The organism is Idiomarina sp. H2, from assembly GCF_004364275.1.
In the GTDB taxonomy this organism is placed as follows: domain Bacteria; phylum Pseudomonadota; class Gammaproteobacteria; order Enterobacterales; family Alteromonadaceae; genus Idiomarina; species Idiomarina loihiensis.
This window is the reverse complement of record NZ_SNZY01000009.1, coordinates 57,349-115,019: the sequence shown is the minus strand read 5'-3', so window position 1 is coordinate 115,019 and position 57,671 is coordinate 57,349. Positions and strand designations below refer to the sequence as shown.

The following is a 57,671-nucleotide window of genomic DNA, read 5'->3' as shown; positions in this document are numbered from 1 at the left end:
ACAAGAATATCGCCGTTTAACCCCGTACTGCCCTGCTCGTTAACCGAACTCCAGTCATCGTAGTCCGGCGCTCTTACGTCATGTGCATGACCATGACTCAGCTCCCCGCCAATACCGACCAAAAATACTGCGCCATGTTGTTTAACCACTTTGCGCTCACGTTGTTTTGCAGTAAGGTCTGGATAGGCAGTAATTAAATCCTCTGCATGCACAACCTGTATTTTCTCCGGTAAGGTTCCGGTTCCACCGTGTTGTTCAATATATTGCTGCTCCGTTTGACGCAAAGCAGCGTAAATACGCTCGACGGTCTGGATCAGAAACGCCAGCGAACGCTGCTCTTCAGTAATGACTTTTTCCCAGTCCCACTGGTCAACGTAAACAGAATGTACGGAACTCAAAGCTTCTTCGTCAGGCCGCAAGGCTTTCATCTGGGTAACTATGCCCTCACCTGCACCAAAGCCGTAACGGCCAAGGGTAAAGCGTTTCCACTTAGCCAATGAATGAACTACTTCATAATCTTTGTCGGGCACGGCTTTTACTTTAACTGCAACCGCCTTTTCCCAGCCCGACAAATCGTCCTGAACACCACTGCCCAACTCACTTAGTAGTGGCGACTGCACTTCAATAAGCCCAAGCTGAAGCTGTAACTGCTGAGTAAAGCCGGATTTTACGAATTGAATTTTCTGTTGCTGTAACATGTATTGTGACTTCATAAATACTCCGAATCGTTAATAAAAGAATAGAAACACAATTCAATTAATACCTTTTAGAACTATTTATTCAATAACGTTTAACAAAAATAGCTTTACTTATTATTTTCCGTTAATTTATACCTAACTTAATTAACGAAGCTTTAATAAAACATGAAAAAATCACCTGAAAATTATCAAATCGATGATCTGGACCGTTCCATACTAAGAACTCTGATGGAAGACGCACGTATTCCTTACGCTGAGCTGGCCAAACGCTATAAGGTGAGTCCGGCCACTATTCACGTACGGGTTGAAAAAATGAAGCGTGCCGGGATTATTGAGGGTACGCGTTTACAGGTTAACGCCAAACGCTTAGGCTACGATGTCTGTTGTTTCATTGGCATTACGCTGAAAAGCGCGGGTGACTACCCGGCCGCAATTGAAAAACTGGAAAAGCTCGAAGAAGTTATTGAGGCTTACTACACTACCGGTCAGTACAACGTCTTTATTAAAATTATGACACCGTCAATAAACGAGCTACAACACACGCTAATCAATCGAATTCAGGCTATTGATGAAATACAATCGACGGAAACGCTCATTTCATTACAGCAGCCAATTAACCGGGACATACAGCCATGACAGCGCAGAACTGCATAAACAGTGGATAGAAGGCTTACTGGTTGACTACTACGACCCCATGTACGACTACCAAATGAAAAAGCGATAAGCATCGCTAAAAATCTGCGACCCGCCGAAAACAACAGTCAATGCGTTACGCTTTTGTTATGGTATTGTCATAATAACACCAAGGGGATTTATCTATGCTGAAGCGAATGTTAAGCCGTGTCACCGCGGCCGCATTGGTCATCGTTGCCCTGCCTTCTATGGCAGCAACAACAGACCTTTCTTACTATCTGCCACAGGATGTCAGTTACAACCCGGAAATTACCAAACCCAAAGATGTGCTGGGTTATCAGGTTGGTGAATGGCATGCCCGCCCCGAGCAAATTGTAAAGTATATGGAAGTTCTTGCCGAAGAGTCGGATCGTATTACGCTGGAAGTGACCGGTCGCACACATGAGCAGCGTCCTTTGTTACTTCTTACCGTCACCTCAGAAGACAACCACCGCAATATTGATGACGTTCGTGAGCGTCATTTGGCCGCAGCTGATCCAAACCGTGATGCCGACCCGGACAATACGCCGGTGGTCATGTATATGGGCTACAGTATTCACGGAGACGAATCGAGCGGTAGTAATGCAGCAATACTTTTTGCTTATTACCTTGCAGCCGCTGAAGGCGAAGCCGTAGATGAGCTTTTGAATGATTCAGTTATTCTGCTTGATCCGGCGTTTAACCCGGACGGTCTTGCTCGCTTCGCACAATGGGCAAACCAGCACCGCGGACAAAATTTAGTTGCGGATCCTCAGCATCGCGAACACGTGCAGCCGTTCACCCGAGGTCGGGTTAACCACTATTGGTTCGATATGAACCGCGACTGGCTGTTACTGCAACACCCTGAATCGCGCGCGCGTATCGCTAACTTTCAGAAATGGAAGCCAAACGTACTGACCGATTACCACGAAATGGGAACCAACAGCACGTATTTCTTCCAGCCGGGTATTCCGTCTCGTAAAAACCCATTAACGCCAGATGAAAACGTGCGCTTAACCGAAATTCTTGCGGCAGAACACGCCGACTCGCTGGATGATATTGGCAGCCTGTATTACACCGAAGAGTCATTTGATGACTTTTATTATGGCAAAGGCTCAACGTATCCGGATATTCAGGGAGCTGTCGGCATACTGTTCGAACAAGCTTCCAGCCGCGGGCACCTGCAGGACTCGGTTAATGGTGAAGTCAGCTTTCCGTTCACTATTCGTAACCAGTTTGTCGCCTCACTCAGTACCATTTACGGCACACACAAAAGCAAAAGTCGTTTTATTGAGTTTCAGGAGCGCGCTTACGATGAAGGTATGGAAGCAGCCAAAAAAGCCAAGTTTGAAGGTTATATAATTGGTGATTCAAGCGACCCGTCGCGTGTAGAAGGCTTACTGGAAATATTTAAACAGCACGGTATTAAAGCTTACCGTGTAGAAAAAGATATAGAGCAGAACGGTACTCAGTTTAAAGCCGGAAGCAGTTATTACATCCCTCTGGCTCAGGCTCAGTACGGTTTGATTCAGGGAATATTCAGTACGCGCAAGAACTTCCCGAACAATACCTTCTACGATGTTTCAGGCTGGACTCTGCCATTAGCCTTTAACGTGCCATTTGAGACTCATCGTGGTCGTATTCAAATTGCGGATAATGCCTGGGATGCGCCAAAACGCAAGACGTCGGCTCTCACTGATGCCTACGCTTACGCATTTAACTGGAACGATTACTTCGCTCCGGGTTTATTACAAGAGTTGCTGGAGCAGAACATTCACGTTCGTCAGACAACAAAACCCTTCACTGTAGAAGGTGAACAAGGCCGTCAGGAATTTTCAGCAGGCTCTATTGTTGTACCTAAAGCCTATCAGCAGCGGGAATGGCGCGATGTACAACGCCGTCTGGCTACCGCAGCAAAAGAAAAAGGTATTCAGGTAACCTCTATCGAGACCGGATTGACACCAGAAGGTGTTGACCTGGGTAGCCGCAATATTCAGCCGGTAGAGAAACCCAGCGTAATGATGCTAACCGGCGCGGGTGTTAACCTATACGAAGCTGGTGAAACCTGGTACTACCTTGACCGCCACGTCGGTATTCCATTGTCGATGGTTGATACTGAACGTTTATCCAGAGCTGACTTAACCCGTTATAGCCATATTATTATGGTGGACGGACATTACAGCAATTTAGATAAAAAACTGCGTAAGAAAATTCAAAACTGGGTAAGCCAGGGTGGCACAATAATCGGTCAGCGCGGTGGTGCTGAGTGGTTATCAGAGAATGGTCTTCTACAAACTCGCTTTGTTGATGACGCCGTCTTCCAGAGCGCTTTTGCTAAAAAGCAATTAAGTTACGAAGAGCGTGACGATTTCTACGCCGAACAACGAATTGCCGGAGCGATATTCTCAATGGATGTCGACACTTCTCATCCGTTATTCTTTGGCTTCCCGCGTGATCAAATGCCGGTATTCAAGAATTCGGCAGCCGCTATGGAAGAGCCGGAGTCGCCTTTCGTTTCAGTTGCCCGCTATTCAGAGCAGCCTTTAATGAGTGGCTACACAGATGAGCGCAATCGCGAAATACTAAAAGGTAAAACCAATATTGCCGCCCATCGCTTAGGCAGCGGTCAAGTTATTGGTTTTGCCGACAACGTTAATTTCCGCGCCTATTTTTGGGGAACCGCTAAATTACTCAGTAATGCTATTTATTTAGCTCCCCGTATTCAGGTTTATGCGAAAAAACTGGACGATAAAGCGGCAGCTGATGCCGCCGCAGAAGCCCATTAATTAATTAGCTTTTGAGAAATAAAAACCGTTAGGACTTCCCGTCTTAGCGGTTTTTTTACACTTGGATATATTGGTTATTTTTCAAATCATGGTCTACCTTACTAATTGAATCTTCTAAATTAATCAGTGAGGTGAATATGTTACGTTGGGTTCTTATCTTTCTAGCCGTGGCTGTAGTTGCTGCTATTTTAGGCTTTGGTGGAATTGCCGGAACAGCAGCCGGAATAGCCAAAATTATCTTCTATATCTTTATTATCCTCTTTGCGATTTCTTTAGTTGTCCGCCTGCTTCAGGGTAATAAAAGGCTTTAAATGTTTTAGCCTTTGTTAGATATTAGACATTGGTCGTATGCCAACAGTTATTGAATCTACGATACAATAACTGTTGGCATTTTTCGTTATCTGTCTAACACTACAACAATGAGGCTCTTGCCATGAACGCAATCGTAATGATGGTTCTGGGTTTAGGCGCAATGTTTCTCGGTTACGTTTTTTACTCTAAATTCATTGCTGAGAAAATTTTTAAGCTTGATCCAGACTTCAGAACACCCGCTCACGAATTAGAAGACGGCGTCGACTTCGTCCCTACCAATAAATACGTTCTGTGGGGCCACCACTTTACTTCTGTAGCCGGTGCGGCACCTATTATTGGTCCTGCCATCGCGGTTATCTGGGGTTGGGTACCTGCTTTCTTATGGGTTATTTTCGGTACCATATTTTTTGCTGGCGTACACGATGCTGGCGCTATCTGGGCAAGTAACCGTAATAAAGCCAAATCTATCGGTAACCTGACCGGCGATGTTGTAGGCAAGCGCTCTCAAACGCTGTTTATGATCGTTATCTTCCTTGTGTTACTAATGGTTAACGCAGTGTTCGCCACCGCTATTTCGGGTCTGCTGATTAAATTCTCCAGCTCAGTAGTACCGGTTTGGGGTGCCATATTTGTCGCGCTTATTATCGGACAAATTATTTTCCGTAAATGGATGGGCTTAGGTGCAATATCCATTATCGGTGTACTAGCGCTGTACGCACTTATCTGGGCAGGTCCATCATTCCCAATAGAGTTGCCGGAAACGGTAATGGGTATTAGCGACAACGCGCAATGGGTTCTTATCCTGTTTGGCTACGCAGCCATCGCTTCGTTACTACCTGTTTGGATGTTGCTTCAGCCACGTGATTACATCAACGGTCTGCAGCTTTTCATCGGTCTTATTTTGCTTTACGGCGCCACCTTATTACTGGCTCCGGAAATTTCAGCACCGGCCTTCAATAGCAACACTCCGGAAGGCACCCCATCAATGTTGCCGCTGTTGTTCGTGACCATAGCCTGTGGGGCAATTTCGGGCTTCCACGGTCTGGTTGCATCTGGCACAACCTCTAAGCAACTTGATAAAGAAACCGATGCCCGCTTTGTGGGATACTTTGGTGCGGTTGGTGAAGGCTCATTGTCGCTGGCGACTATCATCGCTGCCACAGCCGGTTTTGCAACATTAGCCGACTGGGAAGCGGTCTACTCTTCTTTCGGACAAGGCGGCGTATCAGCCTTTGTTGAAGGTGGCGCCAACATTATTAGTCAGGGGCTTGGCCTGGACATTGGCGTATCAGAAACCCTGCTGACGGTAATGGCTGTGCTTTTTGCCGGTACCACAATGGATACTGGATTACGTCTGCAACGCTATATTTTCCAGGAATGGGGAAACCTGTATAACATTAACTGGATGCAAAAAGCCTTTCCGGCAACGATGCTAGCTGTAGGAAGCTGCTTATTGTTAGCCTTCGGTGCTGGCGGCGCAGACGGTTCCGGCGGCTTAGTTATATGGCCTCTGTTCGGTACCACAAACCAGTTATTAGCAGGGTTGACCTTGTTGGTTATTACGGTCATGTTGGTGCGCTTAGGCCGACCAATGTATTACACCTTAATACCGTTAATTTTCCTGTTGATAATGACAGTCTTCGCTCTTATTGTTCAGCTTAAAGATTTCTATAACAGCGGTGACTGGTTCTTAATGGGTCTGGATTTAGTGGTGCTGGTTGCCGCTATCTGGATTGCTCTTGAAGCTAGCGCAGGCTTAACTAAAATCCGTAAGGAACAAAAAGCCCAGAAGCAGCAATAAGAGTAACGGGAGTAAGTAGCATGAATATACAGTCAGTGCGCCGTTGGTTCAGCCGGGCAAGTGATTTGGCCAATGAGTTTTATAATGCGCCCTATCGCTCTGCTATTGCCCGGGCAAAGCGCGACGAAGACGATTTATTCATGCTACTGGTTTTTTCTGAAATGATGGGCGTGCCGAACCCGGCCGCCTATTATACTTTAGAGTTACAGCCATTAATGCTGGAACGTTTCCACGAATGGCATCAACGCATGGGGATGGAACACTCACCTCTTGATCACTTCCGTTGTTGCTAATTTTATAACCCGACCAAAAACAGGGTTCATTTCTCATGTTGTTAAGCGATAAAAAAGTTTTATTAGTTGGTGGTAAAGGCGGAGTTGGTAAAACAACCGTGTCTTCTGCTCTGGCGGTTCTTGCTGCACGCCAAGGTAAAAAGGTATTGCTGGTTTCAACCGACCCGGCGCATAGCCTGGCCGACGTATTCGACAAGAAAATCGGCGATAAAAAAACTGTTATGCGCGAAAATTTAACCGCATTAGAAATTGATCCTGACCACGAAGTTAAGGCTCATATTGAACGCGTCAGTTCTCAAATGAAGCGTTTTACAAACCCCGATCTCTTTCCCGAAATTGAACGCCAGATGCGTTTAACCCAGCAGTCTCCGGGAGCCCAGGAGGCTGCTTTGCTAGAGCGCATTTGCAACGTCATTGATGAAGCAGAGAAAGACTACGATTTGTTGATTTTTGACACAGCCCCGACCGGCCATACTTTGCGTTTACTGACATTACCCGAGGCTATGGCAGCCTGGACTCAGGGAATGCTGCGCTCGCAAAAGCGCTCTGAAGACTTTGATTCAGTTCTTGAGCACTTATCGCCCAAAGCCGGTAAAGACATTAATAACCCAATGGCTGACCCTAAAGACAATGCCAGCGACGGTATGACCGATCGCACCAGAGCAATTACAGAACAACTATTAACTCGACAGAGGCTTTTTCAACGAACCCGGCGCTTATTGCAGGATAGCAGTTACACATCCATTCTGTTTGTGCTGACACCCGAACGGCTCCCTATCCAGGAAACCGATCGTGCATTACAATCGTTAACCGCAGAAAAGTTACCCGTTGGTGGTGTTGTCATTAATAGAATATTGCCTGAACAGGCCGACGGCAGCTTTTTGGCCAAACGCAGGCTTCAGGAAAAAACTTACATAGAAGACATTCACAAACGTTTTAAAGCATGGCGAAATTACTCTCTTTATCTATTAGAAGAAGATGTGCAAGGTCTCGACGCATTAGAAGCCTTTGCAAATAGTCTGGAGCAAGCAGGATTTTCATCCTAACTGCCATTTTTTTGTCATCGCTTTCTCTAATAATACGTATACAGTGTGATTGTTGTTAATTAAGGAGAAGACTATGCGCGCTGTAGGATACAAAGAATCACTTCCGGCCGAAGATCCGAATTCACTGCTGGATATTACCGTCGATGACCCGACTCCGGGAGCAAACGATTTACTGGTTAAAGTTAAAGCGGTAGCCGTTAATCCGGTTGATACCAAAATCAGGATGCGCATGGCGCCTGAGTCTGGCCACAAAATTATTGGCTGGGATGCTGTCGGTGAAGTTGTCTCTACCGGAGATAAAGTAACCGGCTTTAAAACCGGAGACAGGGTTTGGTACGCGGGTGACTTGACCCGACCAGGTTGTAACGCGCAATTGCAAACCGTTGATTATCGCATTGTAGGCAAAGCACCAGAGAACCTCGATGACACTCAGGCAGCCGCACTCCCTCTGACCAGTATTACTGCCTGGGAAGTTCTATTCGATCGCTTACAGGTTGATAAACCTTCACCGCAAAACAAAAGAACTCTATTGGTCATAGGCGGAGCCGGTGGCGTTGGGTCTATCTTAATTCAGCTTGCCGCTCAGCTAACCGATGTCACCGTTATCGCTACAGCCTCCCGAGCAGAGTCACAACAATGGGTAAAAGCTCTGGGAGCTGACCACGTTATCAATCATTACGACGACTTGGCTGAGCAGATAGAGTCTGTTGGCGCCTCCCCGGTAACCGATGTGGCCTGTTTGACTCACAGCGAACAATACTTCGCACAATGCATGAAATTGATGGCACCTCAGGGGCGTTTTTGCCTCATAGATGACCCGTCAGAAAGTCTCGATATTACCCTGATGAAGCAAAAAAGCATCAGCTTGCACTGGGAGTTTATGTTTACCCGTTCTATGTTTACTACAGCAGACATGATAAAGCAGCAGGAATTACTGAACCATATTGCGAAAATGGTCGAAAAAGGCCAGATCCGTTCGACTCTTGGTAAAAGCTTTGGCGAAATGAATGCGAATAATCTCCGGAAGGCGCATCAGGCACTAGAAAGTCAAAAAACTATCGGAAAAATAGCGCTAACTGTCGCCGAATAGTTTTACAAACATACATGAATGTATGTATAATTCCGGATTGATATAAATTAATAGGTCAGAGGTAATTTAATGAACACGCGTTTTAGGTTTGCCCCCATTTTTGCCGCGGGTCTTCTGTTAACGGGAGCACTAACCGCATGCAGTGACCAACAACAGCAGCAACAAGGTCAGCAGCAAGCAGCCCAGGTTGATGTGATTACCGTAACGCCTGAGTCAATCAGTCTTAGTACCGATTTGCCTGGACGCACAGCTGCCTACCGAGTTGCTCAGGTGCGTCCGCAAGTTAGCGGTGTACTGCTGAAACGAACTTTTGAAGAAGGTGCCTTTGTAGAAAAAGGACAACAACTTTATCAAATTGATCCGGCAGTTTATGAAGCTGAATTAGCCAGTGCAGAAGCTGAAGTTGAAAGCGCGAAGGCCGTTTTACGCAGCTCAGAGCTTCGCTATAAACGTTTCCAGGAGTTGCTTGAAGAGAACGCAGTAAGCCAGGACGAGTTTGATAGCGCAGAAGCTACCTTCTATCAAAACAAAGCGGCTGTTTCAGTGGCTGAAGCCCAGTTAAAAAATGCCAGCATTAACCTTGAGTACACGAAAGTCAACGCACCTATTAACGGTGTCATTGGCCGTTCTAATTTCACTGAAGGCGCATTATTAACAGCATCGCAGACTGAACCTTTGGTTACGATTAATCAACTGGATCCAATTTATGTTGATATCAACCAGTCCAGTAAGCAATTTATGGAATTACAGGCTGATATAAAATCTGGCCGTATTCAAGCGAACGAGAAAGGTAATGCACCAGTTCGTCTCAAATTAAATGGTCTGGATTACGATCAAAAAGGTGAACTGCTTTTCTCTGAAGTCAGTGTCGATGAAGATACAGGAGCAATTCTATTGCGTGCTGAATTCCCTAACCCGGATAAAACACTGTATCCCGGCATGTTTGTGCGTGCTGAAGTTAGCGAAGGCACTATCAACTCAGCCATTAAAGTACCACAAGCAGCCGTAACTCGTGACCCCAGAGGACGACCTTATGTCATGCTGGTAAATGATGACAAAAAAGTTGAACAACGGATGATAACGACAGAACGCGCTGTAGGAAGCAGTTGGCTAGTATCTGAAGGCCTTAAAGAAGGCGATACCGTTGTCACTTCGGGTCTGCAAAAAATTCGTCCGGGCGCATCGGTGACTATCGATTCATCTAACTCTGAACAGCAGCAGTAAGGGAAGTCAGTAATGGCCAAGTTTTTTATAAATCGCCCGATATTTGCCTGGGTTATCGCGCTACTGACCATGATGGCCGGTGCTATCGCGATGCTGCAGCTACCTATAGCTCAGTATCCGACTATCGCTCCGCCTGCAGTCGAAATTCAGGTGAGTTACCCTGGCGCTAACGCCGAAACCGTTTCAAATACCGTAACCAAAGTGATTGAGCAGAATATGACAGGTATAGATAACCTGCTCTACTTCTCTTCTCAGAGCAACTTTGGCAACGGTACCGTTAGTCTGACTTTTGCTTCAGGAACGGATCCTGATATTGCTCAGGTGCAAGTTCAGAATAAGCTTTCTCAGGCAACCCCCCAGTTGCCTCAGGCAGTTCAGGCTCAGGGCATTACCGTTAGTAAAGCAAGTAGCTCATTCTTAATGGTAGCCGCACTCGTGGCCTCAGACGACCGTTACTCTCAAACCGACTTAAGTGACTATATTGCGTCAAATATTCAGGATCCTATAGCCCGTACAACCGGCGTTGGTAACGTTCAGCTCTTTGGCTCGCCCTACTCAATGAGAATTTGGGTAGACCCGTCAGCGCTGGTTAACTACGGCATGACAATGGCTGACCTTAAAAGTGCTATTCAGGCACAAAATGCTCAGGTTGCTGCCGGTGAACTCGGTGGTACCCCAGCCGTAGAGGGACAACGTCTAAACGCAACCATTATTGCGCAAACTCGTATGTCTGATGTCTCTGAGTTTGAAAACATCACCTTAAAAGTGTTGTCCGATGGTTCGCAAGTCCTTCTTAAAGACGTTGCTGAGGTCGAAAAAGGCGCAGAAAACTATTCCATTCAGGCCAATTATAACGGTAAGCCGGCAACAGGTCTGGCAATTAACTTGCAGACCGGCGCTAACGCCCTGGAAACAGCCGATGCGGTAAAAGCGCGAATGGCTGAACTGGAAGAGTTTTTCCCTGATGGAATGGAGTTGGTTACAGCGTACGATACGACTCCCTTTATCAAAATCTCAATTTCAGAAGTTGCGCAGGTTTTAATAGAAGCCATTATTCTGGTCTTCCTGCTGATGTTCGTTTTCCTGCAGAACCTACGCGCTACCTTAATACCCACCTTAGCAATACCGGTGGTTATTCTGGGAACCATGGGGGTCATGGCATTAGCTGGTTTCTCAATTAACACCCTGACCATGTTCGGTATGGTGTTGTCCATCGGCCTGTTGGTTGATGATGCCATCGTGGTTGTAGAGAACGTTGAGCGCTTAATGTCTGAAGAGGGCTTGTCACCCAAGCAGGCAACGATTAAGTCGATGGGACAAATTACCGGTGCACTTGTTGCTATCGGTGTTGTTATGGCCGCGGTATTCGCACCTATGGCCTTTTTCCCAGGCTCGACTGGTGCCGTTTACCGACAGTTCTCACTGACCATCATTACCTCGATGGGTCTGTCTGTTCTCGTCGCAATCGTGTTCTCACCAGCATTGTGTGCCACCCTGCTGAAACCGGTTAAGCACGACAAAAGCAGTGGCTGGGGCCCGCTTGGTTGGTTCAACCGTACCTTAGAAAAATGGACCGATAAGTACACCAATACCATTCACTCAATTTTACGTCGTACCGTACGGTTTGGCGTACTTTACCTGGGTATTATTGGTATTCTGGTGTTCTTATTCATGAAATTGCCAGCGGCCTTCTTGCCCGACGAAGATCGCGGCGTATTCTTGACTCAGATGCAGTTACCGGTCGGTTCGACTATTGAGCAGTCGGTTAATACCATGGACAAAATAGAAAACTATTACCTTAACCAGGAAGATGCGGTTCAGTCAGTATTTTCTGTTGTTGGTTTCAGTTTCTCAGGACGAAGTCAGGCTAATGGTATCGCCTTCGTGCGTTTGAAAGACTGGAGCGAACGTGACGAAAGCCAGAGTGTTAATGCCGTTATAGGCAGAGCTTTTGGGTTCTTCGCTGGTATTAAAGAGGCGATGATATTTGCCTTTAACCTGCCACCTATTCCAGAACTTGGTGTTTCCAGTGGTTTCAACCTGTTCCTGCAGGATCGCGGTAACCTGGGTCATGCAGGTTTACTCGAAGCCCGTAACCAATTGCTGGGTATGGCAGGACAGAACGACAAGCTGGTACAGGTACGTCCAAATGGTCTTGAAGATGCGCCACAGTTGCGTATTGATATCGACTTTGAAAAAGCTCAGGCGCTGGGACTGACTATTACCAATATCAATGAAACCTTAAGCACAGCCTGGGGCTCATCCTACGTTAACGACTTTATCGATCGGGGCCGGGTTAAAAAGGTCTATCTGCAGGGCGAAGCGGAATCGCGTATGTTGCCTGAAGATATCAACGAATGGTATGTCAAGAATAACCAGGGTGATATGGTGCCATTTAGCTCATTCTCGAGTTGGGAATGGACTTATGGTGCCCAGCGAGTTGAAAGCTATAACGGTGTTTCTGCAATGGAAATCCAGGGGCAGGCAGCTCCGGGAGTCAGTACCGGCGAAGCCATGATTGAAATGGAAAAGATGATTGCTAAGCTTCCTCCGGGTATTGGTTTCGAATGGACAGGTATTTCTTTACAAGAGCGTCAATCCGGTGATTTTGCGCCGATCCTTTATAGCGTATCGCTGATTGTTGTATTCCTGTTCCTGGCAGCCCTGTACGAAAGCTGGTCAATACCATTCTCAGTCATGCTGGTTGTCCCTCTGGGTATTCTGGGTGCTGTCGTTGCTGTTATGCTTCGCGGTATTTCTAACGATGTTTACTTCCAGGTAGGTCTGCTGACAACCGTTGGGGTGTCGGCAAGGAACGCCATACTGATCGTTGAGTTTGCGAAAGACTTGCAGGCTCAGGGTAAAGAACTACTGGATGCCACTCTGGAAGCCGTACGCTTACGTCTGCGCCCTATCCTTATGACGTCCTTAGCCTTTATCTTTGGTGTTATGCCTCTGGCGCTAAGCGATGGTGCAGGTGCAGCAAGCCGTAATGCCATCGGTACCAGTGTTATAGGCGGGATGATTGGTGGTACTGTACTGGCAATCTTCTTCGTACCATTATTCTTCTATGTTGTACGGCGAATATTCCCGCCTAAGCAAGCTGAAGAATAACGAATAGCGGATACAAAAAACCCGGAGCTTAAACTCCGGGTTTTCTTTTTAAAACGGCAGCTTATCAAGTCGCTTTTTTAAAAACCAAGCGTTTTTGTCCGCCGTAACTCAATAGAAAGACTAGACCTTCAGCTAATGGCTTACCAATAAAGGGGGTAACACCAAAATACCGGAAAGCCTCCGTAAGGCCGTAATTAGCAGCCACTAAAACAATCGCCAAACAACTGTACTTAGTTGCGTCCCAGGCGACATGAGCCCCCTGTTTGAATACCCATTGGCGATTCAAAGAAAAGTTGAACACCCCGGATATAATTCGCGCCAGAACAATAGACTCCAACACCTGGCCGGAGAAAAAGTAAGCTGTCGCAAAAATAGAGTAATCAAGGCCGGCAGACAGAATGCCAATACTCGCAAACTTTAAAAACTTTTGGTAAATTTTTATCGAGTCGATTACTGGTCGGTAATGACTTGTTTCATTACCCTCTTCATAAACCGTGGTTATTTCCTGAGAGTTTATGCGATAGCCGCAGCGCTTAGCCGAAAGCAGCATTTCCAACTCAAACTCATAACCTGAACTGTTAAAGTGAACTAACTGTTTAAGGAAACCTAACGGAATTCCACGTAGTCCGGTTTGGGTATCTTTAATATCCTGACCCGTTACCAGCCGAAAAATAACCCGGGTAAATTTATTACCGAGTCTGGAGCGGAAAGGAATGTCTTTTTCATCGAAAGTGCGGCTACCCAGCCATAGTTTATCCGGGTATCCTTTTAGGCAGGTGCAAATAGCGAGAATGTCTTTCGCCAAATGCTGACCGTCTGCGTCAGCAGTTACGGCACCGGAACAGCGTTCATCACTTTGCTTAATAATCCAGTTAAATGCCGTGCGCAACGCCGCGCCTTTTCCCTTATTTTGCTCATGCCTTAGAACATGAACACGATGACGATCAGCCAGTTGCTGAAAAACATCGGAGAGGCGACTACCGTCATCAACAACAATAATACCCAGATAGTGATTCCATTCTGGATCTCCAGTGGTAATGCTATCAATAAGCTCCAGCAAGTGCTGGTCGGGATCCAGCGCCGGAATAACAATATAAGGTTTTTTCATTCCAGCACTGGACCTTTGTTTCTATGTTTTTTTGTCCTGATCTTCTTTAACTTCGTACTCTCCATCAATAACCGAGCCACGGTCTTCCTTATTATTTTCATAATGTTCTTGTTGTTTTTGATGCTGCCGTTGTTGCTCCTGATAATGCTGTTTCGCTTGCTTACGCATACGCCAAACCTGTTTAATAGCATGACGTTGACGCCACATAACCGGAATCATCAGCACAAATAAAACGGCGGCGATAACCATGCCAAAAGCCAATCCAAGGCCTATCAGAACCAATAACAAAAAAAGGCCCAGCAAACGGCTGAGCCAGTTACCGGAGGATGAACCTCCGGCGCGTGAACCCTGGTTGAAACGGACATAAACTTTATCTCGTTTATGAGTCATAACTGCTCCTAAAAAATGACTACAAAGCTAAGACAACATAAGGCACAGACCGTTCCTACAAGGTTATCTTAACGTCTATTTACGCATATCTTCTGTTGCTTTACGTACCGCTTCAAATTCATTGCCCGGTGCCCATTGCGGCCAATCCCGTGAGTTTGCTAACTCATTGCCAATTGAATAAAAAACGGACATGTCCTGCTGTACACCACGTAAATCCCAGTTTTCATCAAACTCATCAGCCGGTTTATGATAAGCGTCGCGATTAAATATAGCACGCTGCTCTTCAGTCCACTCGCGGCCCTTTTCAAAGTGGTCATTGCCACCTTCAGCGTAAAGCATCGGCACGCCTTTCTTCGCTAGGCTAAAATGATCCGAGCGGTAGAATGAACCCACTTCAGGAGTTGGCTCAGGTGCTACATAACGATCTTGGGCCTTTACGTAGCGTTTCAAGTAGTCTTCCATAGAAGAATTGCCATAACCAACCACAACCATGTCTTTCATTGGACCATAAACGTTCATAACGTCCATATTGATACCGCCAACAGCTTTGCCCAGCGGCAGCATTGGATGTGACGCGTACCAGCCAGAACCGAGCAGGCCACTCTCCTCTGCACCGACCGCAGCAAACACAATGGAACGCTCTGGTTGTGGCCCTTTAGCAAACTGCTCAGCCATAGCCATTAATGCGGCCGTGCCGGAGGCATTATCCTGCGCACCATTATAGATAGGATCATCTTCACGCACCGGATCGGTTCCCAGATGGTCGTGGTGAGCCATATAAATAACGTGTTCTTCTGGATATTTAGAGCCTTCAATGTAACCAATAACATTATTGGTATCTAAATATTCAAATTTGTTTTGCACCGTCAGTGACGCTTCAATATTCAGCGGCTGAGGCTTAAACTCACCACTTAACGCCAGCTCCCGCATTTGTTCTAAATTCTTGCCTACAGTAGCAAAAAGCGCATTTGCACTCTCTTCGGTTATCCAACCTTCAATGGCTGAGCGATCCATATTCTTGTTTTCACGCTTTAAGTCAAAACGCACTGGAGAACCGCCAGCAACAACCCCCCAGCCATATCCGGCAGGTCCAGTCTCGTGTATCACAAAAGCGGCTTCAGCGCCCTGTCTGGCGGCTTCCTCAAATTTATAAGTCCAACGACCATAGTAAGTCATTGCATTGCCATTAAATAGCTCAGGATCACCTGTTGCGTAGCCCGGGTCATTTACTAGCATAACAACGGTTTTACCTTCAACATCCAGTCCTTCGTAGTCGTTCCAGTCGTATTCAGGAGCAACAACACCGTATCCGACAAAAACAACGTCACTGTTTTCGACTTTAACTTCGTCAACCACTCGCGGTGTCCACGCCATCATTTCCGTACGGTACTTCATTGACTCTGGTGCTGACTCACCATCAAAGTTTAGAGAACTCACTTTATACGGCATCAATTTGACTAAGGGGACAGGTTGACGATAACTGTCATTTTCCTGGTCATACGGCTTTAAGCCCCACTCGCGGAAATTATTTTCAATAAAGCTAACCGTTTTTTCACCACCAGCTGATGCAGGTGCGCGCCCTTCAAACTCGTCAGAAGATAACGTTTTAAGATAATCCCGGTAATTGGGGTTAAAAGCTGAATCCTTTATATCGGCAACGGCTTTATCTGTTTCTTTGTTTGATTCGTTTGCCGGCCCGCAAGCAGCTAAGACACTTAAGCTCAGTGCTCCCAATATGACGTACTTCATGGTTTCTCCTTTTATATTACTTTTCATTATTACTCTTTACCGTATTTTTGCTCACAGCTCTCGCCCTCAGCTTTTCTTAATTGATCGCCCATGCGAATATCGTGCTCCGCAAAAAATCCGCCATTGACCTCAAGTACGCTCCAGTAATTTTTCCCCGGAGAATAGCTTCTGCATTGCGTTGGATCATCGCTGCCGCAAGGTCGCATCGTGAACGTTTTCACAATACGGCCTTGTCGATCAAGGTAAGCAATATCTAATGGAATTAATGTCTGGTACATCCAGAAACCACTGTAGCCGGGCCGCTCATTTCCATAACGGAACCACATTCCATTGTACTCACCCAGTGACTCACGCTGCATTAAACCCCGCGCTTGTTGCTGCTGATTATCCGCTAGCTCGACTGTCAAAGGTTGTTCAAGTTCGCCCAGACAGACTTCGGTTTTATCAAATTCTTGTGGTTCAGGAACATTCCATTGCTGCGCCAGACTGCAAAAAGGTAAGGCGCTGATTAATATAAAAAGCACTCGATAGTTCATTTGCTTGACCCTGTCATAATCAGTAACTCTGATTTTGTCCTATCCAGTGGGAGATCGCAATTCAAACCTCAACTTGAGCACGACAGTTCAGAGACCTGCTCCTCAGCCGTTGGCGGCTTCGCCCAGGGGCTTTCGCGTAAACGTTCAGAAAAGGGGTTCATTAAAGCCTGCACATAGTCATGTAATAACGAGTCGTCACCGGCTTCTGCAGCATCGATAACCCGCTGCGCGTGGTGTGTTCTGACAATAACCCAGGGGTTAACTTGCTTCATCACGTCAATATCGCTCTTTCCGTTTACCACGTTATTGTATTCCTGCCACCAGCTGTCACCGCTTCGTGCCAACAACCCTTTCGGCTCTTTCGCTTCAAGCGAGTCAATTAAGTCACGGAACGCCAATTGATAATCGGCCTGGTTCACTTCCAGCAGACTTAACCAGCCGCCAACTAACTGCATTCTCTCTTTGGCCGGTACTGACGACATCCCCAGACGCTTTGTCATTCGGTTTAAGTAAGCTTTTCGAAGTTCGGGTTCGTAAGTGTCCAGTGCCGCCCGCAGTTTATCCGCCTCAATTAAAGGGCTAACTGCCTGAGCCAGTCGCTGTAAATTCCAGAGTCCGACTCCCGGTTGTTGCAAAAGACCGTAACGCCCGCCTGCATCAGTATGGTTAAAAATCTTTTCGGGCTGGTAATCATCCAGAAAGGCGTAGGGGCCAAAGTCGAAGGTTTCACCCACTAGACTCATATTGTCAGTATTCATTACACCATGAATAAAACCATAAGCCTGCCACGCAGCAATCATCTCAGCGGTACTTTTAACCACCTGCGAAAATTGTTCCTCGATATCCGCATCCGCTAAGTGTGGCCAGGTCACTTCTATGGTGTCCTTCCAGAGGTTGTGCATGGTGTCTTCCAGCCCACGGTGAAGGCAGTGTTCAAAATGACCAAAGCGGACATGCGTAGTCGCTGTGCGAGCCAGCATCGCACCAGGTTCAACCCGCTCCCGTTGTATCTTCCCTTGTGTCGAAATTAATGCCAAAGCGCGCGTTGTCGGAATATTTAGCGCGTGCAGCGCTTCGCTTGCCAGCAACTCCCGTATAGAAGAGCGCAACACCGCCCTGCCATCGGCACCCCGGCTGTATGGAGTCGGTCCGGCGCCTTTTATATGGATATCCGTTATTTTATCTCCCACTACGGCCTGACCCAGCAGCAGGCCGCGACCATCGCCTAAATAAGGGTTAAAATGTCCGAACTGATGCCCTGCGTACTTTTGCGCAACCGGGTCACTTCCCGGGCAGTGCTCGAGCCCTCCCAGCCACTGAGACAATTCAGCCGGCGGCGTTTCTCCATTGGTTAATTCAGCCCATAAAGGGCTATTTAACCAACGTAAACTGACCTCGCCGTCGGGCTTTATTGACTGGCGAGTTGTAATTTCCGGGAACTTACGGGCAAAGCGGTTATCAAAAACTATTGGCATACATCCTCCTGCTAAATAGATTGTTACACAGTCAGCGAGGCTTGCATAACTCATAATAAATCAGCTAAGGTCGCAACGTTTGGCCATTGGCAGCAAAGGAAGCCACATGCAACTTCATTCTTTACGGCGTATCACCGCAATTGGCGGTGGCCACGGTCTCGGTCGGGTACTGTCGACGCTGTCGTTTATGAAACATAAGTTAGTCGGTATTGTAGCAACCACAGATAACGGCGGCGCAACCGGTTTGTTACGTGAGTCACAACATTGCATTGCCTGGGGTGATATCCGCAACTGCCTGTCCCAACTTGTTGAACAACCGCTAGCGGCCGAAGTACTGAATTATCGTTTTGATTGCACATCGTCACTGCATGGTCATAACTTCGGCAACTTGCTGCTTTATACGCTGGACCAGCTCAGTGCCCGCCCGTTAGATGGTATACAGCTCTTAAGTCGTTTGCTGAACGTCGATAATCGCATACTTCCTATGTCGGAATGCCCGACCGATCTCATTGCGACAACCAACGATGGCATTCAGTGTCATGGTGAAATACGCATTGATAAACTGCCGGTTATGCCACGCAAGCTCTCCTTATCCGGCAGCGTTACTGCAACCCCCGAAGCAATACGCCATATTCGAAGCAGTCAGTTAATCCTGCTGGGGCCGGGAAGTTTCATGACCTCGGTTATGCCACCGTTACTCGTTAGTGGTATTCGCGATGCCTTACGGACAACTCAGGCCAAAGTGGTGTTTATTGATAATCTGGTGGATGAAAACGGCCCTGCCGGCAAACTCAGCCTGGCTGAAAAAGTCGGCTTTATCGAGAAGCAATTGGGTAAGCAGGTTATCGACTTAGTTTTAAGCAACAAGCAAGAAAAAGACCTAAAATTACCGGTTATTGGCGGTTTGCAGAGTGATGAAGATGTCTACTACCGCCATAATACAAGCAATTTACTGGCTAAACTGGAAGAAGCCGCGAAACAACTCCTGGTGGAGAGTGCTTAGCCGCCGTCAGCTGAAATACGCGAAGCCACGGCGCTGTGCTGATCCCGATATTTAGCGTCTTCACGCTTGTTGTAAGGCCTAGCACAAGGGCCACTGAGCTTCTCAAAACTAATAGCACCTATCTTCATACCCGCTCGTAATGCCAAAGGTAACTTACCGCTATTAAAGAACTCCAGAACAATTTGTCCTGACCAGCCCGGGTCAATCCGGTGAGCCGTTACATGTACCATCAATCCTAAACGCGCTAATGACGAGCGACCGTCTAACCAACCCACCATATCGGCCGGCAAGGTAATAGACTCATGTGTTACTGCTAAAGCAAATTCGCCAGGGTGAATAAAAAAGGCCTGGTCATCTTTAAGCACAATTTCATCACTCATAACTTCTTGAATTGCCGCTTCAATAGCTTCGCGCGAGCCGCTAATATCTATAAAAGGTGCCGCATGATCCTGCAGCACACGAAAATCGTTGCCTAAATGAATATCTAGTGTAACGCCTGAGATATTATTGGCTTGGGGTGCAGGTTCGACACCTATAATTCCATCTTTCAAATGCTGTTCTATTTCAGTGTCGTTTAGGCGCATGGTTCATCGTTCTCCGTGTTGTCATTTAAGACCTTAAGCCCAGTACTATAACGAATTTTCTTGCTGATAATAGAGGTTTGCTGCAACTTGTTGCGCTGAATTTAAAATTAGCTGACTTAACGGGTGTTCCGGCTGTGCTAACAATAGTGGTGTATCGCCATCCAGACTCTCGCGCAGCTCACTGTTCAAAGGCCACTGCCCCAATAACGGTAAGTTGTGTTCAGTTGCCATAACCGCCCCCCCGTTTTTGCCAAAAACCGCATCTTCATGCCCACACGACGGACATTGGTAAAAACTCATGTTTTCCAGTATGCCTATGAGCGGAATATTCAGCTTTTCAAACATAGCCACGCCTTTCTCCGCGTCTTTAAGTGCAACGGTTTGAGGTGTGGTTACTACCACCGCGCCAGTTACCGGTAATTTTTGTGCCATGGTCAGCTGAATATCGCCAGTACCCGGCGGCATATCCACAATAAGATAATCAAGCGCTGGCCAGGCTGTGTCTTTGTATAGCTGCTGCAGAGCACCACTTGCCATAGGGCCGCGCCAAATAGTCGCATCGTTGTCCTCAACCAGGTACCCCAGCGAATGTACATGCAATCCGTGACGCTCTAAAGGCATCATTTTATTGTTCTTGGTCAGCTCCATCTCTGAGCCACCACCGCCAAGCATGGTCGGAATTGATGGCCCGTAAATATCGGCATCCAGCAAACCGACCTTAGCGCCTAGCTGCGATAAAGCTAGTGCCAGATTCACACTCACAGAGGATTTCCCCACTCCGCCTTTGCCTGAGGAGACAACAATGACATTACCCGTGGTAAGCGGTAATTCCGGCTGTGAGTTCTTCAATTTTTTGATCTGACAATTAAGCTGCCAGTCAAACTCGCCCAGTTCAGAATCCTCTTGTATGGCTTTCAGCAAGGACTCGCCAGCAACAAAAGGCAAATTCAATACCCGTTGCTTACCGGAGCCAGTTACCCAGTTATCGGGTATGCCATTAGGCAATAAGGGGTGAGTAAAATCTTTCATCATCAACCTCGGGGATCTGTGTATCAGCCAAGAGCTATGCTAACATGAGCGGCATAAAACTTTAGGGTTTACATTCGATTAATCAACAAAACGGAAGCAGATTTTCGCATGAGCCAATCCGCACGTAAAATACTGGTTACTAACGCACTGCCTTACGCAAACGGCCCTATCCATATCGGTCACATGTTGGGCTATATTCAGGCCGATATCTGGGTACGCTTTCAGAAGCTGCGCGGTAACGAATGCCACTTCGTCTGTGCTGACGATGCGCATGGCACACCGATTATGCTGAAAGCCCAGCAGCTTGGTATAACGCCTGAACAGATGATTGGCGACATGCAACGCTCGCATGAATCCGATTTTAGTGACTTTTTAGTCGGTTTTGACCACTACTACAGCACGCACAGTGACGAAAACCGTGAGTTGGCTGAGACTATCTACACGCGTCTTGATAAAGCCGGACATATTAAAACCAAAGTCATTGAACAGCTGTATGACCCGCAAAAAGAGATGTTCCTGCCCGATCGCTTCGTTAAAGGCGAGTGTCCGGATTGCGGCGCAGAAGACCAGTACGGCGACAACTGCGATGTTTGTGGTGCAACATACGCACCAACCGACCTGAAAAACCCCAAGTCGGTGGTTTCTGGCGCAGAACCCGAACTGCGTGAGTCTGAACATTACTTTTTCGACCTGCCGGCATTTGGTGACATGCTAAAAAGCTGGACGCGCTCTGGCTCATTGCAAAATGAAATGGCGAACAAGCTCAACGAATGGTTTGAACAAGGCTTGCAACGGTGGGACATTTCCCGCGACGCGCCCTACTTTGGCTTTAAAATTCCCGGCACCGAAAATAAATACTTCTACGTATGGCTGGATGCGCCTATAGGCTACATGAGCAGTTTTAAAAACTATTGCTCAACCACAGGCAAAGCAGACTGGGACACTTATTGGCAAGCTGACAGCGAAGCCGAGCTTTATCACTTTATTGGCAAGGACATTATCTACTTCCACAGCTTATTCTGGCCTGCCATGTTAAAAGGTGCCGATTTCCGTCAACCAACCAATGTCTGGGCACATGGTTTTATTACGGTTAACGGGACTAAAATGTCCAAATCGAAAGGGACATTCATTAAGGCTCGTACCTACCTTGAGCATCTTGACCCGGAATATCTGCGTTATTACTTTGCAGCCAAACTGACAAGCCGTATTGACGATTTAGACCTGAATCTGACCGACTTCGCACAACGGGTCAATTCAGACCTTGTTGGCAAGGTGATTAATATTGCCAGCCGCTGCGCCGGTTTTATTCAGAAAAAGTTCGATGGAAAACTTTCAGCTAACGTAGCTGACTCAGCACTGTTAGAAGACTTTCAGATGGCCGGTGACAACATCGCTGAGCTTTATGAAAAACGAGAGTTCTCACGTGCCATGCGCGACATTATGGCGTTGGCTGATCGTGCGAACCAGTACATTGCTGATAAAGAACCCTGGCAGTTAATTAAGCAGGAAGGCAGCGAGCAGGAAGTTCATGAAATTTGCTCGTTGGGTATCAATCTATTCCGAGTGTTAATGGTTTATTTAGCGCCAGTTGTACCAAAACTGACCGAAGAAGTGCAGAGCTTCTTAAACGACAACTTCACCTGGGACAGCCACAAAACGGCTTTAACAGACCACCCGATAGATAAATTCAAAGCGCTCATGCAGCGCGTTGAAATGGATGACGTAAACGCCATGATTGACGCATCAAAAGAAGAGCAAGCTTCACAAGCTCCGGCTGTGGAAACCAATGACGAATTGAAGAAAGAACCCATTGCCGATGAAATCAGTTTTGACGATTTTGCTAAAGTTGATTTACGCGTTGCCCGCATAGCAAATGCTGAGCACGTCGAAGGTGCTGATAAGTTATTGAAACTGACATTGGATCTTGGCGGTGAAACTCGTCAAGTATTTGCCGGCATTAAATCAGCTTATGATCCGGAAGCATTGAAAGGTCAATTAACCGTTATGGTTGCGAACTTGGCACCTCGAAAAATGCGCTTTGGTTTATCTGAAGGTATGGTGCTTGCAGCAGGCCCGGGTAAAGATGAAATCTACATTCTGAACCCGCACGATGGCGCCAAACCCGGTATGAGAATAATGTAATCAATCGGGCAACTAGTCCATTGATATAATACGACACCCCAGAATAAAGTCGCCGCTGTTGTCTTCCAGTCTCTGACTGCGAACAACTTCAGCGGTAACTTTCAACGGGGCTATGGAACCAGACGAGCCAATTTCCGCAAATAAGCTATCGCCAATTTCTGCGTTTTCAGGTAATTGCAAAGATAAACCAACCGCACTTAAATCCAGACAAATCCCCTGTAACTGCTGCTCTCCCTTTTCATTTTTAAGAGTAACCTTTACATCCGCATTGACTGCCATTCGCATGAAATTTCGATTTTCCGGGGATTCCAGCATGTTGTCCTCTTATTTGTATATTAAGTGTAAATCTTACTTAAGTTTTAGCACGCCTTAGCCGATAAAAAAACATTATCGGATAACATGGAACCGTCATCATGGTAGAAGCGAAGTTTTCAATTGGTCAACTTATCACACACAGCCTTTACGGTTACCGTGGCGTGATTATTGATGCTGACCCGTGCTTCACGCTATCTGACAGCTGGTACAATAAAATGGCAACCTCTAAACCGGCCAAAGATCAGCCGTGGTACCATATTTTAGTTAACAACTCGTCAATTCAAACTTATGTTAGTGAAAGCAGCTTAGAAGCCGACTTTTCAGAGCAGGCAATTCAACACCCAATGGTTGACCTTTTGTTTTCGGGAAAATCCGCCAGTCAATATAAGCTGTCCGAAAACCTCAACTGAATTTGCCGATGCCCAATGCTATAGTTACCATAGACTAAAATAGCGTAATAAGGGTAAGACAATGGCAGAAGAAACAATTTTCACAAAAATTATTAACCGTGATATCCCTGCGGACATTATCTACGAAGATGACAAAGCGCTTGCGTTTAAAGATATAAATCCACAAGCCCCGTTCCACTGTTTGATCATTCCCAAACAACCTATTGCGACAGCAAACGACATTAATGAAGACAACGCCGGTTTGGTTGGCCACTTGTATGTGGTTGCAGCTAAATTAGCAGCGGAACACAATTTTTCACAAGACGGTTACCGGTTAGTCATGAACTGTAATGAGTATGGTGGCCAGACGGTGTATCACATTCATCTACACATGCTGGCTGGAAAACAAATGGGCTGGCCACCTTATACTGATAAGAAAAAAGAAGCGTAAAGCAATTAAGGGCGATACCGAGTATCAAGAATTTTATCAACGACCCAGGCATCGTCCCTTTTAATCAGTACCACATCACGGCTGTCCTTCGCTCTCTCACCGTTGTGATAGCCGTCAAAAATGACCGTTACTCGTAAATCTTCCGAATTATTTAAGTAATCGGTAAAAGAGTTGGTTTCCACTTCAATTTCAACGGTTTCAAAATAGCGGCCAAGAACGTACCTCTGAACCGCACTAACCGCACCATAATGATCAATTAAGTCAGCCATACGCTCTGAAGACAGCTGTTTCGCCTGCTCTAAGTCTCCGTCTTTATAAATTGAGTCATAAAAACCCTGGATAACTTCTTCCGGCTGGGCTTGTGCATAATTTATCGGTTCGTCGTCTCCACACGCAGATAACGTCACTATAGTGAAAGCCACTACCAATAAGTTTATAATTTTCATCACCTGCTATTCTCCTTTTGCCACACCTTCGCGACGTGGGTCAGCACCGCCAATAAGAGTGCCGTCTGAATCAATGCTAACTCCGTGTAAGCCACTGTTTAAATCAATAACTTTAACGTCATGTCCGCGCTTCTCTAAATCTGCTTTGAGTTCACTTATGTCCCGACCTTTTTCCAGCGAGGTATAATCATTACGGTTAGTTACGTGACCAAGATTGATAGCTTGCTGGACGTTTAGGTTCCAGTCCAGCATGCCAACTAATGTCTGGCTGACATAATTAATAATTCGGCTGCCGCCGGGGGAACCTAACGCGTGCAAAACTTGTTCTCCCTTCTCGTCCAGTACAATAATGGGATCCATTGAACTACGGGGGCGTTTACCCGCCTCAACTCTGTTCGCATACTTTTCTTTGCCATCGCCCGGCGCCAGAGAAAAGTCCGTTAATTGGTTGTTTAACAAGAAACCGCCGGCCATGACTGTTGAGCCGAAACCCATTTCAATACTGGTGGTCATAGACAATACATTACCTTCGGCGTCGACTATTGAAACATGGCTGGTATTTGGCAGTTCATAAGCAATATCCTGCTCATACTCGGGCTGTAACTGAACTCCCGGTTTTGCCTTGCCCATGTCATTTTCGGTAATTTTATCTGCCCGGCTCGACAAGTAAGTTTTGTCCAGCATGGCTTCAACTGGCATCTCTACAAAATCAGGATCCGCAATCCATTGGTTCCTGTCGGCATAAGCCATGCGTGACGCCTGAGTAAACAAATGAACGAATTGTTCTGAATTAGGTTCAAGCTCACCTAACTCAAAGTTTTCCAGCACGCCTAGTGTTTGCAGTGTTGTAATCCCCCCAGAACTTGGAGGTCCCATGCCACAGACCTGATATTGTCTATATGCGCTGCATACTGGTTCGCGCAGTTTGGCTTTGTATTGGCTTAAATCTTTAAGACTTAATGCGCCTGGCTCGATAGGGCTGTTTTGTACCGCATCCACAATCTTTGCTGCCAGTTCCCCCTGATAAAATGCATCAGCCCCCTGCTCAGCAATAAGACTTAAGCTCTTTGCATAGTCAGGGTTCTTGAGAATGGACCCCGCTTTCAATGGCTCTCCGTTAGGGAAAAAGTAGTCGCTGGCTTCAGGCATTTTTTTCACACCAGGGTTAATCTCCATCTCAACCAGCTTGGCCAGTCGCGGAGATACTTCAAAACCCTCTTTTGAAAGCTCAATAGTTTGACTAAAAAGTGACGACCAATCCGCTTTGCCCCAACGTTTATGAGCTAATTCCAGGCCGCGAATGACTCCCGGTGTCCCGACTGAACGGCCACCGACGACGGCGTCAATCCACTTAGGCGCATTACCTTCTTCATCCAGAAACAAAGACTCAGTAGCGTCCATAGGAGCAGTCTCACGCGCATCTATGCTGTACAGCTTGTTCTCTTCGTTATCCCAATACAGAATAAACGCACCGCCCCCCGGCCCCGATGACTGAGGTTCAACCAGCCCGAGCATAGCCTGTACAGCAATAGCGGCATCAACTGCAGAACCACCACGCTTTAAAACCTGATAGCCAGCGTCAACCGCGTGCGGGTTCGCTGCAGCCACCATAAAGTTATCGGCAGTTACCGCACTCTTCTCAACAAAGCCAGTTGCGGCTTCCGGTTCACGCGTTTCTTGTTCGGATGCAGGCGTACAGGCAGTTAATACGCTTGCAGCAATTATTGTCGGTAGCCAGAACTTCATAAGGCCTCATTCATATTGGGAGGAATTTCCCCTATCATACGAATCAGAAACCAATGACGCAACGAAAAGGAAAACGAATGGAGAGGTTTAATCAATACTGGGCAGGGCTTGCCCTTGTTCTGATTTTATCCATTTTTTTACAACTGATGCCTCAGTGGCACTCGTTACTGACTTTTAACTCAGAAACAGTTATGGCTGAAGGCTGGCCATTGATTAGCGCCCACTTTATTCATTTAGACTGGTGGCATGCGTTGTTTAACTTCATTGGGCTGGCGCTCATTGTTCTCATTTGGCGTGAATACTGGAGCACTCGGTGGCTAATAAACGCTCTGCTGATAAGCGGTGTTGCAACCTCTCTAATGCTCTGGATTATGCCGGTTAATTTAAGCTTTGTCGGTTTATCTGGTGTGTTACACGGACTGCTTGCTTATTGCTTAATTAAGGACATTCGTGCGGGTAAAAAATGGATGTTGCTTATTCTAATTGCACTTGTGGCAAAGGTCGTTGCCGAGTTACTTGGCTGGCAGCCGGATCACTTTGTTGGCGAGCATGTCAGCTACATTCACGCGGCAGGTTTAGTGAGCTCATTATTGCTTTATAAATTAGAACGGCGCCGCATTAGTGACGCCGTTCCCTTCGATAAGTAAAGTTCGCTTTACTTCAGGTTTTCTTCAAACAACTTAAAAATCCGACGGTATTCGTTCAGCCAACTTTCAGGCTGACGGAAACCGTGCGGTTCCACCGGATAAATTGCCGTTTCCCAGTCTTCTTTCTTCAGCTCAATTAAACGCTGCACAAGGCGAACACTGTCCTGAAAGAACACATTGTCATCAACCATCGGAGAGTTGATAAGCAGCGCATCTTCTAACCCCTCAGCAAAGTAGATAGGGGAACTGCGACGATACGCAATAGCATCGTCCTGCGGCAAATTCAGAATGTTTGAGGTATAACTGGTGTTATAATGTGCCCAGTCAGTCACCGGACGCAAAGCAGAACCAGCCTCAAATAAACCTGGCTCTTTAAACAAGGCCATAAAAGTCAAAAAGCCACCATAAGAACCGCCATAGGTTCCTAACTTGTCGCCATCAACGTTCAAGTCACTTTCTAAGTAAGTAGCAACGTCGATCAGGTCTTCAACTTCCGGCGTTCCCATTTGACGATAAATAGCGGTACGCCAGTCGCGTCCGTAACCTTTTGAACCGCGGTAGTCGAGGTCTGCAACCACATAGCCATTTTTATTCAGTAAGCTGTGGAACATAAACTCGCGGAAATAGCCTGACCAGCCCATGTGCGCGTTTTGCAAATAGCCGGCACCGTGAATGAACACAACCGCAGGATATTCTTCGGTTCTGTTTTCATCAAAACCTTCAGGCTTATAGATGCGGGTATAAATAGGCTCATCAACATGAGAAGACTCAACCCCGACCAGTTCCGGCGCCGTCCAGTCAATACTCAGGAACTTCTCCGAAACCGTATGTGTCAGGCGCTTCGCTGTTTGAGATGAGCCTACAGCTTTATGATAAAGCTCAGGTGGCATTAACGGTGTTGAATGAGTCAGCAACAGCTCGTCACTTTCAGGGCTGAGCTCAAATGCGGTCATACCATCAAGGTCAGTCAAAGCTTCCGGTTCGCCGCTACCATGGGTTTTCACCCGGTACACTTCGTAAATACCAGGATGTTCAATGTTCGCCTGAAAATACAGATAGTCTCCGCTACGATTTAAGTCGGCAGACTCGACAACATAATGACCTTTAGTTAACTGGCGCGTACTGCCATCAATGCTCGTCGCATACAACTGTGAATAACCATCAGCCTCGGACATGAACCACAACTCACTGCTGTTTAACCAACCAAACTCGTTGTGAGTGTAATTGATCCATGCATCGTCGTGTAAGCGGTCTTGAGAAATCAGTTTTTTACCGGCAGTATCAACAGTAGCAAGCCAGCGATCTTTGTTATCCCAGGCTTCCAGCATCACCGCAACTTCAGTTCCTTCAGCGTTCCACTGAATAGCACCGTTATCCCAACCCCAGTCGGACATCAGAGTTATTGGGCGCGGCTTCTCTTCAGAGGTGTAGCTTTCGCCTTCTGCCTCAAGATTTTCGCGCTTCACTTCTGCCAAAACATCTTCATTCCAGCCTGGTAACGTGTTGTAGGTTAGCGTCGACTGGCTGCCGTCGCTTAAATTGAGTAAAACCAATTGGTGTTCAACAGGCTTGGCATCAGCAACACGGCGACGCACGTTCTCACTTTTTACGTGGCCGTCTTCACTGATGTAGTTTGGCATAATATCGGCTTCATCACGCCAGCTTTGCGGCTCAGTAATAGCCACCAGCAAAAAGTCGCCTTTTGGTGACAAACTGGCCGACACCAACTCTTTATTTTCAGGTAAGTAGAAAGGCTTAGGCGCTAAGGTTGAGTTTTGCGCATGTAAATTGGAACGCTGAGCAAAACGTTCTTCCGATGCCTTACGCTCTTTTTGCACAAACTGAATTAACTCTTGTTCTTCACGAGCAAGGTAATCCTTCGGTTCTTCGTTTGCCTTAGGTTTTTCTTTAAAAGCTAATGAAGCAACCTGGCGGCTTAACCCCGAGTTCACATCAATAACAAAAAAGTTATTATCTTGTTGGTAGCTCAACTGCCCATTGGTCATAGGCTGCAGATTATGCTGGCGAGCATCGTCACGGGTTAATTGACGGAGACTGCCGTCATTAAAACGAACAAAAATATTGCCTTCAAAGGTATAAGCTAAAAAGCTGTCATCCGCTGCATGCACTTTTTCATCGGCAACGTACTGATGCAGGTTTTCTATAGCCACTTTCTGTGGTTCACCGGCACCATTTTCCAGCATCATTAAGTCACGAATGTCGCTGCCTTCGCGCTTTTGATAAAAAAGAATGTCCTCACCATCCATACTCCAGAAAGCCTGCTCCGGGAAACGTCCCATCCAGTCCGGATCAGCCATAATTTGTTCCATGGTGAGAGCGGCGGTTCCCTGCGCACTGGCAAGAGAGTTAGCTTGTAAGGTCGGTGTGTTTTTCTGCGTGTCAGCAGTATTCGTATTCTGAGGAGAGGTTGATGCGCAAGAGGCGACAAACAATGCCGCCCCAATGGCCATCACCAGACGTGACTTCACCATATTATTATTTTCCTTTTTGGGATCCCTGGATTACTGTGCATCCGCTTGATTTTCAGGCCGAGCCTGTTGCACTGCGTCAAGCGCCTGCAAACGTTCATGCACCGCCATTAAAGTTGGATATGCCGTTAAATCCAAATTAAAGCGTTGTGCATTGTATACCTGAGGTATCAAACAGATATCAGCCAATGTTACCGAATTACCATAGCAATAATCACCTGCATACTCGGTAAGCCGCTGTTCAAATGCGGTAAAACTTCGTTCTACCCAGTTAGCTATCCAGGCTGAGCGTTGTTCGTCACTGCAATTCAGCTCACCGGTTAAGTACTGTAGCACTCGTAAATTTGTAACAGGTTGCAGTTCGCAGGCTAAATCATAAGCCAAGGCTCTGACTCTGGCTTTGTCAGCTGGAGCGGAGGGCAATAAAGGTTTCTTTGGATAACACTCTTCCAGATACTCAATAATGGCTAAGGACTGATTTAATCTAACGTCGCCATCTAAAAAAGTAGGAACCAAACGCGCAGGATTAAGCTTTCGATAAGCCTCACTGTGCTGTTGTCCGCCGTCTTTTACTAAATGCACCGGTTCGTACTCGTACGCCAGCCCTTTGAGGTTTAACGCAATACGAACCCGGTAACTGGCGCTTGAGCGCCAGTAGCCGTAAAGTTTCATCACTTTTCAGGACCTTCGTATTGAACAACTTTTTGGTTAATGGTGCCGAATATTGACTGGCCACCATCATCTTTCATTTCCATTTTGATGGTGTCACCAAATTGCATAAACTGCGTCGCCGGCTTGCCATCACGAATGGTTTCAATCATACGCACTTCGGCAATACAGCTGTAGCCAACACCACCTTCTTCAATAGAGGTTCCGTGGTCAGTTCCCTGTTTATTGGAAACTGTACCCGAGCCAATAATAGCACCAGCCCCTAAATGACGAGTCTTCGCTGCATGAGCAACCAACTGGCCAAAGTCAAAGGTCATATCTTCACCGGCATTAGGTTTACCAAAAGCTTTACCGTTGTACTCTGACAATAGTGGTAAATGCACCTTGTTGGCTTTCCACGCGTCGCCCAGTTCATCTGGTGTTACCGCGACCGGCGAAAAAGCTGACGATGGTTTACTCTGGAAAAAGCCAAAACCTTTTCCCAGCTCTCCCGGAATAAGCCCGCGCAACGAAACGTCATTAACCAGCATCAATAATTTAATGTGCTGCCCGGCGGTTTTCGCGTCAACACCCATTGGCACATCGTCAGTAATAATGGCAATTTCGCCTTCAAAGTCGATGCCCCATTCAGTGCTGCCCATTTCAATATCGTCGTAAGGCGCTAAGAAATCATCAGAACCGCCCTGGTACATTAAAGGATCTTCCCAGAAGCTCGGTGGCATCTCGGCACCACGTGCACGCCGAACTAATTCAACGTGGTTTACATAGGCACTGCCATCAGCCCACTGATACGCACGAGGTAGAGGCGACTCACATAAAGCTTCATCGAACTGGATACTGCCATCCACGTCGCTGTCGTTAAGCTGCTGATAGATTTTTTCGAGCTTAGGTGCAATGCCGTCCCAGTTGTCGAGCAACTCTTGCATGCAAGACGCAATAGCAGGAACCGCTACTGCTGCATTTAAATTCCTGCTGACGACCATTAACTGACCGTCACGAGTACCATTTCTGTATGTGGCGAGTTTCATAAGTTGTTATTTCTCCTGCCAACTGTAGACGTAGTCCGGGTTTTCAACCGCTAAAGCCTCATCACTTGCTTGCAAGGCATCGCGGGTATCAAGCATAACCGCAACTTCGTCTGTGAATTTCTTTTTATGCTCACGCCCGGCTTTAAACGCTTTCGGGTGTGGGCCATGAGTAAATCCTGCCGGATGGAAGGTTACCATACCGCGGTCGATATTATCACGACTGAAAAAGTCACCTTCGTGATAGAACAGCACTTCGTCGTAATCATCATTATTGTGGTAGAAAGGCACCTTCAATGCGCCCGGATCTGACTCGATAGGACGCGGAACAAAAGTGCAGACCACAAAACGATCAGCAACAAAAGTTGTATGCGCTGAAGGCGGCAAATGATAACGATGGCTCATTAACGGCCGGATATCACGCCAATTCAGACGAACCGGAGCTAACTCACCGTGCCAGCCTATCGCATCCAGCGGGTTATAAGGGTAAGTGATAACCGACACCTGCTGATGACGTTTTACATACACCTGCCACTGTTCTTCGCTGTATTGCGCCTGAAACGCCTCATCGATATCCGGTGTATCCAGCACTGCCGGATCGAAAATAGCATGATTACCCACCAGACCTTTTTCCGGCAAGCTATAAGAGCCATTTGTTGCTTCAATCATCAACAACTGCATGGTTTCATCAGGCTCAAGACGCCAGTTAGTAGAGCGGGGAATTAAAAAGTAGTCCCCTTTCACCAGGTGAATATGCCCGTAATCACAATGCAGATGACCACTGCCTTCATGAACAAAGAGCAAGTCATCGCCGTCGGCATTACGCACTAAATAATCCATTTTGCTATGGCAATGCCACAAGCGAAAACGGCAGTTATTATTGTGCAATAAGTCAGGCGTTAACCAGGGGTTTTCCGGAGCTATGGCTTCTAGCTTGTTAAAATCGAAAGCCCGTGGGCGCAGAGGCCCACGCCACTCCGACCAACCGGTCGGAGCATGCTGATGGTGAAAATGCGTGGCCGGACCGAAAAAGCCACTACGACCAGCTTCACGTTCATAAATGGCTTGCTCCGGAAAATCAGCGTGGGCCTGTCGAGATGACTTGCCCACCTGTTTCGGAAAGCTGATCCATTTACGCATCGCTTAACACTCCCCGGCGGATCTGATCTTCTTCAATGCTTTCGAATAGCGCTTTGAAGTTACCTTCGCCGAAACCTTCGTTGCCTTTACGCTGAATGATTTCAAAGAACACCGGACCAATTACGGTTTGAGTAAAGATTTGCAGTAAAATGCCATCTTTCATTGGCGCACCGTCGATTAGAATACGCTGTTCACGTAGTGCGTCTAAATCTTCCTGATGCCCTTCAACGCGGTCATTCACTTTCTCGTAGTAAGTTTCCGGCGTATCCATGAAGTCCATACCAATAGAACGCAGGTCTTTTACGGTTTTGTAGATATTGTCACTGGTTAAAGCAATGTGCTGAATACCCTCGCCTTTGTACTCTTTTAAGTACTCTTCAATTTGCGATTTGTCATCGTGAGATTCGTTAATTGGAATACGGATCTTACCGCAAGGCGCTGTCATAGCGCGGCTTAACAAGCCTGTCAGTTTGCCTTCAATGTCGAAGTAACGAATTTCACGGAAGTTACCAATGCGCTCATAGAAGCCAGCCCAAGTATCCATGTTGCCACGGAATACGTTGTGCGTCAGATGGTCTATTTCAAACAGACCAGCGGCGTGCTCGCTCATTTTCGCTTCCCAGTTTTCATAGAAGTCGAAATGCTGCTTATAAATTTCATGGTTTTCGTAGTTGTCGACAAAATACAACGCACTTTCGCCAATACCAAAAACTGCCGGAACACCTTCAACAACGCCTTTATCAGCAGGAAAAGCTTTGGCACCGTTATCAAGTGAGTGCTTCAATGCATGAGCCGAATCTTCGACACGCCAAGCCATACCACAAACACTTGGACCATGGTCTTTCGCAAACTCTTCAGCCTGCCCGCCCGGTTCAGCGTTAATAATGAAATTAATGTCGTTCTGCTTGTACAACCAGGCCTGCTTGCTCTTGTGCTTAGCCACTTCAGTGAAACCCAGTTTATCGAACAAGTCTTTTAACGCATCAATGCCTTTCTGATCCGGAGCGGTATACTCAACGAACTCAAAACCGTCTGTATTTAACGGATTAATCATTTTATCTGTCATGGTTACTTCCTCTTATTATTCGGTTGTTAACACCATGACTGTAGCGGTAGTTGTGGGGAAAAGGCGAATAAGAGGAGAAGATAGCAAATTGCTGAAGTTAAGGTTAAAACGTAAAGTTTAATGTACAGGCTGAACACTTGCTCTGGATCAAGGTACAGCCTGTTTAACTTGTAAAGCTTTTGTTACAAGACTACTTTTTTGTCTGTTCTGCTTTACGGGCACGACCACTGCGTTGCTTACCAATGCCATAATCGCGTAATTTATTGGCCACTGCGGTATGGGAAAGCCCTAAACGTTTTGCCAGTTGCCTTGTACTGGGGAAGCTCGGATACAAACGGCGTAGTACGTGGCTTTCAAAACGACGAACCGCATCGTCCAGGCTCATATCGTCGATATCCAGTGCTAGCTGGTCATCTTCCTGATTCAACTCAGGCAAACGGATATCCGCGGGCTCCAGCGTATAACCTTCTATCATTGAAACCGAACGAAACATGGTGTTTTCCAGCTGGCGCACATTACCCGGCCACTGGTAACGCTTGAGCCGCTCTTTCGCCGCCCGGCTTAAACTTACCTGACTGCGCCCGAGCTTTTTACAGGCCTGAGTCACAAAATGCTCTGCCAACAATAAAATATCGCTTTTGCGTTCACGCAGTGGCGGGACATTCAGTGCCAAAACGTTAAGCCGATAATACAAGTCTTCGCGAAATTCGCCGTTTTCAACGAGTTCGTATAGGTTACCCTGAGCAGTGCAAATAACTCGCACGTCTACGCTCACTTCCTGCTCTTCGCCAATGCGGCGAAACACACCGTCTTCTAAAAAGCGTAGTAATTTTGCCTGCAGGCCAATAGACATTTCACTGACTGAGTCCAGTAATACTGTGCCCCCGGCAGATTGTTCCAGGACTCCGGTTTTACGAGTGCTCTGGCTGCTTATACTGCCTTCACCATGACCAAAAAGTTCGCTCTCAGCAACATTGTCTGGTAATGCCGCACAATTTATGGCTAAAAAGGGTTTATCCTGACGCTGGCTGGCTAAATGACAGGCTTTTGCCAACAGCTCTTTACCGACACCCGTTTCACCTTCAATTAACAGCGGCGCGTCAAGCTCTGCCATACGCTGCGCATCTTTAATAACGCGTTTCATAGTGCTGTTATCGGTCAGCAGGCGCTCAAAGGCTTTTTCATTGTCCTGACTCTGCCAGGTTGCTGTTACGGGCTCTGACTTACAAGTCATTACCGCGCCGGCAAACGCCGTACTGCCTTCTTCGTCGTTAACCCAGATAGGCAATAATTGAGCGTAGTACTCTGAATTGCCTATGGTCACGGCCTCGTAAATAGGGTCACGGGGCTTTTTATCCAGCCAGCGTTGTAGCGAGATGCCATGCACATACTGCATAAGCGGCTCACCTTTAAGGCTGTCTTCCTGACCCGCTAATAAACGTAAGCCGGCGTCATTGATAATGTCGATATGACCTTTGCTATCAATGGAAAGAACCGGATCCGGCAAGGTACTTAACAGCAAACTAAATTCATAATGCTCGCGTTCAAACGGCATGTAAGGAATGGTTTTTACGTCAATAATATTGGGAATGCGACGAATCTGAGGCATCAAATGCCGAAAATCATCGAAGGCTAATTCAGGAAAATTTAGGAAGATTTTTCCTTTAGGATCGACTTCAATGCCACGTAAATCAATTTCGTGGTCTCGCAAAATTTGCAGAACATCCTGACAGATACCCAGACGGTCATCACAAGTTATCTCAAGTCGCATAAACCCTACTGCATTGAACTAAATGTAAAGCAAATAATACACTATTGTTCCCGCTTAAAAAACAAAAACCCCGGCCAATAGACCGGGGTTCCATGCAGTTCATCGACAAAGCTGGCTAAGCGTCAACTACACTGTCGGTTTTTGCCGCCATAATAAAGTCATTTTTATGCAAACCGTTAATAGCGTGGGTCCACCAGGTAACCGTTACTTTGCCCCATTCAGTCACCAGCTCAGGGTGATGTTTTTCTTCCTCGGCAAGGTCACCTACTCGGTTAGTAAAAGCCAGCGCCTGCTTAAAGTTTTTAAACTTAAATTCGCGCTGCAACATCATAACGTTGTCGTTTGTCACCGGCGTCCAGTCAGGTATCTCACGCATCAGCTCTTTCAGCTCTTCATCGCTGACTTGTGGCGCGTCTGCATGACACGCTTCGCAACGTGCATTTTCCAAGTTTGACATTTTTTAATACTCCTTTGCCTTAAGCTGCATCTTTTGGTGGAAATTTTGGTTCAAACAACCCTAGCTCCATAGCTTCATGAACCAGCGACATGATATCCATATCGGATATCTTAAACAGCTCGTCCACACTCTCTATGGTGTAGTAGATAGGTTGAATAATATCAATTCGGTACGGTGTACGTAGCGCATCTAACGCTTTCAGTGGTTTGCGCTCTGGCGTATCGCTGTTAACGGCGTATTCCGTTTCAGCCGGAGACGATAAAATACCGCCACCATAAATTCGGATACCCTCTTCGGTTTTCAATAACCCGAACTCTACAGTAAACCAGTACAGGCGAGCCAGATAGACCCGTTCTTTGGGTGTGGCTGCATAACCCAATTTACCGTATTGGTGAGTAAAATGCGCAAACGCCGGGTTGGTTAATAGCGGGCAGTGTCCGAATATTTCGTGAAAAATATCAGGTTCCTGCAAGTAATCAAACTCTTCCCGTGTGCGAATAAAGGTTGCTACCGGAAACTGCTTGTTTGCCAGTAGGCGAAAAAACTCGTCAAATGGAATTAACGCTGGAACTGCTGCAACTTGCCAGCCTGTCTCTCTCTCCAGCACATTATTAATTTCATGCATTTGTGGCAAGCGATCCTTCGGCAAGTCGAGTAACTCCAGTCCCTTCATATACTCATCGCAAGCTTTACCCGGTATGCATTCCAACTGACGTTCGACCAAATCCTTCCAGACCTGATTTTCTTCGTCACTCCACTGAATAATACCGTTTTCATCCGGTTGCCTTGATACGTATTGACTTTGTTTACCCATAATTCAGCCTTGTTGCTTCCTCATTAATGTTTGATCGTTTTTGTTATTATTAGTTCATCTTTCGCAGAATTACGCGGACTTCTGCCACTGCACACGGCAGGCCTCCAGCGCCTGTTCAAGATCCGCAATAATATCGTCTGCTGCTTCTAAGCCTACCGCAATTCGGATCAATGTATCCGAAATCCCCGCCTTAAGACGAGCCTCCGGCGTATACGGGGAATGCGTCATTGACGCCGGGTGCTGAATGAGAGTTTCAGCATCGCCCAGACTCACTGCCAGAGCTATCATCCGCAATTGATTCAGAAAGTAACGTGCTTTCGCTTCATCGCCTTCCAGTTCAAAAGCTATAACTGCTCCGTTACGGCTCATCTGTTTACCCATTAAAGCTTGTGCCTCGTGGTCAGGAGCTCCGGGGTAGTAAATCTTTTTTATATCCTGCCGCGCGGCCAGAAAACCGTAAACCGCATCGGCGTTTTCACAGTGGCGCTGCATGCGCACATCCAGGGTTTTCAGACCACGCAGTATAAGCCAGGCGTCATGTGGACTGATGGTGGCGCCCATATCCTTTAAGGTTGTACTTTTAATGGTGTTAATATCGTCGTCACTGCCACAAATAATGCCGGCGACCACGTCACCATGACCATTGAGGAACTTAGTTGCACTGTGCACAACAATATCGGCACCATGTCGTTTGGGCTGCTGCATCAGTGGCGTCATAAAGGTATTATCCACCACCAGACGAATATCTGAGTCAGCAATTACCGCATGAACTTTTTCGATATCAACCACTTTCAGGTGCGGGTTAGCCGGGGTTTCCAGAAAAACTAAGCGGGTATTCTCACGCAGGGTTTCTTTCAACAGGCCTTCGTTGTTTAAATCAATAAAGTCGGCTTCGACGCCGAAGCGCTCAAACAACTCACTGAACAATGCAAAACTGCAACCGTAAATGGCATCTGATACCACAATATGATCACCGCTGCGCACAAAAGCCATAGTAGCAGCCGCAATAGCACCCATCCCGGTCGCTGCCGCAGCAGCAGCTTCATAACCTTCAAGCGACGCCATCCGGCGCTCCAGTTCTGCTGTTGTCGGGTTACCTAAACGGCTGTAAATATAGCCGTCTTCCTCGCCGGCAAAGCGGCGAGTGCCCTGCTCCGCAGAAGAAAACCGAAAAGTCGAGGTCTGATAAAGTGGCGCGGTTAACGCGCCATGAGGGTCATCATGCGCGGCTCCGGCATGAATTACCTGAGTCGCTGGCTGCCATTTATTATTATGTGGTTTTAAATCAGAAGACATGCGTTTTGGCTCGTTTGTCAGAAATTTGTTAACGAGCAACAGAGTGCAACGAGCTTACCTTAGTTGGCAATCTTTGCGCTGTGTCAAACCTATAAACAACTGTAACGCTAGTTTTCCACTTTCTGATCAGATGTCGCTGTAGCCTTTGCCTGACGCGATTTATAAATAAAAGGTAAAACGCTCTTTAGCTGGCTTAGTAAGTCTTTTTGCAGTTTTAAATAGCCCGGCTTTTTAACCTTCTCGAACGGCATGGGTCGACATAATTCAATCACTTGGTAGCCCAGCCTGGCGGTGAGCAAACCAGCCCCTAAACCCTGTCCGGCCCGGGTTGATAAACGCGTTAATAGCTCGGCGCTAACCCACTGAGCACCTAAATCAACCGCAACTTCGCTTAGCCCTGCGTAAACAATATTGGCAAACACCTGACGCCATAAGCGAACTCTGGCCCAATACCCCAGTTTTACGCCGTACAACTCGGCAATACGCGATATCATGCGCTGGTTACGCCACATAACGATAAGCATATCCAACAAGGCGAAGGGGCTCACTGCCACCATGGCGGCGGCTTCTGCCGACCAGCGACTTGTAATACGGGTAGCCTGCTGGTCTATACGGCTTAAGACGTCCACTTCAAAACGTTCGCGTTCTTCATCCGCAGACCAATACGGTTGTTTGATTTGCTGCCAGCGATGTTCTAAATCCGGATGTTGCAGAAGCTGTAACTGTTGCTCCGGTTTGGGATCTTCAGACTGTCTTTTCCAGCGCCGTTTCAACTTTTGCAGCAACCAGATTTCACGCACCATAAAGCTCAATAATGCCAACGCAATAACACCAAAACCAACCGCCCACAAACTGCCTAAAAATATGTTTTGTTGAAAACGCTCAATAACCATCAACACCGATTCGATAACAGCGGCCGATAAAGCAACCACTAAACCCAGTGCCAGCCACTTACCCCAGCGACCAGACTTGGCGCCCGCAGCTGCCTGTGTAGCCACCGTTTCAAGTCCTGCTTGCTCAGGCATATTATCGGTATCAGAAACTTCAACTGCCGGTTCATCCACCGAATAGTAAGTTAACTTGCGCGGATCACTCATTTGAGTTTATCTCCCAGAACGTATTCAAGCAGCTGATCCAGCCGTATATGCGGCAGAGGTGAGTTCTGCGCGGTGAAGCCGGGGTAAAACTGCGGATAAATATAGCCTTGTTGCCAGTCCGCAGCCGTTGGTATGGCATTAGGTACCTCTGGTGCACCAACCCGCACAAACTCACGGCTTTCATTAATACCATCCAGAACAGTCGTACCGTTACTTAATTTTTTAATTTGACTGGTGGCAATGCCGGCCACGCTAAATACCTGGTGAGGTATTTGATCAAACTGTAGCTCCTGACGCTGCTTCTGCGTCATAACACGCAGTAATTCCGTCAGTTTTTGATGGTCTTGCGGGGCAATACTGTCGGCTTTTGTCGCAACCAGCGCGACTTTATCAATAACCGGCGACATCAACCGTTTTAGCAAGCTATTATTGCCATAAGAAAAGCTCTTCATCAGTTCATTTATTGCCAACTGTAATTCAGCAAAATGATGCTCACCATTTTGCAACGCCTGCAGGACATCAACTAACACAACCTGCCGATTAAAATGCTTAAAGTATTTTTGATAAAACGGAGTCACCACATGCTGCTGATAGTAACGGTATTTCTCCCGCAAGCGTTTCGCCCAGGCATCGGGTATTGGCTGTGACAACGGCCAGGGGAAAAACTCCAGCGCCGGAGCTCCCTCAAGCTCTCCGGGTAATACCATTCTTCCGGGTTGCAACAATAATAATTTTTGCTCCCGGCACTGGCGTAAAAAAGAGCGATACCCCGATGCCAGTTCACGTATCTGCTGCTCAGCTTTATCCTCTGACGCGGCGTTTGCAGCTGTCTGCACCTTAATCAACCAGCTCTCTGCCAGTTTATGTCGTAACTCAGCTTTCAGTAAGCGCTGCTGTTGCTGGCTCCACTCGTCATAGCTCAGTTTTAGTAGCGGCAAATCCAGCAGCCATTCGCCCGGATAGTCAATTAAATCCAGGGTTAACCGACGAGTGTCGAGCACTCGCCCGGCTAAGCCTCGATGCGGCTTATACTTTATTTCGACACGTATTTCACTCACATCGCGTGTCGACTGTGGCCACCGGGGCACATCTGTGGTTAAACAGTCTATTGCCCCTTCGTAGTCAAAACGCGAGACTTGCCAGTTACTACTGGTGTGCAAACGACAGCCATTAAGACGCTGTTGTTGCTTCACCTTAAAATAAGGCAATTGCTGCGTTTCATTCGCATATAATAGCTGCTCAAGTAAACCGGTGATTAACGCGGTTTTTCCCGCTCCGCTTAACCCCGTTACAGCCAGACGTATATGACGATCAAACCCGCGATGAATAACGTCGCGGGTTTGGTGTTGTAGCTTTTGAAAACGGCTCACAGACGATTAAATTCTCGTTGAAGATTATAGTGATTTGAGGTTACGTACTTTTCCATTGATTGCAACTGTTGCTCCAGTTCATCAAACTCTCGCTTTATATCGCGAAAAGCTTCACGCGGCGGTTCTCCGCCCTGCCAGACCTTAGTCTTTACATCAACATTATGACGCTCAGTATTCGGTAGCTTTTTATCCAGAATTAACCAACCGGCGATATAAAGTACAAAGAAAGAGCCGTTAGTAAAAATCACTCCAGTAACAAAGGCCACTCGTATTAGCCAGGGTTCCAGGTTCAGGTAATCTGCAATACCAGCACAAACACCTGCAATTTTTCCTCGCTCTGAGTCACGACGCAGTTCTCGTTTGGGTCTTCTCTCGCTCATTGTCTGTCCCTCCAGCCCGGAGCGTCAGCATCCAGAATACGTTCCAGTGTCTGTACACGCTCACGGATGCGTTTTGCCTGATTCGCCAGTAACGCTAAAGATTCCCTTTCTTCCTCATTCAATCCCTGATTCATTTGTCGTTTACTGCGGTAATGAAGGATGATCCAGATAGGCGCGACTATAATGACAAACAAAATAATCGGCGCCATCAACATCCCTAGTATTGCTTCAATATCCATTTTTTTAAGCCTGTTTTAAGAGTCTTGTTTGGTTTTTGAGCTCATACGAGCACGCAATGCTTCCAGCTCGTCATTCACTTTACTCTCGTTTTCCAGCTCTGCAAATTCGTCACGTAATGTCCGTTTACCCATATCATAAGATTCAACCTGGGCTTCCAAATCATCGATTTTGGCTTCGTAGCGGTCAAACCGCTGCATTGCGTCATCTACTTTGCCACTATCGACCTGTTGCTTAACCTGCAAGCGACTGCTGGCCGCCTTCTGACGCATCAGAATCGCTTTTTGGCGAGACTTAGCATCGGCCAGTTTTTCCTGAAGTTGGCCAATTTCATCATTTAGCTTGTCCAGGTTTTCATTAACGCGATCCATTTCCTGCTGCAACGAGTCAACGCCCTGCTGTGCTTTTTGCTTTTCAATTAATGCCTGACGAGCTAAATCATCACGCTCTTTGGTTAACGCCAGCTCAGCTTTGTTTTCCCAGTCCTGAACTTCGTTTTCCATCCGTTGCTGCTGACGCTGAATGTCTTTCTTTTCAGCTAACAGGCGCGCTGACGTAGAGCGTACTTCAACTAACGTATCTTCCATCTCCTGAATAATCAGGCGTACCATTTTTTGCGGATCTTCGGCTTTATCCAATAAAGAATTGATATTGGAGTTCACGATATCGCTAAAACGTGAAAAAATACCCATAATAATGACCTCATACTGGTTTAATAAACAACTCGATGATTTATTATTCAAGTATCAGGCCAACTTTTATTTATGCCATAACAACTTGTTTTATAAATACTTTTTATAGTTTATGTGAATTACACCCTTGCGGGAGTTCGTAAAATAAACTAATAATTAGCAAAAATAACTATAATATAAGGCATTCGACATGCGCCCTGAGCGAAAACCCGACAACCTCATCGGACAATCCAACAGCTTTTCCGATGTGCTGGAACAAGTGTCGCAGATTGCTCCTCTCGATAAGCCCGTATTAATTATTGGTGAACGTGGTACTGGTAAAGAGCTTATTGCGGCGCGTTGTCATTACCTGTCCAGACGCTGGCAACAGCAATACGTTACCCTCAACTGTGCCGCACTGAATGAAAACTTACTCGACAGTGAACTCTTTGGACATGAAGCTGGTGCTTTCACCGGAGCCGCAAAGAAGCACGAAGGTCGTTTTGAACGCGCTGACAGTGGTTCGCTATTTCTTGATGAATTAGCCAATACGTCTTTGCGAGTTCAGGAAAAGCTGCTGCGGGTTATTGAGTACGGAGAATTTGAGCGAGTGGGTGGCCGTCATTCAGTTAAAGTCGACACTCGCCTCATTGCCGCTACCAATGAAGACCTCCCATCACTTGCTGCCAAAGGCCAATTTCGTTCAGATTTGCTGGATCGCCTGGCATTTGATGTCATTACGCTGCCGCCATTACGCGAGCGCCGTGACGATATTATGTTACTTGCTGAGCACTTTGCTATTTCTATGGCACGCGAAATGGAACTGGAGTTATTCAGTGGTTTTTCCGAGAAAGCACGTAAGACCTTGCTTGAATATCATTGGCCCGGTAACGTACGCGAGCTTAAAAACACAGTAGAGCGAAGCTTATATCGGCTGGGAAATGGGCATGTGCCTATTCACGATATTATTATTGACCCGTTTAACAGTCCGTTCCGGCCTAAAACTCCGGTTACCGAAAAAGCTGTACCGCAAGAGCCGGTAGCTAATGAACAAAGCAATGCTGAAAGTAATGAATTAATTGATATGCCGAAACTCAACGCCGAACAGCCAATAGACTTTAAGCAAAAGTCGCAAGAGTATGAAATTGATGTCTTGTCGCAAGCCTTGCGTTTATGTCAGTTTAACCAAAAGAAAACAGCTAATTTTCTTGGACTGACTTATCATCAGTTACGGGGTTACTTAAAAAAGTATCAGTTATTGGAAGGGGCTTCTGCAGCTAATGATTAAAGCGTACGCCAATGTAGCTGTTATAGCAGCAGCGTTTCTCTCAGGCTGCCAGTCCGATGAACCTGAGCCGGCTCCTCTGGCCAACGGTATTATTTATTGTTCGGAAGGCAACCCCGCTTCTTTTAATCCTCAGCTTGTTACCTCCGGCACCACCGTTGATGCCACCGCTGCTCAACTCTATGACAGGTTAATTGATTACGATGCTGAGCAACAAAAATTTGTACCGGCGCTTGCGAAGCGCTGGGAAACTTTGGATAACGGCACTCGTTATCGATTTCATTTGCGCGAAGGCGTAAAATTTCATACCACCAACTACTTTCAGCCTAGCCGCGAACTAACCGCTGAAGACGTTCAGTTCAGCTTTAACCGGTGGCTGGATGAAACCAGTCTTTATCATCAAGTTGGAGGGAGTTATCCATTTTTCAGAGCCACAGGGCTGGACCAGTTAATAAATAAAGTTGTCAAAATTGATAAAATGACTGTCGATATTGTGCTGAATAATGCCGATAGTTCGTTTTTAGCGAACCTGGCGACAGACTTTGCCGTTATTTTATCCGCAGAGTACGCACAACAATTATTAATTGAAGAGCGACCCGGACAAATAGATGCTCTACCGATAGGAACCGGCCCCTACCGTTTCGAAAGTTATCGCAAAGACGTGTTAATACGTTACTCCCGACATCCTGGGTACTGGCGGGAAGGCCCCGGAATTGAACATTTGGTGTACTCTATTACCCCAAATGCAAACAAGCGTATGCTTAAGCTAGTTACCGGCGAATGTGACATTATTCCTTACCCGCTGGTGAGTGAATTACAGGCTCTCAACCGAGATCAGTTAATTGTCACTGATGAGGTGAGTCCAAATGTGTCTTTCTGGGCATTTAATACTGAGAAAAAACCTTTTGATGACCCTCTCGTTCGTCAGGCACTGAGCCACGCTATTAATCGCGAAGCGATTATTCAGACCATATACTACGGTAATGCTGAGCTGGCACAGTCAATATTACCTCCAACGTCCTGGGCTTATGATGACCGCGGTATCCAGTATCAATATGACCCGGAAAAGGCTAAACGCTTATTAAAAGAAGCCGGTCATTCAAATTTAAATATAAATATCTGGGCTATGCCAGTACAGCGGGTTTACAACCCGAACGCTCGCAGAATGGCGGAACTAATGCAGTCGGACTTAGCCCAAATTGGTGTTTCCGCGAGCATTGTTTCTTATGAATGGAACACCTTTCGTCGCCGCCTTTCTCGTGGTGAACACGACACTGTTCTAATTGGCTGGTACGCCGACAATGCTGACCCTGATAACTTTTTCAGGCCATTGTTGAGCTGTGCTGCCGTAGCAACGGGAGGTAACCGGGCTAACTGGTGCCACCCTGGCTTTGACCAATTGCTTTACAGCGCCATTGCAACCACGGTACCAGAGGAGCGTAAAGCTCTGTATCAATCAGCTCAGCACTTACTGAATCAGCAACAACCTTTGCTGCCTATTGCCCATTCCAAACGCTTTCAGGCACAGCAGAAAAATATCAGCGGCGTAGAGCTTCCCCCTTATGGTGGTATTAACTTTCGCCTGGCCACTAAAAATACGGTGGAGGAAGAATCACAATGACCCGCTATCTTTTAGGCCGTTTAAGCGTTTTTATTATTGCTGTGTTTTTACTAACGCTGTTTAGCTTTAGCCTTAATTACTTGTTTCCAGGCGACCCAATAACCAATATGAGCGGCATCCGGTCGTTCCAGAGCAGTTACCCATTAATGGCTGAACTGCGTGGCGGTGACCAGAACCTGGCCATTCAATACCTAAGTTACTTGCAACACCTGTTCGCCGGAGACTGGGGATTATCTCTGAGTAATGGTACACCGGTATTTGCCGATGGTATTCAACACTTTATGGCGTCAATCGAACTGATCCTTATGGCTTTACTGGTTGCCGTTCTTTTTGGACTACCATTGGGCGTATTTGCTGCCTCCCGCTTTCGGCAGCGTTCAGACCAAACCGTAATAAGTCTGGCGATGGTTGGGTACTCCATTCCGGTTTTCTGGTTAGCCCAGTTACTGATACTGCTGTTTGCCATAAAGCTAGGCTGGTTCCCCATTACCGGTCAGATAAACCCTTTATATGGCGTCGAACCAAAGACCGGTTCAATTCTCATCGATGTCTTTTTAAGCGACTCCGACTACAAAGCCGCAGCGCTTCAGGACGCTTTGAATCATATTGTTCTACCGGTAATCATACTGGCTATCATGCCAATGATGCTGTTACTTCGCTTAATGCGAAACGCTACTCAGGAAATGCTGCAAAAGCCTTTCGTAAAAGCCGCCCGAGCCCGTGGATTAAATGAGTTCCGAGTATTAGTAAAACACGCTATTCCAAATGCGGTGCAATCGGTGCTGCAACAAACCACTCTCATCTTCAGTTTACTGTTAACTAACAGTATTGTGGTTGAGTCCATTTTTAACTGGCCGGGAATGGGCAACTGGCTTATCCGTAGTATTTTTGAGCGTGACTACCCTATTATCCAGGCAGCTGTATTAATGTTTGCTTTCGTTATTTTGTTCTTTAACCTACTGGTCGAGCTTTACCATGGCTGGCGATTTCCGATAGTGAGGCACGAACAATATGCCACACGTTAATCTTTACCATCACGATGAAACCCCGTCGCCACTCAAGCTAGTATGGAAAAGCTTCCAGTCAAGGTTTCTCTCCATGGCTGCCTTATATGTTTTGCTGGCAATGATATTGGTTGTGTTGCTGTCCCCGTTGCTGACGCCCTTCAATACATCAACCCAGTTCTCTGACGCCATTGCGCTTCCCCCTTCATGGGTTGAAAGCGGTAATATGAATTATTTATTTGGCACCGACGATCTAGGTCGGGATATGTTATCGCGACTATTAATTGGCGGACTGTACAGTTTGGGCCTACCGATACTCATGGTCGCAGTATCCTCATTAATTGGCATGAGCATAGGGGCTCTTGCCGGTATTGACCGAACCATAAAATACCAAAGCTTGTCACGGCTTTTTGATACCTTGCTGTCTATTCCGTCTTTTTTAATGGCACTTATCATTATTGCGATTCTCGGTACTGGTTTTAACAACGTAGCCTTTGCCATAACGCTTTCATTAATTCCGCAATTTATCTTCGTTACCCGCAACGCGGTACACGAGGAGTGGCATAAGGACTACGTTACCGCCTCACGACTCAATGGTTGTTCCAAGGCCTACTTGCTTTACCGGGTTATATTACCTAATGTGACCCCCACATTGGTCATGCAGCTTACAGTATCCCTTTCCGTCGCTATTATGGATATTGCGGCTCTTAGCTTCCTTGGTCTGGGTATTCAGGCACCAACTCCTGAATGGGGTAGTATGCTGGCGCGCAGCCTGGACGAGGTTTACTTGTCTCCCTGGTCAATGGTGCTACCGGGCATAACGTTGTTTATTACCATTATGTCCATTAACATTGTCGGAGACAGTCTGCGGCGTGCTTTAAAAGAAAGGGTCAACAGCTAATGCAGTTACTCGACATACGCAACCTCACGGTAGAAATGCAGACAGCGCACGGCATCGTTCGAGTATTGGATAAAGTCAATCTGCAACTTACCGAGGGCGAAATTCATAGTATTGTCGGCGAGTCTGGATCGGGAAAGAGCCTGCTGGCAAAAGCCATTATGGGCTTTATAAACCCCAACTGGCAGGTTACCGCCGACAGACTTTGGTGGAATGGCCAGGATCTACTAGCAATGACGCCTAAACAGCGACGGAAAATTACCGGGCGCGATATGGCTATGATTTTTCAGGACCCTAATGCCTATCTGGATCCTAACAGCACAGTCGAGCAACAAATTGTAGAGGCCATTCCACAAGGGGATGTTCGCGGTACATTCATGCGTCGCCGGGTTGACCGTAAAACCCGGGTTAAAAGGCTGCTTCACCGAGTGGGTATTCGCGACCACGAGTCAATAATGGAGAGCTACCCTTTTGAATTGTCTCAGGGTATCGCGCAAAAGGTGAGTATTGCTATAGCCATTGCTCACCGTCCCAGACTACTTATTGCCGACGAACCCACCACGGCAATGGAGCCATCAACCCGTTTACAGATCCATCGTTTGCTAGCGCGCCTGGCGGTTAGCCAAAAGATGTCCGTTGTATTGATTTCGCAGGATGTTGGCTCCATTTTGCCTGAGACCAAACGTTTAACACTGCTTTATTGTGGGCAGCTAATGGAAACAGGGCCCGCCCACGAGATTTTGTCAGAACCGGCACACCCTTACACCGATTCGATGCTTCGCATGTCATTGCAAACGCAGCAGGAGTTGCCTCACAAAGCGCGTTTACCGACCCTACCCGGTTCTATACCAACCTTGCGGCATATGCCAATTGGGTGTCGTCTGGGGCCCCGATGCCCTTACGCTCAAAAGACCTGCGTTAAAGCCCCACGGGCCACTCACGACCGGCAACGTGTGTATCATTGCCATTTCCCGCTACTGGATAGCAGCTCATGAGTCACTTACTGGAAGTTCGAAACCTCGGCAAAACGTACCGCTCTCGAAAAGGCTGGCCATGGACTCCTAAGTCGGTAGCCATAGAACCTTTGTCTTTCACCCTTGAAGCCGGAGAAATATTGGCTGTAATGGGTGAGACCGGGTCGGGGAAGTCTACCCTGGCACAAATTATTGGGGGTGTAGACACCGCAACCAGCGGCGAAATTCTGCTTAATGGCCAAAAGCTCCATAGCAATAACTATCCGCAGCTATGTAACAACATTCGTATGATATTTCAGGACAGTGAAAACTCTCTGAATGCGCATCTGAATATAGGTAAACAGCTGGAAGAGCCTCTGTTATTTAATACCCAGTTAACGGCTGCCGAACGTCAGGAGCGGGTCAATTTAACCTTGCAACGCGTTGGTATGCTACGTGAACACTGGGAATTCTACCCTCACATGCTGTCCAGCGGACAAAAACAAAGAGTCTGTATTGCGCGTGCCATTATTCTGGAACCGCAGATTGTTGTCGCCGACGAAGCCCTGGTTGCACTTGACCCATCAATTAGAGCTCAAATCATTAATCTTATGCTCGATCTTCAGAAAGATATGGGTATTTCTTACATTTTAGTGACACATTCGCCGCAAATCGTGAAACACATTGCGGATAAGATCTTAATTTTATATCGTGGTAAAATGATCGCGTTTGATAAAACAGACATAGTACTAGAGGACACGCAGCAAACTTACGTTCAACAATTGCTGCACGAACATTTAAAACAGAACATTCAATATAACAGCGACAGAAGCGCTAAGATCGCTGACTAAAAACTAAAAAACGGGAGTTTAATGTGGAAACAGGTACTCTGATATCACTAGCGCTGTACTTTATTGTCATGCTAGGTATTGGGCTTTACGCCTATAAAAAGTCTACCGACTCAGTTTCAGGCTATATGCTTGGAGGACGAGGCTTAGGCCCTGCAGTTACGGCATTATCAGCAGGGGCATCCGATATGAGTGGTTGGATGTTGATGGGCTTACCCGGTGCAATTTACGTCTCTGGCGTGTCACAGTTGTGGATTGCAGTGGGTCTGGTCATTGGTGCATTCTTAAACTATGTCATTGTGGCGCCCCGCCTCAGAACCTACACCGAAGTTGCTAACGACTCAATTACGATACCCGACTATTTTGCCAATCGTTTCACTGACAAAGGTCGTCGGCTGCGTATCTTTTCTTCAGTTGTTATTATCATCTTTTTCACCTTGTATACGTCTGCCAGCTTAGTTGCGGGAGGCAAGCTGTTCGACAGCTCCTTCGGCATGGACTACACCACTGGTCTTTGGGTAACAGCCGGCGTTGTCTGTGCTTACACCCTGTTCGGGGGCTTTTTGGCGGTGAGTATGACCGACTTTGTGCAAGGCTGTATTATGTTTGTCGCTTTGGTCTTAGTGCCTATTGTGGCCTTTGCGGAACTCGGCGGCTACAGTAGTGTTGTTGGTCAAGTTGGAGACATTGATCCTAACTTCTTAGATTTTTTCTATGACGTCAAAGAATCCACAGCTTTAGGAGTTCTCGGGGTTATCTCGTTACTGGCCTGGGGTTTGGGTTATTTTGGTCAACCACATATTATCGTGCGTTTTATGGCCATCCGCTCAGTGAGCGATGTCAAAGCTGCTCGCCGTATCGGTGTATCCTGGATGATAGTTTCTATCATTGGCGCCATGGCAACAGGCTTTGTCGGTATTTCTTACGTATCCGAGACCCAAATGAGTCTCCCTGATGCCGAAACGATTTTCATTATATTCTCGCAGTTCTTGTTCCACCCGTTAATTAGTGGGTTCCTGCTGGCCGCAATTCTGGCCGCAATTATGAGCACCATTTCTTCGCAATTGCTGGTGAGTTCAAGCTCTTTAACCGAAGACTTTTACAAAGCCTTCTTACGTAAAGATGCGAGCCAAAAAGAACTTGTTCTTGTCGGACGTATATCTGTTCTGGCGGTTTCACTTGTAGCTATTTGGCTTGCCTGGGATCCAGAAAATACTATTCTTGATCTGGTCAGCAATGCTTGGGCAGGATTCGGCGCAGCCTTCGGTCCTGTCGTCATTCTTAGCCTTTTCTGGAAACGTATGAACCGTCATGGTGCATTAGCCGGTATGTTGGTTGGTGCTATAACAGTTCTGTTCTGGATTTATGGACCGACTTTCGGTGGCGAGCAGCTTTCGGCCTATGTGTACGAAATAGTACCAGGCTTTATCCTGTCTACTCTCGCGGTTATTATCTTCAGTAAGCTTACTGCTGAACCAAACCAAGAGCTTCAGGATAAATTTGATGAAATGGAAAGTGTCATTGATGATTACTACCATGGAGACAAAAAAGGCTAAGCTATTTACGCCTTGTAACTGATAAAAAGACCAGCCCATCGTGGCTGGTCTTTTTTGTTTTAGAAGTCCGGCCTATAGTGGTAGAAAAACAAAAAGGTAACCACTATGGCTAAATTAAATATTATTGCATCCGCGGCGCTCGCATTTTCCTGCGCGGCAACAACCTTACCCAGTAATGCCAGTGACCGTATTACCGGACACCACTTTGCTACCCGCTCAGAAGCGATGGCACCAACGGCAATGGCCGCAACAAGTCAGCCATTAGCCACGCAAGTTGCATTAGATATTATGCAGGATGGCGGCAATGCAATAGATGCCGCTATTGCAGCTAATGCGGTATTAGGTCTGGTTGAGCCAACCGGAAACGGCATTGGTGGTGACCTCTACGCCATTGTCTGGGATGCTGAAACTAAGAAACTTCATGGTCTCAATGCCTCTGGCCGTTCCCCGCAAAGCTTAACGCTCGACTATTTTAAAGAAAACGGATACGAGTCAATTCCGGCTCGCGGTGTACTTCCCTTATCCGTACCTGGGGCGGTAGATGGCTGGTTTGAGTTGCACGACCGCTTCGGTGAGTTAAGCATGGAGAAAATATTGCAGCCAGCTATTAACTATGCTGAATCCGGTTTTCCGGTTACTGAAGTTATCGCTTATTACATGAAGCGTAACGCCGAAGTACTAAAAGATATCCCCGGTTTTGCCGATGTCTTTATGCGTGACGGCAGTGTTCCGGAGAAAGGCGAACGTTTTAAAAACCAAGACCTTGCCAACACATACAAAATACTGGCAAATGAGGGCCGCGACAGCTTTTACAAAGGGAAAATAGCCCACACTATCAGTGACTTTGTCGAAGAACACGACGGTTTTCTGTCATATGAAGATTTAGCACAACACAGCTCCACCTGGGTCGACCCTGTATCCACTAACTATCGTGGCTACGACTTATGGGAATTACCACCCAATACACAGGGTATCGCCGCACTGCAAATTTTGAATATACTTGAGCAATTTGATATCAAAGCCATGGGTTACGATAGCCCCGAATACATTCACCACTTTGTAGAAGCCAAAAAGCTGGCGTTTGAAGACCGTGCTAAATACTATTCGGATCCAGCGTTCAATGACGTACCTGTTCAAGGCCTTATTGACAAAGAGTACGGCAAAAAACGTGCGCAGTTGATTAATTCTGAACGCGCCGGACGCTCTTATGAGCCGGGTAATCCGCCAACAGAGGGCGACACTATTTATCTGACCACTGCCGATAAAGACGGCAATATGGTGTCACTCATTCAAAGTAACTACCGCGGTATGGGTTCCGGCGTCACTCCAACTGGCTTAGGTTTCGTTCTACAAAACCGGGGCGAGCTCTTTGCGTTAGATCCAGACCACCGTAACGTATTTGAACCAGGTAAACGCCCTTTCCATACCATTATTCCTGCCTTCGTCACTAAAGACGGAAAGCCGCTTATGAGCTATGGAGTTATGGGAGGAGCTACTCAGCCACAAATGCATGCACAAATTCTTATCAACCTCATTGATTTTGGCATGAACCTGCAAGAAGCCGGTGACGCGCCGCGTATTCTGCATACAGGCTCGAGTCAGCCAACAGGAGCAGTAATGGAAGATGGTGGTGTTGTGAGCCTGGAGAACGGTTTCTCTAAACACACTCGCCGTGAGCTAATAAAAATGGGGCACACATTGCAGGAAGCCGTGGGACCCTACGGTGGCTATCAGGCTATCTGGAAAGACCATGAAGAAGATGTCTATATTGGTGCTTCTGAAAGCCGTAAGGATGGGCACGCCGCTGGTTATTAACAATAAAAGCCGTTTCGTCTCAGACCAGACGAAGCGGCCTTATCTTTTCAGGTGAGAGATTCCTATTAACCTCTGCGCTCACGATAGAGTTCAATTTCTTCCATGATCAAATCACGCATTCTGGTAGTTGTTTCGTAACCAAGATCAATAGCTTCCTGACCTCGATAAAACTCCATAATACCAATATGGCCGAGCTTAGGCTGCACTAAGATATCGGGTGGATCGCCTGCCATGCGAGCTTTAGTAATACGCTCCTGCATAATATCTATGGAGCTGGCCATAACACTGAACATTCCCGGCGCTTTTTCACCATTATTCCTAAAGCGCTCTTTAAAGCTGTCCAGATACTCTTTACTGCCCGACCACATATTATCGAAAAAGCCGTTTTCGTTATCCTGAATCTCCGTATCAGCCTTTTCTTTATCCAACTGTTCAGCTTCTGTCTGAGGCGGAATACTACGCCCTTTTCGTTGTTGCGCCTTAGAGTTCAACTGTGAGTTAAGGTGAACAGCGATAACAAAGTCGGCACCTAAAGCTCGGCACAACGACACAGGTACTGGGTTAACCAAACCACCGTCAATTAACCAGCGACCATCAAATGACTTAGGCGATAATATTCCGGGCATGGCACAGGAAGCTCTGGAGGCATCGTAAAGGTCACCGTTGCGTAACCAAATCTCGCGACCACTATATAAATCGGTAGCCACTGCGCCATAAGTAACAGGTAAGTCTTCAATATTACGTTGCCCAAATTCCTCCCGAGCACGATTAAAGACTTTCTCTCCACCAATAATACCGCCGTGGTTGAAACCAAAGTCCAGCAAATTAAACACTTCCCAACGGTTCATGCCCTGAACCCATTGTTCTATCTCCGCCAACCGCCCGGACGCATAACCAGCCCCCACTAACGAGCCAATTGATGTACCGGCCACCATATTTATACGTACGCCCATCTCTTCCAATGCCTTAATGACACCAATGTGCGCCCATCCTCTTGCCGCTCCAGAGCCCAGAGCTAAAGCGACTTTCACTTCAGACATGTGCTGTTTCCTACTTTTCTTAATAATGTATCTATCGTACTATGATTACTCATTCGTCAACAACATCACTGAGCAGTTAGATGATTTGGACAGAACGTCAGTCAGGTACATCAGAACAGCGCCCTAACGATACCCGCACAAACTTTCAACGGGACAAAGCCCGAATTCTTCACAGTGCCGCATTCAGACGGCTGCAGGCAAAAACTCAGGTTATGTATGTTGGTATGCACGACTTCCCCCGTACACGATTGACCCATTCGCTGGAAGCCAGTCAAATTGGTGCCAGCCTGGTAGTTCATTTAAGTAACCGGCATCCGGCACTGGCTGAGCAACTGGAGCTGTCAGAGCCTTTGCTAGAGTCTTTATGTCTGGCTCACGACATAGGCCATCCACCATTTGGCCACGGTGGCGAAATAGCTCTTAATTATATGATGCGCGATAACGGCGGGTTTGAAGGTAACGGCCAGACATTTCGTATTGTCACCCAGCTTGAAGCTTATACGCCTGAGCATGGAATGAGCTTAACAAGAAGAACTCTGCTGGGGCTGTTAAAGTACCCAGTATTAGCCAGCGCAATCCGAAGGCAAGAACTTCCCCTTGAGGTAACAAACTTTCGTCATTTGCCCACCCGCGAATGGCTACCACCAAAAGCCTTGTATGACGACGACTCAGAGCAGCTAGACTGGGTACTTCAGCCGCTAAGCACTAACGATAAGAAAAATTTTCAGGCATTAGTGCACGAAGCGACACAAAGTACTCACGGAAAAAGCGCCCTTAAAAGTATTGATGCGTCCATTATGGAAGCCGCAGACGATATCGCATACGGCGTTCACGACCTTGAGGACGCCATTGTTGTCGGCCTGATCCAGCGGCATCACTGGGAAGAACACATGTTCTCCGATTTACAGCAGCTTGAAGCAGAGCTTTCCGACTTTAACGCCCGAAAGTTAACCGAAGATCTTTTTTCTGGCAGCCATCACCTCCGTAAGCAGGCAATAGGAGGGTTAGTTAACCGGCTGCTTACCTCAGCAAGGCTGAACTCTACTGAATACAATTTTGACTGCCCTTTGCTGCAATATGAAGTTCAGTTAGGAGCTGCCGAAAAAATTCTGCTGAACTCGTTAAAGCAATTTATTTTTAAATGGGTGATTCGAAAGCCTGAGATGCAGGCACAGGAGTTTAAAGGCCAACAGATTGTTATGGAACTGTTTGAGGTTTTAGCCGTAGAGCCGGAACGTTTATTGCCTGAAAATACCCGTTTGCGTTATCTGCAACAGCAACAAAAAGGTGGGAATGCTCTGCGCGTAATTTCTGATTACCTTTCCGGCATGACTGATGGGTATGCCGCTAAACTTTATCAGGAGCTGTTCTCAGTCAGCTCACCCAAAAGTGCGTTTCAGTAACTTTTACTTATAAAAAAACCGGAGCAATAAGCTCCGGCTTGTTATTCCGAAAAACAAATCAGTTATGACAAACTGATATCATCTTTCTCATTACCTTTCTTTTCTGTTTTCTTGTCTGCTTTAGCTTCGCTCTTCGCATCTTCTTTTGCAGCAGCGCGCTCAGCTTCACGAATTTCTTTTGTCCTCTTTTCTGGTTTTGACAACAACAGTTCGCGAATACGACCTTCTAATTCATCCGCAATTTTAGGGTTGTCCTGCAAAAACTTCATTGAGTTAGCTTTACCCTGACCAATTTTGTCGCCGTTATAACTGTACCAGGCTCCGGCTTTATCAACCATTTTGTGTTTAACACCTAGGTCAATAAGCTCACCTTCTTTAGAAATACCTTTGCCGTATAAAATTTGGAAGTGCGCTTCTTTAAACGGAGGAGCCACCTTGTTTTTAACCACTTTCACGCGGGTTTCGTTACCCACAACTTCGTCACCTTCTTTCAATGCACCGGTACGGCGAATATCCAGACGAACAGAAGAGTAAAACTTCAGGGCGTTACCACCCGTGGTGGTTTCAGGGTTACCAAACATCACACCAATTTTCATCCGAATTTGGTTGATGAAAATACACATGGTGTTGGACTTCTTAATGTTCGACGTTAATTTACGCAGGGCTTGTGACATTAAACGAGCCTGCAAGCCAACATGGCTATCGCCCATTTCGCCTTCAATTTCCGCTTTTGGTGTCAGTGCTGCTACCGAGTCAACAATCACAATATCGACTGCGCCGGAACGAACCAGCATGTCACAAATTTCTAAAGCCTGCTCACCGGTATCTGGTTGCGATATTAATAAGTCATCAACGTTAACACCTAAAGCTTCTGCATAAATCGGGTCTAACGCGTGCTCAGCATCTACGAAGGCACAGGTCTTACCCATTTTTTGCGCTTCGGCGATGACTTCCAGAGTCATGGTCGTTTTACCACTGGACTCAGGACCGTAAATTTCTACAACCCGCCCAAAAGGCAAGCCACCAATACCAAGAGCAATATCCAGCCCTAACGAACCGGTTGAAACAGAATCGATATCCAGGGTCTGGTTATCGCCCAGACGCATGATAGAACCTTTACCAAATTGACGTTCGATTTGTCCGAGCGCTGCATCTAACGCCTTTTGACGATCATTGCTCATTATAAGCTCCGTTATTAATCACTGGTTTTATAAACAGTATACTGTACACATTTACAGTATCAAGCGTTGTTCTTATTTTTTCATTAAAACAAAAGTAAGTTATTGTAATTCAATTAGATTTATAAGTTTATCCAGAACTGTATCTAAGGTTTGTAAGCGCACCTGAGTGCGGTCACCTGCAAATTGTTCAGACCAGCACCAACAGCTTTCACTATTTGCTATTGCCATCCACACCAAACCCACTGGTTTATCCGCTGTACCGCCTGCGGGGCCTGCAACACCACTCACAGCGATACCCCAATCGGCATCACATGCCGCTATGGCTCCAACGGCCATTTGCCGAACACAGGCTTCAGAAACTGCACCATGCTTTTCCAGTACGTCAGACTCAACCAGCAGCAACTTTTGCTTAAGGGCATTAGTATAGGTGATTAATCCACCATTAAACCAAGCAGAACTTCCCGCAACTTCGGTAATAGCGTATCCTATCCCTCCTCCGGTACAAGATTCTGCGGTGCATAATGTCTGCTGCTTCTGCTGTAGGCTTCCGCCCACTTGTTCCGCGAGTTTAAAGGTTTGCGGCGCGATTGCCGTGGTTGCTAACATAACACTGGCTCCAGATAAGAATAATCAATTATGCCTGAATTCTCTGATAAACAGATCCAATCACATACCCCAATGATGCAGCAATACCTACGGATAAAAGCGGAGCATGCTGACATGCTTTTATTCTATCGTATGGGGGACTTTTACGAACTGTTTTTTGAAGACGCGAAACGCTCAGCCCAACTGTTAGATATCTCCCTCACAGCGCGGGGTCAGAGTAATGGTGAACCTATTCCAATGGCAGGTGTTCCCTATCACGCAGTAGAAAACTATCTGGCCCGCCTGGTCAATATGGGCGAATCCGTTGCCATCTGCGAACAAATTGGCGATCCGGCAACCAGCAAAGGTCCGGTTGAAAGAAAAGTCGTGCGTATTGTCACGCCGGGAACCGTCACTGACGAGTCGCTGTTAGCGGAAAAAAGACAAAATCTGTTAGTTGCGATTTGTCCGCTGAATCCAAAACAGCCGGAAGCGGAATACGCAATATCCAGTCTGGAGCTAAGTAGCGGCCGTTTCTGGCTAACCAAAGCTCATTCCAGTGAACAACTGGCTGCAGAAATGCAGCGTTTAGAGCCAGCCGAATTGCTCTATCCTGAGTCTATTTCCTTAGCCGGACTACCTTTAGCAAAAGCGAAATGCAAACGCCGACCGGCCTGGGAGTTTGAACAACAAACCGCTTTTATGCTGCTTACTCGCCAGTTTGGCACTCAGCATTTAGAAGGCTTCGGTATCAAAAATAATGAGCCTACCCTGGCAGCCGCCGGTGCTATTCTGCATTATGTAAAAGAAACTCAACGCGCCGCCCTGCCTCACATTCAGGCGCTAATAACGGAACATCCGCAAGACGCTATTATTCTCGACGCAGCAACACGCAGAAACCTTGAGCTGCAGCAAAGCATGGGCGAAGGCGATACACACCTTTCAGCTGTACTGGACAAAACCGTTTCAGCTATGGGAAGCCGCCAGTTCCAGCGTTGGCTGCAGCGCCCTATTCGGAACCATCAGGAACTTAACCAGCGTTATGATGCTGTCGACGCATTAAAAGAAAATCTGAATTTTGAAAATATACAGCTAACATTAAAACAGTTAGCCGATATTGAACGTATTGTTGCCCGTGTGGGCTTACGAAGCGCGCGTCCGAAAGACTTTGCTCGTTTGCGTGACAGCCTGGCTAAAATACCGGAAGTCAGAGCGTCTTTATCTCACCGTTCGCTGAGTTATCTGCACGACATTATTGCTCCCTTTCCAGAAGTGGTCGACTTGTTGACTAAAGCCGTTATTGAGCAGCCACCTTTATTGATTCGCGACGGCGGTGTTATTGCCGAAGGATATGATAGAGAGCTTGATGAATTGCGCGATCTTGCAACGGGTGCTACCGACTACCTGAAACAACTGGAGCAGCGTGAACGTGAGAGAAGTGGTATCGCCACATTAAAAGTTGGCTATAACAGAGTTCACGGCTACTTTATTGAGGTCAGCCGGCAGTCGTCAGAAGCGGTACCCGATGACTATCAGCGTCGCCAGACACTAAAAAATACAGAGCGCTATATTATTCCAGAGTTAAAGGAGCACGAAGACAAAGTTCTGAATGCTCAGGCGCGTTCTCTGGCCAGAGAAAAATGGCTTTACGACCAACTCTTTGAGCACTTACTGCCGCAGGTGACTGCATTGCAAAAAAGTGCTTCGGGTCTGGCTCAACTCGATACCTTGTGCTGTTTTGCACGGCTGGCTGACAATTATCGTTATTGCCGCCCGCAACTGCAAAAGGAAACCAGCTTAATTGAACTAGAAGCTGCCCGTCACCCGGTTATCGAGCAATTGAGTGACGCCCCCTTTATTGCTAACCCCATGTCGCTAACGCCGCAGCAACGCATGCTCATGATTACAGGTCCGAACATGGGGGGTAAATCAACTTACATGCGACAAGCCGCGTTAATCGTTATTCTCGCGCACA

52 protein-coding genes (2 of these 52 only partly in view) are annotated in these 57,671 nt (G+C 46.8%); 24 read left to right on the top strand and 28 right to left on the bottom strand.

The genetic code is table 11. From position 1 onward, the window contains the following. Positions 1 to 713 carry the 5' portion of an aspartate--ammonia ligase gene (gene asnA, locus DET62_RS12300; protein WP_110014009.1) on the bottom strand. 268 nt of this gene lie to the left of the window's left edge, so only the first 713 of its 981 coding nucleotides appear in the window; it begins with the start codon at positions 711 to 713; its stop codon lies off the left edge, out of view. A 150-nt stretch (positions 714 to 863) separates the two neighbouring features. Between asnA and asnC the strand changes: the two genes are divergently transcribed. The 9 genes from asnC (at position 864) to DET62_RS12255 (ending at position 13,015) form a co-directional block, all read left to right on the top strand. After that, complete coding sequence (asnC, locus tag DET62_RS12295) at positions 864 to 1,334, top strand: transcriptional regulator AsnC (RefSeq protein WP_110014010.1); 471 nt, start codon at positions 864 to 866, stop codon at positions 1,332 to 1,334. 182 nt (positions 1,335 to 1,516) lie between these two features. Then, positions 1,517 to 4,135, top strand: coding sequence for a M14 metallopeptidase family protein (locus DET62_RS12290; protein ID WP_110014011.1), 2,619 nt, complete (start codon positions 1,517 to 1,519; stop codon positions 4,133 to 4,135). A 137-nt stretch (positions 4,136 to 4,272) separates the two neighbouring features. Further along, positions 4,273 to 4,446 carry a DUF1328 domain-containing protein gene (locus DET62_RS12285; protein WP_016341288.1) on the top strand — a complete coding sequence of 58 codons (174 nt, stop codon included), beginning with the start codon at positions 4,273 to 4,275 and terminating at the stop codon, positions 4,444 to 4,446. A gap of 122 nt (positions 4,447 to 4,568) precedes the next feature. Further along, on the top strand, positions 4,569 to 6,248 hold the full coding sequence (locus tag DET62_RS12280; protein WP_110014012.1) for a carbon starvation protein A: 1,680 nt from the start codon (positions 4,569 to 4,571) through the stop codon (positions 6,246 to 6,248). A gap of 20 nt (positions 6,249 to 6,268) precedes the next feature. Then, positions 6,269 to 6,541, top strand: coding sequence for a cory-CC-star protein (locus tag DET62_RS12275; RefSeq protein WP_011233950.1), 273 nt, complete (start codon positions 6,269 to 6,271; stop codon positions 6,539 to 6,541). A gap of 35 nt (positions 6,542 to 6,576) precedes the next feature. After that, a complete protein-coding gene (locus tag DET62_RS12270) occupies positions 6,577 to 7,587 on the top strand; it encodes an ArsA family ATPase (protein WP_110014013.1) in 1,011 nt (336 codons plus the stop codon). A gap of 73 nt (positions 7,588 to 7,660) precedes the next feature. After that, entirely contained in the window at positions 7,661 to 8,677 is a 1,017-nt protein-coding gene (locus DET62_RS12265) for a zinc-binding alcohol dehydrogenase family protein (protein WP_110014014.1), read from the top strand. Between the two features lie 69 nt (positions 8,678 to 8,746). Further along, positions 8,747 to 9,901: an efflux RND transporter periplasmic adaptor subunit gene (locus tag DET62_RS12260; RefSeq protein WP_110014015.1), complete on the top strand. Its 1,155-nt coding sequence runs from the start codon at positions 8,747 to 8,749 to the stop codon at positions 9,899 to 9,901. 12 nt (positions 9,902 to 9,913) lie between these two features. Next, positions 9,914 to 13,015, top strand: a complete 3,102-nt coding sequence (locus DET62_RS12255; RefSeq protein WP_110014016.1) for an efflux RND transporter permease subunit — start codon at positions 9,914 to 9,916, stop codon at positions 13,013 to 13,015. Positions 13,016 to 13,079: 64 nt separating this feature from the next. On the opposite strand, the gene DET62_RS12250 is transcribed toward DET62_RS12255, so the two are convergent. The 5 genes from DET62_RS12250 to DET62_RS12230 all read right to left on the bottom strand — a co-directional run bounded on the left by DET62_RS12250 (position 13,080) and on the right by DET62_RS12230 (position 18,273). Further along, positions 13,080 to 14,123, bottom strand: a complete 1,044-nt coding sequence (locus DET62_RS12250; RefSeq protein ID WP_110014017.1) for a bifunctional glycosyltransferase family 2/GtrA family protein — start codon at positions 14,121 to 14,123, stop codon at positions 13,080 to 13,082. Positions 14,124 to 14,144: 21 nt separating this feature from the next. Beyond that, positions 14,145 to 14,513, bottom strand: coding sequence for a hypothetical protein (locus tag DET62_RS12245; RefSeq protein WP_110014018.1), 369 nt, complete (start codon positions 14,511 to 14,513; stop codon positions 14,145 to 14,147). 75 nt (positions 14,514 to 14,588) lie between these two features. After that, positions 14,589 to 16,289 (bottom strand): M28 family metallopeptidase, encoded by a 1,701-nt coding sequence (locus tag DET62_RS12240; RefSeq protein ID WP_243735008.1) that lies wholly within the window; start codon positions 16,287 to 16,289, stop codon positions 14,589 to 14,591. A 2-nt stretch (positions 16,290 to 16,291) separates the two neighbouring features. Then, complete coding sequence (locus DET62_RS12235) at positions 16,292 to 16,798, bottom strand: DUF192 domain-containing protein (RefSeq protein WP_011233958.1); 507 nt, start codon at positions 16,796 to 16,798, stop codon at positions 16,292 to 16,294. Positions 16,799 to 16,866: 68 nt separating this feature from the next. Continuing rightward, positions 16,867 to 18,273: a protein adenylyltransferase SelO family protein gene (locus DET62_RS12230; protein ID WP_110014019.1), complete on the bottom strand. Its 1,407-nt coding sequence runs from the start codon at positions 18,271 to 18,273 to the stop codon at positions 16,867 to 16,869. Between the two features lie 106 nt (positions 18,274 to 18,379). Between DET62_RS12230 and yvcK the strand changes: the two genes are divergently transcribed. Further along, the gene (gene yvcK / locus DET62_RS12225) at positions 18,380 to 19,276 is read left to right on the top strand and encodes a uridine diphosphate-N-acetylglucosamine-binding protein YvcK (protein ID WP_110014020.1); all 897 of its coding nucleotides are present in this window, start codon (positions 18,380 to 18,382) and stop codon (positions 19,274 to 19,276) included. On the opposite strand, the gene dcd is transcribed toward yvcK, so the two are convergent. Both dcd and apbC read right to left on the bottom strand, forming a co-directional pair. Further along, a complete protein-coding gene (gene dcd, locus DET62_RS12220; protein ID WP_011233961.1) occupies positions 19,273 to 19,860 on the bottom strand; it encodes a dCTP deaminase in 588 nt (195 codons plus the stop codon). The two genes, yvcK and dcd, sit on opposite strands and share 4 nt — an antisense overlap. Positions 19,861 to 19,905: 45 nt before the next feature. Further along, positions 19,906 to 20,892: an iron-sulfur cluster carrier protein ApbC gene (apbC, locus tag DET62_RS12215; RefSeq protein ID WP_235598927.1), complete on the bottom strand. Its 987-nt coding sequence runs from the start codon at positions 20,890 to 20,892 to the stop codon at positions 19,906 to 19,908. Between the two features lie 105 nt (positions 20,893 to 20,997). Between apbC and metG the strand changes: the two genes are divergently transcribed. Beyond that, positions 20,998 to 23,031, top strand: coding sequence for a methionine--tRNA ligase (gene metG / locus DET62_RS12210; protein WP_110014021.1), 2,034 nt, complete (start codon positions 20,998 to 21,000; stop codon positions 23,029 to 23,031). A 12-nt stretch (positions 23,032 to 23,043) separates the two neighbouring features. On the opposite strand, the gene DET62_RS12205 is transcribed toward metG, so the two are convergent. Further along, positions 23,044 to 23,346 carry a PilZ domain-containing protein gene (locus DET62_RS12205; protein WP_011233964.1) on the bottom strand — a complete coding sequence of 101 codons (303 nt, stop codon included), beginning with the start codon at positions 23,344 to 23,346 and terminating at the stop codon, positions 23,044 to 23,046. Between the two features lie 98 nt (positions 23,347 to 23,444). Here DET62_RS12205 and hspQ point away from each other — a divergent pair, with 98 nt between their 5' ends. Together hspQ and DET62_RS12195 are read left to right on the top strand one after the other, a co-directional pair. After that, positions 23,445 to 23,756 carry a heat shock protein HspQ gene (gene hspQ, locus DET62_RS12200; RefSeq protein ID WP_011233965.1) on the top strand — a complete coding sequence of 104 codons (312 nt, stop codon included), beginning with the start codon at positions 23,445 to 23,447 and terminating at the stop codon, positions 23,754 to 23,756. Positions 23,757 to 23,817: 61 nt separating this feature from the next. Beyond that, on the top strand, positions 23,818 to 24,186 hold the full coding sequence (locus tag DET62_RS12195) for a histidine triad nucleotide-binding protein (protein ID WP_011233966.1): 369 nt from the start codon (positions 23,818 to 23,820) through the stop codon (positions 24,184 to 24,186). A gap of 5 nt (positions 24,187 to 24,191) precedes the next feature. Here DET62_RS12195 and DET62_RS12190 read toward each other — a convergent pair whose 3' ends face one another. Both DET62_RS12190 and ggt (DET62_RS12185) read right to left on the bottom strand, forming a co-directional pair. After that, entirely contained in the window at positions 24,192 to 24,632 is a 441-nt protein-coding gene (locus DET62_RS12190) for a hypothetical protein (protein WP_011233967.1), read from the bottom strand. A 6-nt stretch (positions 24,633 to 24,638) separates the two neighbouring features. Then, positions 24,639 to 26,378, bottom strand: a complete 1,740-nt coding sequence (gene ggt / locus DET62_RS12185) for a gamma-glutamyltransferase (protein ID WP_110014022.1) — start codon at positions 26,376 to 26,378, stop codon at positions 24,639 to 24,641. 77 nt (positions 26,379 to 26,455) lie between these two features. Between ggt (DET62_RS12185) and rrtA the strand changes: the two genes are divergently transcribed. Then, on the top strand, positions 26,456 to 27,025 hold the full coding sequence (gene rrtA / locus DET62_RS12180) for a rhombosortase (protein ID WP_110014023.1): 570 nt from the start codon (positions 26,456 to 26,458) through the stop codon (positions 27,023 to 27,025). An 8-nt stretch (positions 27,026 to 27,033) separates the two neighbouring features. Here the strand turns inward: rrtA and DET62_RS12175 are convergent, their stop codons facing one another. The 14 genes from DET62_RS12175 to pspA all read right to left on the bottom strand — a co-directional run bounded on the left by DET62_RS12175 (position 27,034) and on the right by pspA (position 41,528). Beyond that, entirely contained in the window at positions 27,034 to 29,517 is a 2,484-nt protein-coding gene (locus DET62_RS12175; RefSeq protein WP_110014024.1) for a prolyl oligopeptidase family serine peptidase, read from the bottom strand. Positions 29,518 to 29,547: 30 nt separating this feature from the next. Beyond that, positions 29,548 to 30,186 (bottom strand): maleylacetoacetate isomerase, encoded by a 639-nt coding sequence (gene maiA / locus DET62_RS12170; protein WP_110014025.1) that lies wholly within the window; start codon positions 30,184 to 30,186, stop codon positions 29,548 to 29,550. After that, positions 30,186 to 31,211 carry a fumarylacetoacetate hydrolase family protein gene (locus DET62_RS12165; protein ID WP_011233972.1) on the bottom strand — a complete coding sequence of 342 codons (1,026 nt, stop codon included), beginning with the start codon at positions 31,209 to 31,211 and terminating at the stop codon, positions 30,186 to 30,188. The genes maiA and DET62_RS12165 overlap by 1 nt, the downstream gene beginning before the upstream one ends. Positions 31,212 to 31,217: 6 nt before the next feature. Next, positions 31,218 to 32,348, bottom strand: a complete 1,131-nt coding sequence (locus DET62_RS12160) for a homogentisate 1,2-dioxygenase (RefSeq protein WP_011233973.1) — start codon at positions 32,346 to 32,348, stop codon at positions 31,218 to 31,220. Next, on the bottom strand, positions 32,341 to 33,414 hold the full coding sequence (gene hppD / locus DET62_RS12155) for a 4-hydroxyphenylpyruvate dioxygenase (protein WP_110014026.1): 1,074 nt from the start codon (positions 33,412 to 33,414) through the stop codon (positions 32,341 to 32,343). The genes DET62_RS12160 and hppD overlap by 8 nt, the downstream gene beginning before the upstream one ends. A gap of 190 nt (positions 33,415 to 33,604) precedes the next feature. Beyond that, positions 33,605 to 35,185, bottom strand: a complete 1,581-nt coding sequence (gene tyrR, locus DET62_RS12150) for a transcriptional regulator TyrR (protein WP_110014027.1) — start codon at positions 35,183 to 35,185, stop codon at positions 33,605 to 33,607. Positions 35,186 to 35,300: 115 nt separating this feature from the next. After that, positions 35,301 to 35,642: a 4a-hydroxytetrahydrobiopterin dehydratase gene (locus DET62_RS12145; RefSeq protein WP_011233976.1), complete on the bottom strand. Its 342-nt coding sequence runs from the start codon at positions 35,640 to 35,642 to the stop codon at positions 35,301 to 35,303. A 19-nt stretch (positions 35,643 to 35,661) separates the two neighbouring features. Further along, positions 35,662 to 36,456 carry a phenylalanine 4-monooxygenase gene (phhA, locus tag DET62_RS12140; protein WP_011233977.1) on the bottom strand — a complete coding sequence of 265 codons (795 nt, stop codon included), beginning with the start codon at positions 36,454 to 36,456 and terminating at the stop codon, positions 35,662 to 35,664. A gap of 69 nt (positions 36,457 to 36,525) precedes the next feature. Further along, positions 36,526 to 37,752 carry an aminotransferase class V-fold PLP-dependent enzyme gene (locus tag DET62_RS12135; RefSeq protein WP_110014028.1) on the bottom strand — a complete coding sequence of 409 codons (1,227 nt, stop codon included), beginning with the start codon at positions 37,750 to 37,752 and terminating at the stop codon, positions 36,526 to 36,528. A 107-nt stretch (positions 37,753 to 37,859) separates the two neighbouring features. After that, complete coding sequence (locus DET62_RS12130; RefSeq protein ID WP_110014029.1) at positions 37,860 to 38,849, bottom strand: TIGR01620 family protein; 990 nt, start codon at positions 38,847 to 38,849, stop codon at positions 37,860 to 37,862. Beyond that, positions 38,846 to 40,219 carry a YcjX family protein gene (locus DET62_RS12125; protein ID WP_110014030.1) on the bottom strand — a complete coding sequence of 458 codons (1,374 nt, stop codon included), beginning with the start codon at positions 40,217 to 40,219 and terminating at the stop codon, positions 38,846 to 38,848. The genes DET62_RS12130 and DET62_RS12125 overlap by 4 nt, the downstream gene beginning before the upstream one ends. Next, positions 40,216 to 40,599 carry an envelope stress response membrane protein PspC gene (gene pspC, locus DET62_RS12120; protein WP_034820668.1) on the bottom strand — a complete coding sequence of 128 codons (384 nt, stop codon included), beginning with the start codon at positions 40,597 to 40,599 and terminating at the stop codon, positions 40,216 to 40,218. Before pspC ends, DET62_RS12125 begins: the two co-directional genes overlap by 4 nt. Then, on the bottom strand, positions 40,596 to 40,838 hold the full coding sequence (gene pspB, locus DET62_RS12115; RefSeq protein WP_011233982.1) for an envelope stress response membrane protein PspB: 243 nt from the start codon (positions 40,836 to 40,838) through the stop codon (positions 40,596 to 40,598). Before pspB ends, pspC begins: the two co-directional genes overlap by 4 nt. Positions 40,839 to 40,853: 15 nt before the next feature. Next, positions 40,854 to 41,528 carry a phage shock protein PspA gene (gene pspA, locus DET62_RS12110; protein WP_011233983.1) on the bottom strand — a complete coding sequence of 225 codons (675 nt, stop codon included), beginning with the start codon at positions 41,526 to 41,528 and terminating at the stop codon, positions 40,854 to 40,856. 190 nt (positions 41,529 to 41,718) lie between these two features. On the opposite strand from pspA, the gene pspF reads away from it, so the two are divergent. From pspF to ggt (DET62_RS12070), 8 genes are all read left to right on the top strand, one after another. Continuing rightward, on the top strand, positions 41,719 to 42,795 hold the full coding sequence (pspF, locus tag DET62_RS12105; RefSeq protein ID WP_011233984.1) for a phage shock protein operon transcriptional activator: 1,077 nt from the start codon (positions 41,719 to 41,721) through the stop codon (positions 42,793 to 42,795). After that, on the top strand, positions 42,788 to 44,413 hold the full coding sequence (locus DET62_RS12100; RefSeq protein WP_110014031.1) for an ABC transporter substrate-binding protein: 1,626 nt from the start codon (positions 42,788 to 42,790) through the stop codon (positions 44,411 to 44,413). The genes pspF and DET62_RS12100 overlap by 8 nt, the downstream gene beginning before the upstream one ends. Then, positions 44,410 to 45,438, top strand: coding sequence for an ABC transporter permease (locus DET62_RS12095; protein WP_011233986.1), 1,029 nt, complete (start codon positions 44,410 to 44,412; stop codon positions 45,436 to 45,438). Before DET62_RS12100 ends, DET62_RS12095 begins: the two co-directional genes overlap by 4 nt. Next, positions 45,425 to 46,318: an ABC transporter permease subunit gene (locus DET62_RS12090; protein ID WP_110014032.1), complete on the top strand. Its 894-nt coding sequence runs from the start codon at positions 45,425 to 45,427 to the stop codon at positions 46,316 to 46,318. The genes DET62_RS12095 and DET62_RS12090 overlap by 14 nt, the downstream gene beginning before the upstream one ends. Continuing rightward, complete coding sequence (locus DET62_RS12085; RefSeq protein WP_110014033.1) at positions 46,318 to 47,310, top strand: oligopeptide/dipeptide ABC transporter ATP-binding protein; 993 nt, start codon at positions 46,318 to 46,320, stop codon at positions 47,308 to 47,310. Before DET62_RS12090 ends, DET62_RS12085 begins: the two co-directional genes overlap by 1 nt. Then, positions 47,307 to 48,119, top strand: a complete 813-nt coding sequence (locus DET62_RS12080; protein ID WP_011233989.1) for an ABC transporter ATP-binding protein — start codon at positions 47,307 to 47,309, stop codon at positions 48,117 to 48,119. The genes DET62_RS12085 and DET62_RS12080 overlap by 4 nt, the downstream gene beginning before the upstream one ends. A 23-nt stretch (positions 48,120 to 48,142) precedes the next feature. Then, a complete protein-coding gene (putP, locus tag DET62_RS12075; RefSeq protein ID WP_110014034.1) occupies positions 48,143 to 49,672 on the top strand; it encodes a sodium/proline symporter PutP in 1,530 nt (509 codons plus the stop codon). A gap of 105 nt (positions 49,673 to 49,777) precedes the next feature. Next, entirely contained in the window at positions 49,778 to 51,487 is a 1,710-nt protein-coding gene (gene ggt, locus DET62_RS12070) for a gamma-glutamyltransferase (protein ID WP_110014035.1), read from the top strand. 65 nt (positions 51,488 to 51,552) lie between these two features. On the opposite strand, the gene rssA is transcribed toward ggt (DET62_RS12070), so the two are convergent. Further along, positions 51,553 to 52,527, bottom strand: a complete 975-nt coding sequence (gene rssA, locus DET62_RS12065; protein WP_110014036.1) for a patatin-like phospholipase RssA — start codon at positions 52,525 to 52,527, stop codon at positions 51,553 to 51,555. A gap of 80 nt (positions 52,528 to 52,607) precedes the next feature. On the opposite strand from rssA, the gene DET62_RS12060 reads away from it, so the two are divergent. After that, positions 52,608 to 53,930, top strand: coding sequence for an anti-phage deoxyguanosine triphosphatase (locus tag DET62_RS12060; RefSeq protein WP_110014037.1), 1,323 nt, complete (start codon positions 52,608 to 52,610; stop codon positions 53,928 to 53,930). A 62-nt stretch (positions 53,931 to 53,992) separates the two neighbouring features. Here DET62_RS12060 and recA read toward each other — a convergent pair whose 3' ends face one another. Next, complete coding sequence (recA, locus tag DET62_RS12055) at positions 53,993 to 55,111, bottom strand: recombinase RecA (RefSeq protein ID WP_011233994.1); 1,119 nt, start codon at positions 55,109 to 55,111, stop codon at positions 53,993 to 53,995. 99 nt (positions 55,112 to 55,210) lie between these two features. Further along, complete coding sequence (locus DET62_RS12050) at positions 55,211 to 55,717, bottom strand: CinA family protein (RefSeq protein ID WP_110014038.1); 507 nt, start codon at positions 55,715 to 55,717, stop codon at positions 55,211 to 55,213. Positions 55,718 to 55,747: 30 nt separating this feature from the next. On the opposite strand from DET62_RS12050, the gene mutS reads away from it, so the two are divergent. Then, a protein-coding gene (gene mutS / locus DET62_RS12045) for a DNA mismatch repair protein MutS (protein WP_181396973.1) crosses the window boundary here: on the top strand, positions 55,748 to 57,671 show its 5' portion. It continues 692 nt past the right edge of the window; the window shows 1,924 of its 2,616 coding nt (coding positions 1–1,924); its start codon is at positions 55,748 to 55,750; its stop codon lies beyond the right edge, outside the window.

Excerpts from the sequence above, each read along its gene's own strand:
- pspB (WP_011233982.1), bottom strand. The coding sequence starts at position 40,838 with ATGGATATTGAAGCAATACTAGGGATGTTGATGGCGCCGATTATTTTG.
- DET62_RS12275 (WP_011233950.1), top strand. The coding sequence starts at position 6,269 with ATGAATATACAGTCAGTGCGCCGTTGGTTCAGCCGGGCAAGTGATTTG.
- tyrR (WP_110014027.1), bottom strand. The coding sequence starts at position 35,185 with ATGCGACTTGAGATAACTTGTGATGACCGTCTGGGTATCTGTCAGGAT.
- DET62_RS12100 (WP_110014031.1), top strand. The coding sequence starts at position 42,788 with ATGATTAAAGCGTACGCCAATGTAGCTGTTATAGCAGCAGCGTTTCTC.
- DET62_RS12195 (WP_011233966.1), top strand. The coding sequence starts at position 23,818 with ATGGCAGAAGAAACAATTTTCACAAAAATTATTAACCGTGATATCCCT.
- metG (WP_110014021.1), top strand. The coding sequence starts at position 20,998 with ATGAGCCAATCCGCACGTAAAATACTGGTTACTAACGCACTGCCTTAC.
- recA (WP_011233994.1), bottom strand. The coding sequence starts at position 55,111 with ATGAGCAATGATCGTCAAAAGGCGTTAGATGCAGCGCTCGGACAAATC.
- ggt (WP_110014022.1), bottom strand. The coding sequence starts at position 26,378 with ATGAAGTTCTGGCTACCGACAATAATTGCTGCAAGCGTATTAACTGCC.
- maiA (WP_110014025.1), bottom strand. The coding sequence starts at position 30,186 with ATGAAACTTTACGGCTACTGGCGCTCAAGCGCCAGTTACCGGGTTCGT.
- DET62_RS12235 (WP_011233958.1), bottom strand. The coding sequence starts at position 16,798 with ATGAACTATCGAGTGCTTTTTATATTAATCAGCGCCTTACCTTTTTGC.
- DET62_RS12285 (WP_016341288.1), top strand. The coding sequence starts at position 4,273 with ATGTTACGTTGGGTTCTTATCTTTCTAGCCGTGGCTGTAGTTGCTGCT.
- DET62_RS12265 (WP_110014014.1), top strand. The coding sequence starts at position 7,661 with ATGCGCGCTGTAGGATACAAAGAATCACTTCCGGCCGAAGATCCGAAT.
- DET62_RS12245 (WP_110014018.1), bottom strand. The coding sequence starts at position 14,513 with ATGACTCATAAACGAGATAAAGTTTATGTCCGTTTCAACCAGGGTTCA.
- pspC (WP_034820668.1), bottom strand. The coding sequence starts at position 40,599 with ATGAGCGAGAGAAGACCCAAACGAGAACTGCGTCGTGACTCAGAGCGA.
- DET62_RS12250 (WP_110014017.1), bottom strand. The coding sequence starts at position 14,123 with ATGAAAAAACCTTATATTGTTATTCCGGCGCTGGATCCCGACCAGCAC.
- rrtA (WP_110014023.1), top strand. The coding sequence starts at position 26,456 with ATGGAGAGGTTTAATCAATACTGGGCAGGGCTTGCCCTTGTTCTGATT.
- DET62_RS12160 (WP_011233973.1), bottom strand. The coding sequence starts at position 32,348 with ATGCGTAAATGGATCAGCTTTCCGAAACAGGTGGGCAAGTCATCTCGA.
- DET62_RS12190 (WP_011233967.1), bottom strand. The coding sequence starts at position 24,632 with ATGAAAATTATAAACTTATTGGTAGTGGCTTTCACTATAGTGACGTTA.
- asnC (WP_110014010.1), top strand. The coding sequence starts at position 864 with ATGAAAAAATCACCTGAAAATTATCAAATCGATGATCTGGACCGTTCC.
- DET62_RS12060 (WP_110014037.1), top strand. The coding sequence starts at position 52,608 with ATGATTTGGACAGAACGTCAGTCAGGTACATCAGAACAGCGCCCTAAC.
- hspQ (WP_011233965.1), top strand. The coding sequence starts at position 23,445 with ATGGTAGAAGCGAAGTTTTCAATTGGTCAACTTATCACACACAGCCTT.
- DET62_RS12205 (WP_011233964.1), bottom strand. The coding sequence starts at position 23,346 with ATGCTGGAATCCCCGGAAAATCGAAATTTCATGCGAATGGCAGTCAAT.
- DET62_RS12085 (WP_110014033.1), top strand. The coding sequence starts at position 46,318 with ATGCAGTTACTCGACATACGCAACCTCACGGTAGAAATGCAGACAGCG.
- apbC (WP_235598927.1), bottom strand. The coding sequence starts at position 20,892 with ATGATGAAAGATTTTACTCACCCCTTATTGCCTAATGGCATACCCGAT.
- DET62_RS12240 (WP_243735008.1), bottom strand. The coding sequence starts at position 16,289 with ATGAAAAGTAATATAAAAGGAGAAACCATGAAGTACGTCATATTGGGA.
- DET62_RS12135 (WP_110014028.1), bottom strand. The coding sequence starts at position 37,752 with ATGTCTTCTGATTTAAAACCACATAATAATAAATGGCAGCCAGCGACT.
- DET62_RS12260 (WP_110014015.1), top strand. The coding sequence starts at position 8,747 with ATGAACACGCGTTTTAGGTTTGCCCCCATTTTTGCCGCGGGTCTTCTG.
- hppD (WP_110014026.1), bottom strand. The coding sequence starts at position 33,414 with ATGACAGATAAAATGATTAATCCGTTAAATACAGACGGTTTTGAGTTC.
- yvcK (WP_110014020.1), top strand. The coding sequence starts at position 18,380 with ATGCAACTTCATTCTTTACGGCGTATCACCGCAATTGGCGGTGGCCAC.
- DET62_RS12255 (WP_110014016.1), top strand. The coding sequence starts at position 9,914 with ATGGCCAAGTTTTTTATAAATCGCCCGATATTTGCCTGGGTTATCGCG.
- ggt (WP_110014035.1), top strand. The coding sequence starts at position 49,778 with ATGGCTAAATTAAATATTATTGCATCCGCGGCGCTCGCATTTTCCTGC.
- DET62_RS12050 (WP_110014038.1), bottom strand. The coding sequence starts at position 55,717 with ATGTTAGCAACCACGGCAATCGCGCCGCAAACCTTTAAACTCGCGGAA.
- pspF (WP_011233984.1), top strand. The coding sequence starts at position 41,719 with ATGCGCCCTGAGCGAAAACCCGACAACCTCATCGGACAATCCAACAGC.
- phhA (WP_011233977.1), bottom strand. The coding sequence starts at position 36,456 with ATGGGTAAACAAAGTCAATACGTATCAAGGCAACCGGATGAAAACGGT.
- DET62_RS12175 (WP_110014024.1), bottom strand. The coding sequence starts at position 29,517 with ATGGTGAAGTCACGTCTGGTGATGGCCATTGGGGCGGCATTGTTTGTC.
- pspA (WP_011233983.1), bottom strand. The coding sequence starts at position 41,528 with ATGGGTATTTTTTCACGTTTTAGCGATATCGTGAACTCCAATATCAAT.
- DET62_RS12280 (WP_110014012.1), top strand. The coding sequence starts at position 4,569 with ATGAACGCAATCGTAATGATGGTTCTGGGTTTAGGCGCAATGTTTCTC.
- DET62_RS12090 (WP_110014032.1), top strand. The coding sequence starts at position 45,425 with ATGCCACACGTTAATCTTTACCATCACGATGAAACCCCGTCGCCACTC.
- DET62_RS12145 (WP_011233976.1), bottom strand. The coding sequence starts at position 35,642 with ATGTCAAACTTGGAAAATGCACGTTGCGAAGCGTGTCATGCAGACGCG.
- DET62_RS12290 (WP_110014011.1), top strand. The coding sequence starts at position 1,517 with ATGCTGAAGCGAATGTTAAGCCGTGTCACCGCGGCCGCATTGGTCATC.
- rssA (WP_110014036.1), bottom strand. The coding sequence starts at position 52,527 with ATGTCTGAAGTGAAAGTCGCTTTAGCTCTGGGCTCTGGAGCGGCAAGA.
- DET62_RS12230 (WP_110014019.1), bottom strand. The coding sequence starts at position 18,273 with ATGCCAATAGTTTTTGATAACCGCTTTGCCCGTAAGTTCCCGGAAATT.
- DET62_RS12095 (WP_011233986.1), top strand. The coding sequence starts at position 44,410 with ATGACCCGCTATCTTTTAGGCCGTTTAAGCGTTTTTATTATTGCTGTG.
- dcd (WP_011233961.1), bottom strand. The coding sequence starts at position 19,860 with ATGCGCCTAAACGACACTGAAATAGAACAGCATTTGAAAGATGGAATT.
- DET62_RS12080 (WP_011233989.1), top strand. The coding sequence starts at position 47,307 with ATGAGTCACTTACTGGAAGTTCGAAACCTCGGCAAAACGTACCGCTCT.
- DET62_RS12130 (WP_110014029.1), bottom strand. The coding sequence starts at position 38,849 with ATGAGTGATCCGCGCAAGTTAACTTACTATTCGGTGGATGAACCGGCA.
- DET62_RS12165 (WP_011233972.1), bottom strand. The coding sequence starts at position 31,211 with ATGAAACTCGCCACATACAGAAATGGTACTCGTGACGGTCAGTTAATG.
- DET62_RS12270 (WP_110014013.1), top strand. The coding sequence starts at position 6,577 with ATGTTGTTAAGCGATAAAAAAGTTTTATTAGTTGGTGGTAAAGGCGGA.